Origin of the sequence: Dactylosporangium sp. NPDC051485 (genome assembly GCF_040682015.1) — a bacterium.
In the GTDB taxonomy this organism is placed as follows: Bacteria; Actinomycetota; Actinomycetes; order Mycobacteriales; family Micromonosporaceae; genus Dactylosporangium.
On the sequence record NZ_JBFAZW010000073.1, the window covers coordinates 1 to 55986 of the forward strand.

55 protein-coding genes and 1 tRNA gene (1 of these 56 only partly in view) are annotated in these 55986 nt (G+C 71.5%); 32 read left to right on the plus strand and 24 right to left on the minus strand.

Annotated features, from left to right (window positions below):
• Positions 1–320: 320 nt before the first annotated feature.
• Complete coding sequence (locus AB0M46_RS33660) at positions 321–1160, plus strand: hypothetical protein (RefSeq protein ID WP_363342736.1); 840 nt, start codon at positions 321–323, stop codon at positions 1158–1160.
• A 172-nt stretch (positions 1161–1332) separates the two neighbouring features.
• Here AB0M46_RS33660 and AB0M46_RS33665 read toward each other — a convergent pair whose 3' ends face one another.
• Positions 1333–2283, minus strand: coding sequence for a polysaccharide deacetylase family protein (locus AB0M46_RS33665; protein ID WP_363342738.1), 951 nt, complete (start codon positions 2281–2283; stop codon positions 1333–1335).
• Positions 2284–2373: 90 nt separating this feature from the next.
• Complete coding sequence (locus AB0M46_RS33670; RefSeq protein ID WP_363342840.1) at positions 2374–3261, minus strand: A/G-specific adenine glycosylase; 888 nt, start codon at positions 3259–3261, stop codon at positions 2374–2376.
• 16 nt (positions 3262–3277) lie between these two features.
• Between AB0M46_RS33670 and AB0M46_RS33675 the strand changes: the two genes are divergently transcribed.
• From AB0M46_RS33675 to AB0M46_RS33685, 3 genes are read left to right on the plus strand one after another with little or no spacing between them, the layout of a single operon-like run.
• On the plus strand, positions 3278–3787 hold the full coding sequence (locus AB0M46_RS33675) for an ACT domain-containing protein (protein WP_363342740.1): 510 nt from the start codon (positions 3278–3280) through the stop codon (positions 3785–3787).
• Positions 3784–4293 carry a peptide deformylase gene (locus AB0M46_RS33680; RefSeq protein ID WP_363342742.1) on the plus strand — a complete coding sequence of 170 codons (510 nt, stop codon included), beginning with the start codon at positions 3784–3786 and terminating at the stop codon, positions 4291–4293. Before AB0M46_RS33675 ends, AB0M46_RS33680 begins: the two co-directional genes overlap by 4 nt.
• Before the next feature lie 60 nt (positions 4294–4353).
• Positions 4354–5022 (plus strand): hypothetical protein, encoded by a 669-nt coding sequence (locus AB0M46_RS33685; protein WP_363342744.1) that lies wholly within the window; start codon positions 4354–4356, stop codon positions 5020–5022.
• Here the strand turns inward: AB0M46_RS33685 and AB0M46_RS33690 are convergent.
• Positions 5019–5147 (minus strand): hypothetical protein, encoded by a 129-nt coding sequence (locus AB0M46_RS33690; RefSeq protein WP_363342746.1) that lies wholly within the window; start codon positions 5145–5147, stop codon positions 5019–5021. The genes AB0M46_RS33685 and AB0M46_RS33690 overlap by 4 nt on opposite strands.
• 102 nt (positions 5148–5249) lie before the next feature.
• On the opposite strand from AB0M46_RS33690, the gene disA reads away from it, so the two are divergent.
• On the plus strand, positions 5250–6302 hold the full coding sequence (gene disA / locus AB0M46_RS33695; protein WP_363342842.1) for a DNA integrity scanning diadenylate cyclase DisA: 1053 nt from the start codon (positions 5250–5252) through the stop codon (positions 6300–6302).
• Between the two features lie 73 nt (positions 6303–6375).
• Here disA and radA read toward each other — a convergent pair whose 3' ends face one another.
• The 3 genes from radA to AB0M46_RS33710 all read right to left on the minus strand — a co-directional run bounded on the left by radA (position 6376) and on the right by AB0M46_RS33710 (position 9486).
• Complete coding sequence (gene radA, locus AB0M46_RS33700; protein ID WP_363342748.1) at positions 6376–7779, minus strand: DNA repair protein RadA; 1404 nt, start codon at positions 7777–7779, stop codon at positions 6376–6378.
• Between the two features lie 38 nt (positions 7780–7817).
• Positions 7818–8579 carry a hypothetical protein gene (locus AB0M46_RS33705; RefSeq protein ID WP_363342750.1) on the minus strand — a complete coding sequence of 254 codons (762 nt, stop codon included), beginning with the start codon at positions 8577–8579 and terminating at the stop codon, positions 7818–7820.
• Between the two features lie 85 nt (positions 8580–8664).
• Positions 8665–9486, minus strand: coding sequence for a UbiA family prenyltransferase (locus tag AB0M46_RS33710; RefSeq protein WP_363342752.1), 822 nt, complete (start codon positions 9484–9486; stop codon positions 8665–8667).
• Positions 9487–9531: 45 nt separating this feature from the next.
• On the opposite strand from AB0M46_RS33710, the gene AB0M46_RS33715 reads away from it, so the two are divergent.
• Entirely contained in the window at positions 9532–10239 is a 708-nt protein-coding gene (locus AB0M46_RS33715) for a methyltransferase domain-containing protein (protein ID WP_363342753.1), read from the plus strand.
• 23 nt (positions 10240–10262) lie between these two features.
• A complete protein-coding gene (locus AB0M46_RS33720; protein WP_363342843.1) occupies positions 10263–11279 on the plus strand; it encodes a type III polyketide synthase in 1017 nt (338 codons plus the stop codon).
• On the opposite strand, the gene AB0M46_RS33725 is transcribed toward AB0M46_RS33720, so the two are convergent.
• Positions 11265–12020 (minus strand): hypothetical protein, encoded by a 756-nt coding sequence (locus AB0M46_RS33725; protein WP_363342755.1) that lies wholly within the window; start codon positions 12018–12020, stop codon positions 11265–11267. The two genes, AB0M46_RS33720 and AB0M46_RS33725, sit on opposite strands and share 15 nt — an antisense overlap.
• Before the next feature lie 365 nt (positions 12021–12385).
• On the opposite strand from AB0M46_RS33725, the gene AB0M46_RS33730 reads away from it, so the two are divergent.
• Together AB0M46_RS33730 and ispD are read left to right on the plus strand one after the other, a co-directional pair.
• Positions 12386–12871 (plus strand): CarD family transcriptional regulator, encoded by a 486-nt coding sequence (locus AB0M46_RS33730; RefSeq protein WP_344617800.1) that lies wholly within the window; start codon positions 12386–12388, stop codon positions 12869–12871.
• 39 nt (positions 12872–12910) lie between these two features.
• Entirely contained in the window at positions 12911–13594 is a 684-nt protein-coding gene (ispD, locus tag AB0M46_RS33735) for a 2-C-methyl-D-erythritol 4-phosphate cytidylyltransferase (protein ID WP_363342757.1), read from the plus strand.
• Between the two features lie 287 nt (positions 13595–13881).
• On the opposite strand, the gene AB0M46_RS33740 is transcribed toward ispD, so the two are convergent.
• Positions 13882–14595 carry a VTT domain-containing protein gene (locus tag AB0M46_RS33740; RefSeq protein ID WP_363342759.1) on the minus strand — a complete coding sequence of 238 codons (714 nt, stop codon included), beginning with the start codon at positions 14593–14595 and terminating at the stop codon, positions 13882–13884.
• A gap of 102 nt (positions 14596–14697) precedes the next feature.
• Here AB0M46_RS33740 and ispF point away from each other — a divergent pair, with 102 nt between their 5' ends.
• Both ispF and AB0M46_RS33750 read left to right on the plus strand, forming a co-directional pair.
• Positions 14698–15174: a 2-C-methyl-D-erythritol 2,4-cyclodiphosphate synthase gene (ispF, locus tag AB0M46_RS33745; protein ID WP_363342844.1), complete on the plus strand. Its 477-nt coding sequence runs from the start codon at positions 14698–14700 to the stop codon at positions 15172–15174.
• Positions 15175–15552 carry a PPOX class F420-dependent oxidoreductase gene (locus tag AB0M46_RS33750; RefSeq protein ID WP_363342761.1) on the plus strand — a complete coding sequence of 126 codons (378 nt, stop codon included), beginning with the start codon at positions 15175–15177 and terminating at the stop codon, positions 15550–15552.
• Here the strand turns inward: AB0M46_RS33750 and AB0M46_RS33755 are convergent.
• Positions 15549–16712 carry a homogentisate 1,2-dioxygenase domain-containing protein gene (locus AB0M46_RS33755; protein ID WP_363342763.1) on the minus strand — a complete coding sequence of 388 codons (1164 nt, stop codon included), beginning with the start codon at positions 16710–16712 and terminating at the stop codon, positions 15549–15551. The two genes, AB0M46_RS33750 and AB0M46_RS33755, sit on opposite strands and share 4 nt — an antisense overlap.
• 78 nt (positions 16713–16790) lie before the next feature.
• Here AB0M46_RS33755 and AB0M46_RS33760 point away from each other — a divergent pair, with 78 nt between their 5' ends.
• From AB0M46_RS33760 to AB0M46_RS33770, 3 genes are all read left to right on the plus strand, one after another.
• Positions 16791–17678 (plus strand): hypothetical protein, encoded by an 888-nt coding sequence (locus AB0M46_RS33760; RefSeq protein WP_363342765.1) that lies wholly within the window; start codon positions 16791–16793, stop codon positions 17676–17678.
• Positions 17675–18883, plus strand: a complete 1209-nt coding sequence (gene fahA, locus AB0M46_RS33765; RefSeq protein WP_363342767.1) for a fumarylacetoacetase — start codon at positions 17675–17677, stop codon at positions 18881–18883. The genes AB0M46_RS33760 and fahA overlap by 4 nt, the downstream gene beginning before the upstream one ends.
• A gap of 687 nt (positions 18884–19570) precedes the next feature.
• Entirely contained in the window at positions 19571–20953 is a 1383-nt protein-coding gene (locus AB0M46_RS33770) for a PQQ-binding-like beta-propeller repeat protein (protein ID WP_363342769.1), read from the plus strand.
• Between the two features lie 16 nt (positions 20954–20969).
• Here the strand turns inward: AB0M46_RS33770 and hisC are convergent, their stop codons facing one another.
• The 4 genes from hisC to hppD all read right to left on the minus strand — a co-directional run bounded on the left by hisC (position 20970) and on the right by hppD (position 24834).
• Positions 20970–22007 carry a histidinol-phosphate transaminase gene (gene hisC, locus AB0M46_RS33775; RefSeq protein WP_363342770.1) on the minus strand — a complete coding sequence of 346 codons (1038 nt, stop codon included), beginning with the start codon at positions 22005–22007 and terminating at the stop codon, positions 20970–20972.
• Positions 22004–22981, minus strand: coding sequence for an RDD family protein (locus tag AB0M46_RS33780; RefSeq protein WP_363342772.1), 978 nt, complete (start codon positions 22979–22981; stop codon positions 22004–22006). The genes hisC and AB0M46_RS33780 overlap by 4 nt, the downstream gene beginning before the upstream one ends.
• Before the next feature lie 19 nt (positions 22982–23000).
• Positions 23001–23507, minus strand: coding sequence for an RDD family protein (locus AB0M46_RS33785; protein WP_363342774.1), 507 nt, complete (start codon positions 23505–23507; stop codon positions 23001–23003).
• Between the two features lie 169 nt (positions 23508–23676).
• Entirely contained in the window at positions 23677–24834 is a 1158-nt protein-coding gene (gene hppD / locus AB0M46_RS33790) for a 4-hydroxyphenylpyruvate dioxygenase (RefSeq protein WP_363342776.1), read from the minus strand.
• Positions 24835–24936: 102 nt separating this feature from the next.
• On the opposite strand from hppD, the gene AB0M46_RS33795 reads away from it, so the two are divergent.
• Positions 24937–25419, plus strand: coding sequence for an Lrp/AsnC family transcriptional regulator (locus AB0M46_RS33795; RefSeq protein ID WP_363342778.1), 483 nt, complete (start codon positions 24937–24939; stop codon positions 25417–25419).
• A gap of 92 nt (positions 25420–25511) precedes the next feature.
• Positions 25512–26831, plus strand: a complete 1320-nt coding sequence (locus AB0M46_RS33800; protein WP_363342780.1) for a PQQ-binding-like beta-propeller repeat protein — start codon at positions 25512–25514, stop codon at positions 26829–26831.
• Here the strand turns inward: AB0M46_RS33800 and AB0M46_RS33805 are convergent.
• Both AB0M46_RS33805 and AB0M46_RS33810 read right to left on the minus strand, forming a co-directional pair.
• Positions 26828–27538: a metallophosphoesterase gene (locus tag AB0M46_RS33805; protein ID WP_363342782.1), complete on the minus strand. Its 711-nt coding sequence runs from the start codon at positions 27536–27538 to the stop codon at positions 26828–26830. The genes AB0M46_RS33800 and AB0M46_RS33805 overlap by 4 nt on opposite strands.
• 50 nt (positions 27539–27588) lie before the next feature.
• On the minus strand, positions 27589–28146 hold the full coding sequence (locus tag AB0M46_RS33810; protein WP_363342784.1) for an XRE family transcriptional regulator: 558 nt from the start codon (positions 28144–28146) through the stop codon (positions 27589–27591).
• 74 nt (positions 28147–28220) lie between these two features.
• Between AB0M46_RS33810 and AB0M46_RS33815 the strand changes: the two genes are divergently transcribed.
• Genes AB0M46_RS33815 through AB0M46_RS33825 form a run of 3 tightly spaced genes read left to right on the plus strand, consistent with a single transcriptional unit; the run spans position 28221 to position 30838 of the window.
• Positions 28221–28886 (plus strand): AzlC family ABC transporter permease, encoded by a 666-nt coding sequence (locus AB0M46_RS33815; protein WP_363342786.1) that lies wholly within the window; start codon positions 28221–28223, stop codon positions 28884–28886.
• The gene (locus AB0M46_RS33820; RefSeq protein WP_363342788.1) at positions 28883–29191 is read left to right on the plus strand and encodes an AzlD domain-containing protein; all 309 of its coding nucleotides are present in this window, start codon (positions 28883–28885) and stop codon (positions 29189–29191) included. The genes AB0M46_RS33815 and AB0M46_RS33820 overlap by 4 nt, the downstream gene beginning before the upstream one ends.
• 12 nt (positions 29192–29203) lie before the next feature.
• Positions 29204–30838 (plus strand): fumarate hydratase, encoded by a 1635-nt coding sequence (locus tag AB0M46_RS33825; protein WP_363342790.1) that lies wholly within the window; start codon positions 29204–29206, stop codon positions 30836–30838.
• Positions 30839–31063: 225 nt separating this feature from the next.
• Here the strand turns inward: AB0M46_RS33825 and AB0M46_RS33830 are convergent, their stop codons facing one another.
• The 3 genes from AB0M46_RS33830 to AB0M46_RS33840 all read right to left on the minus strand — a co-directional run bounded on the left by AB0M46_RS33830 (position 31064) and on the right by AB0M46_RS33840 (position 32883).
• Entirely contained in the window at positions 31064–31702 is a 639-nt protein-coding gene (locus tag AB0M46_RS33830; RefSeq protein ID WP_363342792.1) for a DUF4352 domain-containing protein, read from the minus strand.
• Between the two features lie 138 nt (positions 31703–31840).
• Positions 31841–32521: a hypothetical protein gene (locus AB0M46_RS33835; protein ID WP_363342794.1), complete on the minus strand. Its 681-nt coding sequence runs from the start codon at positions 32519–32521 to the stop codon at positions 31841–31843.
• A gap of 182 nt (positions 32522–32703) precedes the next feature.
• Positions 32704–32883 (minus strand): hypothetical protein, encoded by a 180-nt coding sequence (locus AB0M46_RS33840; RefSeq protein ID WP_363342796.1) that lies wholly within the window; start codon positions 32881–32883, stop codon positions 32704–32706.
• A gap of 174 nt (positions 32884–33057) precedes the next feature.
• Here AB0M46_RS33840 and AB0M46_RS33845 point away from each other — a divergent pair, with 174 nt between their 5' ends.
• From AB0M46_RS33845 to AB0M46_RS33860, 4 genes are all read left to right on the plus strand, one after another.
• Entirely contained in the window at positions 33058–33267 is a 210-nt protein-coding gene (locus tag AB0M46_RS33845) for a hypothetical protein (RefSeq protein ID WP_363342798.1), read from the plus strand.
• Positions 33268–33707: 440 nt separating this feature from the next.
• Positions 33708–36602: a BTAD domain-containing putative transcriptional regulator gene (locus tag AB0M46_RS33850; protein ID WP_363342800.1), complete on the plus strand. Its 2895-nt coding sequence runs from the start codon at positions 33708–33710 to the stop codon at positions 36600–36602.
• Positions 36603–36623: 21 nt separating this feature from the next.
• Complete coding sequence (locus tag AB0M46_RS33855) at positions 36624–38024, plus strand: class II fumarate hydratase (protein WP_363342802.1); 1401 nt, start codon at positions 36624–36626, stop codon at positions 38022–38024.
• A gap of 80 nt (positions 38025–38104) precedes the next feature.
• A complete protein-coding gene (locus AB0M46_RS33860; protein WP_363342804.1) occupies positions 38105–38428 on the plus strand; it encodes a DUF3467 domain-containing protein in 324 nt (107 codons plus the stop codon).
• 33 nt (positions 38429–38461) lie between these two features.
• Here the strand turns inward: AB0M46_RS33860 and AB0M46_RS33865 are convergent.
• Positions 38462–38534, minus strand: a tRNA-Arg gene (locus AB0M46_RS33865).
• Positions 38535–38599: 65 nt separating this feature from the next.
• Between AB0M46_RS33865 and AB0M46_RS33870 the strand changes: the two genes are divergently transcribed.
• Positions 38600–39022: a GntR family transcriptional regulator gene (locus AB0M46_RS33870; RefSeq protein WP_363342806.1), complete on the plus strand. Its 423-nt coding sequence runs from the start codon at positions 38600–38602 to the stop codon at positions 39020–39022.
• Positions 39023–39106: 84 nt separating this feature from the next.
• Here the strand turns inward: AB0M46_RS33870 and AB0M46_RS33875 are convergent, their stop codons facing one another.
• The gene (locus AB0M46_RS33875; protein WP_363342808.1) at positions 39107–39493 is read right to left on the minus strand and encodes a VOC family protein; all 387 of its coding nucleotides are present in this window, start codon (positions 39491–39493) and stop codon (positions 39107–39109) included.
• Positions 39494–39601: 108 nt separating this feature from the next.
• On the opposite strand from AB0M46_RS33875, the gene AB0M46_RS33880 reads away from it, so the two are divergent.
• Positions 39602–41416 (plus strand): glycoside hydrolase family 15 protein, encoded by a 1815-nt coding sequence (locus tag AB0M46_RS33880; RefSeq protein WP_363342810.1) that lies wholly within the window; start codon positions 39602–39604, stop codon positions 41414–41416.
• Positions 41417–41471: 55 nt separating this feature from the next.
• Positions 41472–41882 (plus strand): VOC family protein, encoded by a 411-nt coding sequence (locus AB0M46_RS33885; protein WP_363342812.1) that lies wholly within the window; start codon positions 41472–41474, stop codon positions 41880–41882.
• Between the two features lie 25 nt (positions 41883–41907).
• Here the strand turns inward: AB0M46_RS33885 and AB0M46_RS33890 are convergent, their stop codons facing one another.
• Positions 41908–42162 carry a hypothetical protein gene (locus tag AB0M46_RS33890; protein ID WP_363342814.1) on the minus strand — a complete coding sequence of 85 codons (255 nt, stop codon included), beginning with the start codon at positions 42160–42162 and terminating at the stop codon, positions 41908–41910.
• A gap of 585 nt (positions 42163–42747) precedes the next feature.
• Between AB0M46_RS33890 and AB0M46_RS33895 the strand changes: the two genes are divergently transcribed.
• The 4 genes from AB0M46_RS33895 to AB0M46_RS33910 all read left to right on the plus strand — a co-directional run bounded on the left by AB0M46_RS33895 (position 42748) and on the right by AB0M46_RS33910 (position 50967).
• The gene (locus tag AB0M46_RS33895) at positions 42748–43233 is read left to right on the plus strand and encodes a hypothetical protein (protein ID WP_363342816.1); all 486 of its coding nucleotides are present in this window, start codon (positions 42748–42750) and stop codon (positions 43231–43233) included.
• Positions 43234–43394: 161 nt separating this feature from the next.
• A complete protein-coding gene (locus tag AB0M46_RS33900; protein WP_363342818.1) occupies positions 43395–44021 on the plus strand; it encodes a hypothetical protein in 627 nt (208 codons plus the stop codon).
• Entirely contained in the window at positions 44018–46093 is a 2076-nt protein-coding gene (locus AB0M46_RS33905; RefSeq protein WP_363342820.1) for a flotillin family protein, read from the plus strand. Before AB0M46_RS33900 ends, AB0M46_RS33905 begins: the two co-directional genes overlap by 4 nt.
• Positions 46090–50967: a DNA repair ATPase gene (locus AB0M46_RS33910; protein ID WP_363342822.1), complete on the plus strand. Its 4878-nt coding sequence runs from the start codon at positions 46090–46092 to the stop codon at positions 50965–50967. The genes AB0M46_RS33905 and AB0M46_RS33910 overlap by 4 nt, the downstream gene beginning before the upstream one ends.
• Position 50968: 1 nt before the next feature.
• Here the strand turns inward: AB0M46_RS33910 and AB0M46_RS33915 are convergent, their stop codons facing one another.
• The 3 genes from AB0M46_RS33915 to AB0M46_RS33925 are packed head-to-tail and all read right to left on the minus strand — an operon-like array spanning position 50969 to position 54613.
• Entirely contained in the window at positions 50969–51760 is a 792-nt protein-coding gene (locus AB0M46_RS33915; protein WP_363342824.1) for a hypothetical protein, read from the minus strand.
• The gene (locus AB0M46_RS33920) at positions 51750–53858 is read right to left on the minus strand and encodes a hypothetical protein (RefSeq protein WP_363342826.1); all 2109 of its coding nucleotides are present in this window, start codon (positions 53856–53858) and stop codon (positions 51750–51752) included. Before AB0M46_RS33920 ends, AB0M46_RS33915 begins: the two co-directional genes overlap by 11 nt.
• Positions 53855–54613, minus strand: a complete 759-nt coding sequence (locus AB0M46_RS33925; RefSeq protein WP_363342828.1) for a hypothetical protein — start codon at positions 54611–54613, stop codon at positions 53855–53857. Before AB0M46_RS33925 ends, AB0M46_RS33920 begins: the two co-directional genes overlap by 4 nt.
• Before the next feature lie 180 nt (positions 54614–54793).
• Between AB0M46_RS33925 and AB0M46_RS33930 the strand changes: the two genes are divergently transcribed.
• Both AB0M46_RS33930 and AB0M46_RS33935 read left to right on the plus strand, forming a co-directional pair.
• Positions 54794–55303, plus strand: coding sequence for a hypothetical protein (locus AB0M46_RS33930; protein WP_363342830.1), 510 nt, complete (start codon positions 54794–54796; stop codon positions 55301–55303).
• Between the two features lie 65 nt (positions 55304–55368).
• Positions 55369–55986, plus strand: partial view of a Crp/Fnr family transcriptional regulator gene (locus AB0M46_RS33935; RefSeq protein WP_363342832.1) — the 5' portion only. 93 nt of this gene lie beyond the right edge of the window; only the first 618 of its 711 coding nucleotides appear in the window; its start codon is at positions 55369–55371; its stop codon lies beyond the right edge, outside the window.

Sequence of the window (55986 nt, forward strand, 5' to 3'; positions counted from 1 at the left end):
AAACCCTCGGCTGGGACACCCCAGCCGAACGCCTCGCCCAGTTCCTCACCACCAACTGAAACGCCGTGTTGCAACGACCCCTGGAAACCACCGCCAGGAGAAATGTCCGGTATATCAGTAATCATGGCTTTCCTGACCCTAGCCTTGTAGCCCTGGCGTTGTGGCTAACTGCCATAGGGATTCGATGAGGGGGGTTGCAGGGTGCGTCTCTCCCAGGGGCGGCGGGTATGTTGCCGGTCGTGAGCAAGGGGCGGCAGTCGTTCGGGTCCGGACGATTTGGACGCCGGGGTGCGGTACGGCCAATTCCGCGGCCGGGCCTCATGCGCGTGCTCGATGGCGCGGGCCGGATGGTCGTGCTGTACGGAGGCGCCGGGGCGGGAAAGAGCACGCTGCTCGACGCCTGGGTGGCCGCCCGCAACGGGATCATGGTCGACGCATCCGGGCTCCGGGTTTCGGCCGACGGCGCGGTGGTCACGGCCGGCGGGGTGGCGGTCGGCGGGCCGTTGGCCGTCGACGGGGTCACCGCCGCCGATGGGGCGCTCCTTCGCCGATTGGCCCGGCGGGACTGCGTGGTGGTGGCCGCCGACGAGGACCCCGGGGTGGAAGAGGCCCTGCGGATCTCGGCGTGGGAGTTGGCGTTCGCGGAGGACGAGACGTACCAGGTGCTAGCGGGGGCGTTTGGCGACGCCGAGGCGGCCGACGAGCTGGCGCCCGACCTGCACCTGCTGCTGCACGGCTGGCCGGCGCTCGTGGCGCTGGCGGGAGTGTGGCTGGCGCAGCACCCGGCCGGTGAACGCCATCAGCGGTTGCGGAACTTGGCGCGCGTGGAGGAGCGGCTGGAGGAGTACCTCCTCGGCGCCGTGATCGACGGCCTCGACGACGGCGACCGGGAGGTGCTGCGCCGGCTGGCCCGGGTGCCCGCCGTCGACGCCCGGCTCGCCGATCGGCTCGACGTCACCGAGGATCTCGCCGCTGTGCCGCCCTTCATGCACGGGCTCTCCTGCCGACCCGGCTGGTTCGCCGTGGCCGACTCGTGGCGGGCCGCCGTCGTGCGCGCGCTGCCGATGCCGGAAGCCGAGGTGGCGGCGCTGCGCGCCACGTACGCGTCCGAGGCGCGGCGCCGCGCCGCCGGGTTCGTGCCCCGGGGTCCTGCCGAATAGCCGAGACGAATGCCGGGCCGGCGGCGCTGGGATCTGCTGACACAGTGGGGGATGGGTCAGGCGTGGCGACGCTGGGAGCCGTTGACGCGGTGGGGGATGAGTCACGGGCGGGCGGCGTGTAGACGAATGCCGGCCGGCGGCGCTGGGAGCCGCTGACGGGGTGGGGGATGGGTCAGGCGTGGGGCGGGGCCGGCATGTAGTCGGTCAGCAGGGCCGGGGTCAGGCCGGCGGCGGAGATGGCCTGCAGGGCCGCGATGAAGTCGTCGACGAAGCGGTCCCGGAAGTGCATCAGGATGATGTCGCCCTGCTTGACCGTGTTGCCCTCCTGGTAGCGCACGATGCCCTTGTCGACGGTCTCCTTCCAGAAGAAGCCGGCCTGCAGGCCGCAGTCGCGGGCGACCTTCAGCGTGGTGGCGTCCTTGTCGCCGAAGGGCGGGCGGAACAGGGTGGGGCGGCGGCCGTAGAGCTGGCCCAGCTGGTCGGCCGAGCCGCAGATCTCGCGGCGCTGGAAGTCGTAGGACTTGCCCTTGAGCTCCGGGTGGGTCAGGGTGTGCGCCTCGATGTCGGCGCCGGCGTCGCGCAGCTGCTTGAAGTACGCCGGATTGTCCTTGATTGCATTGATGGTCAGGAAGATCGTGACCTTCACGCCCGACTCGCGCAGCAGCTCGAGGGCCTCTGGGTGCTTCACCCAGCCGTCGTCGATGGTCAGGAAGGCCACCGGCTGGTCGGTCGGGATGCGCGCGTAGTAGGGGACGCCGGCGCCCTCCGGGAGGTTGATCCGGTGCGGGGGCGGGGGCGAGCCGAACTTCGGGAGGCGGTCGGCATAGGTGGTGCCCGGCGGCGCGGCGGCCGTGCTCTTCGACGCCGAGGGCTTCGGGGACGACTGGCCGCCGGTGGACCGCGGCGCGGTGGGGGAGTCGTCGGGGTCGTCGGTGTCGTCGTCGGACGGGCCGACGGAGGGACCGGTGGAGGGGCTGGCGGACGGGGCGGCGGTCGTGGTGCCGGCGCCATTCGCCTGGGAGTGGCCCGTGTTCTTGTCGCCGCAGGCGGTGAGCGCGACGGCCAGTGCGAGGCAGGCGCCGATGAGTGCGGCGACGCGGCGGGGCCGGGCGGTGGAGAGCACGGAACTGAGCCTATCGAGATGAAACGTGGTGCGGAGTACCCGTTTGGGGTATCCATGCCGGTGAACAAGCCCACCCCGGCGGCGCGCAACCTAGCCCGGCAGTGTGAACGTCTTGTCCCGCTGTCGCACGAGACCGTCCGTGAGCAGCCCGTCGAGGGCGCGGCGGCGTTGATCGGCGTCCGGCCAGACGGCGTCGAGGTGCTCCGCCGGGACCGGGTCGTCGCTGGCCCGCAGCACGGCCATGAGCAGCCCTCGCACGTATCGGTCTGTCCCGTGGTACCGCTGGGAACGTCTCGACGGCCCCTCCGACGGCGGCGATCCGGCCAGCCGCCACGCGCAGGCGCCGGTAAGCGGGCACTCCTCGCAGCGCGGGGCGCGGGCCGTGCAGACGATCGCGCCGAGCTCCATGAACGCGATCGAGGCGCGGGCCGCGGCCTCCTCGTCGCCGGGCAGCAGCGCCTCGACGGCCCGCAGGTCGGCCGGGGTGGTGTTGGCGCCGCCGTCGGCCTCGCCGGCCACCGCTCGGGCCACCACCCGGCGCACGTTGGTGTCGACCACCGGGTGGCGCTGGCGGAAGGCGAAGGCGGCCACCGCACGGGCCGTGTACGTGCCGATGCCGGGCAGCGCGAGCAGCGCCTCGACGTCGTCGGGGACCTCGCCGCCGTGCCGCTCCACGATCGCCGCGGCGCAGGCGTGCAGGCGCAGCGCGCGGCGCGGGTAGCCGAGCCGGTCCCAGGCCCGGATCGCCTCGCCGGGCGGGTCGGCGGCCAGGTGCGCGGGCGTCGGCCAGCGCTCCATCCACCGCTGCCACGCCGGCTCCACCCGGGACACCTGGGTCTGCTGCAGCATCACCTCGGATACCAGCACGCCCCAGGGCGAGGCGCCCGGCCGGCGCCAGGCGAGGTCGCGGGCGTTGGCCCCATACCATCGCGTGACGATCGACGCGACGGTGGTCTGTGTGTTCGATTCGATGGCGATACGCAAGGATAAGACGGTGAACGAGTTCGCCGTCACGGTCATCGGCCACGACCGGCCAGGCATCATCGCCGACGTCGCCGAGATCCTGGCCCGGCTGGGCCTCAACCTCACCGACTCGACGATGACCCGGCTGCGCGGGCACTTCGCGATGACGCTGGTCTGCGCGGGCCCGCCCACCGCCGAGGACGTCGAGGCGGCGCTCGAGCCGCTGACCACCGACCGGACGCTGCTGGTGAGCGTCCGCGGGGTCGTCGAGGAGCCGGCCCACGAGCCGGCCGGCAGCCACTACGTGCTCACCCTGCACGGCGCCGACCGCCTCGGCATCGTGGCGACGATCGCGCGGGCCGTGGCCGAGTCCGGCGGCAACATCACGGACCTCACGACCCGGCTGTCCGGGAGCCTGTACGTCGTGGTCGCCGAGCTCGACGTCGCTGACCCGGCGGTCCTCGACGTCGCCGTCCGCGCGGCCGCGCAGCGCCTCGGCGTCGACGTGACCCTGCGTCCGGCCGACGCGGACGTGCTGTGACCGGCGCCGTTCGTCCGGTCGTCCGCGCGCCCGACACGGTGCTGGGCACCCCCGGCGAGCCGGTCGACCCGACCGATCCGAAGATCCTGCAGCTCGCCGAGGACCTTGTGGCGACGATGCAGGTGTCGCCGGGCTGCGTCGGGCTGGCCGCGCCGCAGCTGGGGGTGAGCGCCCAGGTCTTCGCCGTGGACGTCACCGGCCACCCGAAGGCCCGCACGACGCACGGCGCGTTCGTGCTGTGCAATGCGCGGGTCGTCGAGGCGTCGCAGTGGCAGAAGGGGCGCGAGGGCTGCATGTCCGTGCCCGACCTCACCGGCGACGTCAAGCGGGCCAACCGACTGGTCGTGGCCGGCTTCGCTCCGGGCAGTACCGAAGAGATGGAGATCGTCACCGACGCCTTCGAGGCCCGTGCACTGCAGCACGAGATCGACCACTGCGCCGGGCTGATCTTCCTCGACCGGGTCGCGGGCGCGCACGCCGTGTATGCCCGCAAGGTCTATCTCTGAGCCGTCTACTCGGCGCGCCGCCCCGATCACTCGCCGTTCCCCCGATACGGTGAGTGCATCATGAAGCTGACGGTTGGCCGACACCCCGCCGGCGTCTACTGGCGGCGCCGAGCGATCGTCGGCGGGGTGATCCTGGTCGCTGCGGTGCTGCTGTGGACCTCGTGCGGCGGCAGCGACCCGAGTGACAGGAAGACCGCGTCGTCGGCGTCCGGCGGTGCTCCCACGTCCGCCCCGGCGGCACCGTCCGTGACGATCCAGGTCCCGACGACGGGCGACCCGGGCGCCACGACGACGTCCGGCCCGCCGGCCACGACGTCGCCCGCCGCGCCCGCCTTCGCGACCGTGCCGCCGTGCGCCGACGCCGACCTGTCGGTCGTGGCCACGCCGGACCAGGTGGTGCAGTTCCGCGGCGCTTACCTGAAGTTCATGCTGAAGATCAAGAACACCACGACCCACGACTGCGTGCGGGACATCGGCGCCGATGCCCAGGAGTTGTACCTCACCGTCGGCGCCGTCAAGATGTGGTCCTCGGACGACTGCGACGCGCCGAAGGGCACCCAGATGGCGGTGCTGAAGCCCTCGATCGAGGTGTCGTTCACCAACGTCTGGAACGGCAAGGCGACCAACGCCGGCTGCGCCAACAAGGCCACCCCACCGGCCGGCAAGTACGGCCTCGTCGGCCGCCTCGGCACCAAGATCAGCGAGCCGGTGCAGGTCCAGCTGACCTAACCCTTGTCGAGGTTGTTCGCGATCAGCACCTGGTCAGGGGCGAAGGCGGCGAGCTCGGCCAGCTGCCCCTCGGGGCTGCTCTGCGGGCCGGGTCGATACCGCACCAGCATCGGATGTCCGACCATCCGTAGACTGTGCAGGTGCCGATTGACCGCGAGCCCGGCAGGGGCGGCGCCAACACCGGCCTCATCGGGGGCTGGGCCGCCGCTCTGCCCGGCGCCGACCCAATGCGCGCCACGCTGGCCCTCATGGCCCCGGGCACCGCCCTGCGCGACGGCCTGGAGCGCATCCTGCGCGGCCGCACGGGCGCCCTCATCGTGCTCGGCCACGATCGCGTCGTCGAGCAGCTCTGCACCGGCGGCTTCCCCCTCGACGTGGAGTTCTCCGCCACCCGCCTCCGCGAGCTGTGCAAGATGGACGGCGCCGTAGTCCTGTCGAGTGACGGCACCAGAATCGTTCGCGCGGCCGTCCACCTCATGCCCGACCCGACGATCCCGTCCGAGGAGTCCGGCACCCGGCACCGCACCGCCGAGCGCGTGGCCAAGCAGACCGGGTATCCCGTCATCTCGGTGAGCCAGTCGATGCGCATCATCGGCCTGTACGTCAACGGCCAGCGCCACGTCCTCGACGACTCCGCCGCCATCCTTTCGAAGGCCAACCAGGCCCTGGCCACGCTGGAGCGGTACAAGCTCCGCCTGGACGAGGTGAGCGGCACCCTCTCCGCCCTGGAGATCGAGGACCTGGTGACGGTCCGCGACGCCGTGGCCGTCGTCCAGCGCCTGGAGATGGTGCGCCGCATCGCCGACGAGATCGCCGGCTACGTCGTCGAGCTGGGCACCGACGGCCGCCTCCTGGCCCTCCAGCTCGAGGAGCTGATGGCCGGGGTCGAGGCCGACCGCACCCTGGTCATCCGCGACTACGTCCCGACCGGCCGCCGCGCCCGCTCCTCGGACGACGCCACCGAGGAGCTCGACGCCCTCTCGGCCACGGAGCTCATCGACCTGGTGGCCGTGGCCAAGTCCCTGGGCTATCCGGGCGCCAGCGACGCGCTGGACGCCGCCGTCTCCCCGCGCGGCTTCCGCCTGCTGGCCAAGGTCCCGCGGCTGCCGTCCCTGGTGGTGGAACGCCTGGTGGAGCACTTCGGCAGCCTGCAGCGCCTGCTGGGCGCCACCGTGGAGGACCTTCAGGCCGTGGAGGGCGTGGGCGACGCGAGGGCGAGGGGCGTCCGCGAGGGCCTCTCCCGCCTGGCCGAGGCCTCGATCCTCGAACGCTACGTCTAGGGCCTCATCCTGCTGCGCACGTCCGTGTCTGGACTTCGCATTCCGCTCCTACCCCAGTGATGAAACAGGCCCCCTAGACGTCCTCGGCGGTTGCCTTCACCGCGTAGTGCAGTGCCGTCCGGACGTCGTTGACCTCCAGGACCCGCATTCCCGGCGGCGTGACCCCGGTCGCGGCCGGGCCGCAGCCGGGTGGCACCAGCGCGAAGCGGAAGCCCAGGCGCGCCGCCTCCGCCAGCCGCCGCGGAACCGCGCCCACCCGGCGCACCTCACCCGTGAGCCCGACCTCACCGATCGCTACGAGGTCGGGCGGCATGGGCAGCTCGTGGGCCGCGGACGCCGCCGCAAGGGCCAGGGCCATGTCCGCGGCGGGCTCGGTGACCCGCAGTCCGCCGACGGTCGCCGCATACACCTCCCGGTCGTGCAGCTGGATGCCCGCCCGCCGCTGCAGCACCGCCAGCACCATGGCCAGGCGGGCCGAGTCGAGGCCGCTCACCGTGCGCCGCGGCGACCCCGGCATCTGGGCCCCGATCAGGGTCTGCACCTCGGTGACGAGGGCCCGGCGGCCCTCCATGGCGACGCAGACGCAGGTGCCGGAGACGGCGTCGGCGTAGCGGGTCAGGAACAGGCCGCTCGGGTCGGGGAGGCTGGTGATCCCGCCCTCGTGCATCTCGAAGCAGCCGACCTCGTCGGCGGCGCCGAAGCGGTTCTTCAGGCCGCGGACCATCCGCAGCGAGGAGTGCTTGTCGCCCTCGAAGTTGAGGACCACGTCGACGAGGTGCTCCAGGACGCGGGGGCCGGCGACGTTGCCGTCCTTGGTGACGTGCCCCACGAGCACGGTCGCGAGGCCCCGCTCCTTGGCCACGGCGACCAGGGCCGCGGTGACCGCGCGGACCTGGGTGACGCCCCCGGCCACGCCGTCGACGCCGGGGGCCGAGACGGTCTGCACCGAGTCGAGGATGAGCAGGCCGGGCTTGACCGCGTCGAGGTGGCCCAGCACCGCGGACAGGTCGGTCTCGGAGGCCAGGTAGAGCCGCTCGTGGAGGGCGCCGATGCGCTCGGCCCGCAGCCGGACCTGACTGGTCGACTCCTCGCCGCTGACCACAAGCGAGGGGCTCTCGCCCTGCACGGCCCACTGCTGGGCCACGTCGAGCAGGAGCGTGGACTTGCCGACGCCGGGCTCGCCGGCCAGGAGGACCACGCCGCCGGGGACGATGCCGCCGCCGAGGACCCGGTCGAACTCGCCGACGCCGGTCGGGCGGGCCTTGGCCGGGGCGGCGCTGATCTCGGCGATCGGGCGGGCCGGCTCGAGCGGGGCCCGGGAGGGCACGGCCCGCAGGGCGACCGGGCCGGCCGCGGCGCCCCCGGCGAGCTCGAGGATGGCTCCCCACTCACCGCACTCCGGGCACCGGCCCATCCACTTGGGAGGCCGATGCCCGCAGACGTCGCATTCGAAGGTCGCGGACCTGGTCTTCGTCACACCCTGAAGCTAACGGAGGGGTATGACAAAAACGTGGGTCACTCGCCGCCGTTCTCGTGCTTCACGACCGGGCTGGGCTTCGGCAGCGGGGTGAGCGGCGTGGTCATCGGCAGGTTCTGCAGCTCGATGGTGGTGGTCTTGCCGTCGGCGTAGGTGAAGGTGAACTTCACGTTCTTCAGCGAGCCGCCGGACAGCAGCGGGGCGCCGGACAGCTTGTCCACGGCCAGGTAGGTGCCGCTGTTGTGGCTCAGCACGACGATGCCGGCCACCGGGATCGGCACGGAGATCTCCGAGGAGCCGGCCGAGGTCGGCGCCGGCGCCGCGCTCGGGGCCTCGGACTCGGCCACCGCCGACTCGGACGACGACGCGCCGGCGGAGGGCTTCTTCGTGCCGGACAGGGTCGGCGAGGCGCCGGCGTGCGTTGAGGACGGGCTCGGCGACGCGGCGGCGGCCGCGGCCTTCGTGCCGCCGACCAGCACGAACGTGCCGTTGTCGCTGGTCACGCCGGTGAGCTTGACGGCCTGGGTGCTGTTGTTGAACAGCCGCACGTTGATCGGGACGGTCGAGCCCGGCTTGTACTGGTCGGCGTAGACCACGACCCCGTCGCGGAGCGCGATCAGGCCGTCCTTGCTGTTCGCGTTGATCCCGGGGACGGCGGGGACCTGGGCGTCGGTCTGGGTGATCTGCCCGGACCCGCAGGCGGAGAGCAGGCCGACGCCGAGTGCGGCCGATGCCAGGAGCGCGGCGCGCAGCACCGTGCGGCGGCCAGTCAACGGCGTGGCCGGAATCGAACGCGTCACCTTGGGTCCTCCAAATCAAGGGGTGGCCGCACTACAGCCTAGATGCCGTTGATCGGCCGATTACGCCCACCCTGGCAATGGTGACTCAATCCAGATTCAGGCCGCTGATCAGGAGAAATACCACATCGATCAACGCCACCGCGATGACGGACAGGAAGGGGGCCCGCGACGCGGGGTCGCGGCTCATGCGGTACCAGCCCCAGGAAAGGGCGATGAGCGCGGCCGCGAGGGCCGGCCAGAACAGCACCGGCGGCGGCCCCGGCGGCCCGAACGCGAGCGCCGCGGTCGCCGCGAGCAGCAGCCCGGCGGCGGCCGCCAGCGACCCGCGCCGCCCGAGCAGGTGCGGCAGGCCGCGCACCCCCGTCCGCGCGTCGTCGTCGAGGTCGGGCAGCGTGTTGACGAAGTGGGCGCCCGCGCCGAGCAGGCCGCCGGCGGCCAGCAGCCACAGCGGTGGCGTCTTGCCCGCACCGAGCACCACGAACGCCGGCAGGCAGGTGAACGACACCGCGTACGGCAGCACCGACACCGGCGTCGACTTCAGCGGCCAGTCGTAGAGCAGCGCCGAGGCCAGCGCCAGCGCGCCGACGAGCCCCGCCCGGGGGCCCGAGAGGAAGCCCAGCGGCACGCACGCGACCGCGGCCAGCGCGCCGAGGGCGAACACCAGGCGGCGGGAGACCTTCCCGGCCGCGACCGGCTTGTCCGTGCGCCCGGCGGCGGCGTCGCGGGGCGCGTCGAGGGCGTCGTTGACCCACCCGATGCAGAGCTGGCTCGCCAGTACCGCCGCGGCCGCCGCGACGACGCCGGACGCCGATCGGTCGAGGCCGATGGACAGCAGGGCGGCCACCGCGGTGACGCCGGCCGCGGGCTCCGGATGGCTCGCCCGTAGTAGCGAGATCGCAACCGACATTCGGCAAGTGTGGCCGTCAAAGGGGTTCCATGTCAGGCTCATCTCATGCGCTCGGCGCGGCGGGCTCGCAATGACCCCGGTCAGTACGACGAGCTGGCCGGCGAGTGGTGGCGCCCGGGCAGCCCGCTGTCGATGCTGTACTGGCTGGCCCGGGCCCGTGCGCGGCTGATACCGCCCGCGCAGCGCCCCGGCGCCGTGCTGGTCGACCTGGGCTGCGGCGGCGGGCTGCTCGCCCCGCACATCGCCGGCAAGGGGTACGTCCACGTCGGCGTCGACCTGATCGCCTCCGGCCTCGAGCAGGCCGCCGCGCACGGCGTCGTGCCGGTGCGCGCCGACGTGCGGCGCCTGCCCCTGGCCGACGGCTGCGCCGACGTGGTGAGCGCCGGCGAACTGCTGGAGCACGTCCCCGACCTGCCGGCCGTGGTCGCCGAGGCCTGCCGGATCCTGCGCCCGGGCGGCTGGCTGGTGCTCGACACCCTGGCCGACACGGCGCTGTCCCGCCTGGTCGCGGTGCGGCTGGCCGAGGCGCTGCTGCCCGCCGTGCGCGGCATCCACGACCCGGCCCTGTTCGTCGACCCGCGGCGGCTGCGCCGCGAGTGCGCCCGCCACGGCGTGGCGCTCGACGTGCGGGGCGTCCGCCCGACCCTGCCCTCGCTCGCCCGCTGGCTGGTGACCCGCCGCAACCCCGTGCCGATCGTGCCGACGTTCTCGACCGCGATTCTCTACCAGGGTCGCGGCAGGAAGGGGACCTAGTGACGGGTGCCGCCATCGCGGGCATGCACGTGACCTATCCCGGAACGATGCGCCAGGACGAGGCGTGGGACGGGTACTTCCAGCGGCACTACGACGGGCCCCGGCGCGGGCTGGCCAAGCGGATCTTCGCCAACTCCGGCGTCGTCACCCGGCACGCCGCGGTGAACCCGCTGGTCGAGGACGCGTCGTCGTGGTCGACGGCGAGGCGCATGGGGCGGTACCTCACCGAGGCCCTCCCGCTGGGCAAGGACGCCGTCGCCGGCGCGCTGGACGCCGCCGGCCTGCGCCCGGACGAGATCGGGCTGTTCGTCGTGTGCTCCTGCACCGGCTACGCCACGCCCGGCCTCGACATCCTGCTGGCCCGCGACCTGGGCATGGCGGCCGACACGCAGCGGCTGTTCATCGGGCACATGGGCTGCTACGCCGCGCTGCCCGGGCTCGGCGCCGCATCGGACTACGTCGTGTCGCGGGGCCGGCCCGCCGTGCTGCTCTGCCTGGAGCTCACCAGCCTGCATGTGCAGCCGCCGAGCGACGACCCGCAGCAGATCGTGGCCCACGCCCTGTTCTCCGACGCCGCGGCGGCCGTCGTCCTGGTACCGGGCCCGGCCGGCGCCGGCGTCACCGACATCGCCGCCGTCACCGACACCGCGACCGCCGACCACATGACCTGGGACGTCACCGATCTCGGGTTCCGCATGGGCCTGTCGCCGAAGGTCCCCGACGTGCTGTCGATCTACGTGGCCGACCTGGTCGGGCGGCTGCTCGGGCCGGTGGGGCTGAGCCCGGCGGACGTCGACGGCTGGGCCGTGCACCCCGGCGGCCCCCGCATTCTCGACGTCGCGCGGGACCGGCTCGCCCTGCCGGAGTCGGCGCTGGCCGAGTCCCGCGACACGCTGGCCGCGCACGGTAACTGCTCCTCGCCGACGGTACTGCTGATCCTCGACGCCCTGCGCCGCCGCGCGGCCGGCCCGCCGCGCACGACGGTGGCCCTGGCCTTCGGCCCCGGCCTCACCCTCTACGGCGTGCTACTTCAGCTGTGACAGCTCGGCGCTGAAGTCGTCCGGCGTCGTCACGGCCTTGATCACCTTGACGGTGTGGCCGTCGCCGTTGACCAGCACCGCGGCGCTGGTGCGGTCGTTGGTCAGGGCCGGCACCGTGGCCCGCACCGAGTTGTTGGGGTCGGCCAGGGCGCGGACGGTCGCCTTCGAGCCGAGACCCTCCGGCAGGGTGGGCGCCCGGGTGGCCACCACGAGCACGTTGACCGTCCCCGCCGCCGCGGCCGCCTCGGCGGTACTGCGGATCAGCTTCTCGCAGCTGCAGCCCTCGACGAGCAGGATGACCGCCGGGGTGAGCCCCTTGAGCGACACCGGCGCGCCGTCCGGTGCCTCCAGGCTGACCTCGGCCAGCGAGACGCTGACCGGCGCCGTCGTCGGCGGCCCGACGTGCGGGGCGGTCTTCGCTGCCCGCCCGGGCCACGCCACCGCGAACAGGCTCACCAGCGTCGCGATGACGGCGATCGACATGATCAGCAGGGGTACGGCGAGACCCGGCGAATCGTCCGTGGTCCGGCGGGTGGGCTCGGGCCTCAGGTGCAGCCGGCGGCGCCAGCGGCGGCGGATTGCCGTCCTGCGGAATTGCCGGCGGATGGGAGCGCCTTCGCGATCGAGTGCGCCGGCATCGTCGGGAATGATGATCGTTCCCCACTCAGGCGGCAGGTCGGGCAGGCCACCGCCCTCTTGTGGCCGCTCACCACCGCCGTTGTCATCGCGCAGCGTGCCCATCGCTGTTCTCCTCGCACCTGCCTCAACTTTCCCTCACGCGACGGTTCCGCGCCAGAGGGTGACTCCATCGAGCTCTATGCGTACCATCTACGCTCCGCTGCTGGTCAAGTCACGCAGAGTGTTCGTACTGGACGCCCCGCGCACCCGGCGGGACACTTGCCGTAATCAATCGGATATGTCCGACTGCCAGGTCATTTGTGCGTGCGGTGGGTTGTTGATCCGCTACCGAGCAGGTTCCACGATTCCTGTCAAGCGGGAGAAAGGGGACTCACATGTGTTCTGACCTGCGCGAATGCTGCTCTCCGAGGTGGGACGACAGCGCGTGACCGTGTTACCCTAGACACAGCGAAAGGGGTTTCGAACCTATGGTTTTCAGTGTCGGCGAGACCGTTGTCTACCCCCACCACGGGGCCGCACTCATCGAGGCAATCGAGACTCGCGTCATCAGGGGCGAGGAGAAGCAGTATCTCGTCCTCAGGGTCGCTCAGGGTGACCTGACGGTGCGGGTGCCCGCCGAAAACGCCGAAATCGTCGGCGTGCGCGAGGTGGTTGGCGAGGAAGGCCTGACCAAGGTCTTCGACGTCCTCCGCGCTCCGCACACCGAGGAGCCGACCAACTGGTCGCGGCGGTACAAGGCGAATCTGGAGAAGCTGGCCTCCGGCAATCCGCTCAAGGTCGCTGAGGTCGTGCGTGACCTGTGGCGTCGCGATCGTGAGCGCGGTCTGTCGGCCGGCGAGAAGCGCATGCTTGCCAAGGCTCGGGACATCCTTGTCGGCGAGGTGGCGCTCGCCGAGAAGAGCACCAAGGACGAGGCGGAGACGCTGCTCGACAAGGTGCTGACCGAGGCCTGACATTCCAGCCCGGCTATCCCTTCGATCGAGGACCGCGACGTGACGGCGCACGCGACTGTGCGTGGTGACGTCGCGGTCCTCGTGCCTGCGGCCGGCATGGGGATCCGACTCGGACCCGGCGGCCCCAAGGCACTTCGCCTCTTGGGCGGCGAGCCACTGCTCGTGCACGCCGTGCGCCGCCTGGCGCTCGCGCCGAGCGTCGGCTGCATCGTGGTCGCCGCGCCGGCCGACGCGGTCGCCGACGTGGTCGCGCTCCTGGCGCCCGTCGCGCCGGTGACGGTCGTCGCCGGCGGGGCCACCCGGCAGGCCTCCGTGGCCGCGGCGCTGGCCGCCGTGCCGGAAGATTTCGAGATCGTGCTGGTCCATGACGCCGCGCGGGCGCTGACTCCACCGGAGCTGGTGGAGTCGGTTGCGGCGGCGGTACGTGGGGGGCACGGCGCGGTCATACCCGTTCTACCGGTGGTCGACACCATCAAGCGGGTCTCCGATTCGGGTTCCGTGGTGGAGACCGTGGATCGCTCCGTGCTGCGGGCCGTGCAGACGCCCCAGGGCTTCCGGCGCGACGCGCTGGTCAAGGCGCACGAGGCGGCCGTGGACGAGCACACGGACGACGCGGGGATGGCGGAGCGGATCGGCATCCCGGTGCACACGGTCCCGGGCGCCGAGGAGGCCCTGAAGATCACCCGGCCCTTCGACCTGGCCGTGGCGGAGCTGCTGCTCTGATTCGCCGGACTCCCGGTGTTTTGCACGAAATGTCGGGCGCGCCGCGCCACGACATTTCGGACTTATACCCTGTCAGGTTATAAATACGATAAGTCGCGGCGCGGAGCGCCCGACTTATCGATATGCGGCTTTTGCCGGGTTCTCCGCCGAGTTCTCGATGACCGTCCGGATCTTCGGCGCTCACCTGCCGCTCGGCCGGCCCGCGCCCCTCCCGCCTCGTCGTCGGTGGGGGCGCTGTTGGCTGGGCTGGTCGCCGTACACGTGCGGCAGTAAAAAGCGCCGGGAAACTAGGCGGCGGCGGGGGCGCCGGCGCAGGACTTGCGCGGGCGGCGGCGCCACAGCAGGAAGCTGCCGATCGAGCCGCCGATGCCCAGGGTGGCGATCATCACGCCGGCGATGGACATGCCCATCGCGTCGCCGCGGGCCGTCGCGGCGCCCAGGGCGGAGTAGGCCAGGGTGGCGGGCAGGGCGCCGAGGACGGTGCCGGCGAGGAACGGGCGCGTGCGCACGCTCGTCGTGCCGAAGACGTAGTTCGCGATGCCGAAGGGCACCACCGGGATCATCCGCGAGATCACGATCGCCAGCATGCCGCGCTTGGCGACGGCCTGCTCCATGGCCAGGAAGCGGCCGCTGAGGTGGCGGGCCATGAAGTCGCGGCCCAGCAGGCGGCCGATCGAGTGCGCGATCAGCGCGCCCAGCGTCACGCCCACCATGATGTAGACGGCGCCGCCCACGAAGCCGAAGAGGACGCCGCCCACGCCGGCCAGCAGCGTCCGGGGGGCCAGCGCCGTGGTCAACACGGCCGAGCCCGCGACCGCGATGAACGGGGCCATCGGGTGGTTCGGGCCGATCGCGTGGATGAGGGACGCCTTGTTGGGGTGAACGATGATGATCACCGCGGACAGGGTCGCCACGAGGAGAGCCAGCAGACCGAAGCGAAGTGCGGCTCCGGTGCGCCACCACGGCTTGTGGCTCGTCGGGGTCGTCAGGTCGCTGCGCACCCGTCCCAGCCTAGGCCGGATGTGCCACCGTGCCGACCCCTGCGACGCGTCGGCAACCGGAAGTTCACGGCCGCGAACCGAACGTCGTACCCTGCCGACGTGATGTTGATCGGCAACGGCACCGATGTGCATGCCTTCGAATCCGGCCGCGAGTGCTGGGTCGCCGGCCTCAGGTGGGACGGCGTCGACGGGCTCGCCGGGCACTCCGACGGCGATGTCGCCGCCCACGCGATCTGCGACGCGCTGCTGTCCGCGGCCGGGTTGGGGGATCTGGGGGCGAACTTCGGCACCGGGCGGCCGGAGTGGGCCGGCGCCTCCGGCGTCACCCTGCTGCGCGAGACGGCCCGCAGGGTGCGCGCCGCCGGCTACGAGATCGGCAACGCCTCCGTGCAGGTCATCGGGGTGAAGCCGAAGGTCGGCACCCGGCGCGCCGAGGCCGAGAAGACCCTCCACGACGCGATCGGCGCCACCGTACGGCTGTCCGGCACCACCACCGACGGCCTCGGATTCACCGGCCGGGGTGAGGGGCTGGCCGCCTCCGCCGTAGCGTTGATCTACCCGATCGAGAAGGAGGAGTAGATGAACGACACCCTGCAAGAGCTGCTCGACCGCCGGGCGTTCCTGGTGCTGAGCACGCTCAACCCGGACGGCGCCCCGCAGAGCAGCGTGATCTGGGGCAAGCACGACGACGGCGACGTCGTCTTCTCGACGATCCGCGGGCGGCGCAAGACCCTGAACATGGAGCGCGACCCGCGGGTGTCGATCTGCGTGTACGACCCGGCGAACCCGTACCGCTACGTCGAGGTCCGCGGCACGGTCACCCTCACCGAGGAGGACGGGCCGGCGTTGATCGACGACCTCAGCCGGGCGTACGTCGGCCAGCCCTGGGCCGAGCCCGACCCCGACAGCGTGCGGGTGGTGTGCCGGGTGAGCGCCACGAAGTACACCGAACACTAACCGTTGCGCGACCAGGTCCATGCGTAGCCGGTGTCCTCGATGGTGAGCGCCGGCTCGCACAGGTCGAGCGGCCGGAAGGTGTCGACCATGACCGCCAGCTCGTCGAACGCCTCGGCGCCGATCGCACGTTCGACCGCGCCCGGCTGCGGTCCGTGCGTGAAGCCGCTCGGGTGCAGCGAGATGGAGCCCTGCTCGATGCCCGATCCGCGCCGGGCCTCGTAGTTGCCGCCCGTGTAGAACAGCACCTCGTCCGAGTCGACGTTGTGGTGGTTGTACGGCACCGGGATGGCCAGCGGGTGGTAGTCCACCTTGCGCGGCACGAACGAGCAGATCACGAAGTTCGGGCCCTCGAAGGTCTGGTGCACCGGCGGCGGCTGGTGCACGCGCCCGGTGATCGGCTCGAAGTCGTGGATCGAGAACGCCCACGGGTACACGCACCCGTCCCACCCGACGACGTCGAACGGGTGATTTGCGTAAATGTGCTCGGTCCAGCCCCGCCGGTGCTGCACCAGCACGGAAATGTCGTACCCCTCCACGAGGATGGGCGCCGAGGGGCCACGCAGATCCCGTTCGCAGTAGGGGGCGTGCTCCAGGAACTGTCCACGCACGGAGAGATAGCGCCGCGGGGGTCCGATGTGTCCAGTCGCCTCGATCGCCAGCAACTTCACCGGCCCGTCCTTGGGCACCAGCCGATGGATGACCGACGTCGGGATGATCGCGTAGTCGCCCTCGGTCAGTTCGAGCACGCCGAAGGTGGTCTCCAGGGTGAGCGCCCCGGCCGAGACGTAGAGGCACTCGTCGCCGACCGCGTTGCGGTAGAGCGGCGACGGCTCCGTGGCCTGCACATAGGAGATCCGCACGTCGTCGTTGGCCAGCAGGTGCTGGCGCCCGAGCACCGCGTCGACCTTGTCGCCGGCGAGCTTGCCGGTCTGCAGGTGGCGCGGCTTGAGCGGCCGGTTCGGCACCCGCGACCAGGCCGGCGGGTCGAAAGGGACCGCCGAGATGATCGCCGTCGGTCGATGGCGGTGGTAGAGCAGCGAGGAGTCGCTCGAAAAACCCTCCTGCCCCATCAGCTCTTCGGCGAACAACGAGCCGTCCGGCTGGCGAAACTGGGTGTGGCGCTTCGGCGGCACCTCGCCGACGCGGCGGTAGTACGGCATCACGGTCCTCCCAAGCGGAGTGTCCGGATAACGGACGAAGTTGTCCGCCCTGTAAAGCGTCCACTAGATTCGGAAGCCGTGTCAAACGCAGTGCCACCCCTGCTGACCGCCCTGGTCGACGATGCCGCCGTGTTCCCGCCCGGGAGCGCGGCCCTCACCGACGCCTTGCCCGCGCACGCGAACCACCGCGCGGCCTGGTATGCGCCGCTCGTCGGCCCGCTGCTGATCCCCGTGGCCGAGCGCGACGCCTTCCGCGCCGTCGCCCCGCCGGGGACCGCCGTCGGGCTGGTCGGGGAGCCCGGCTCGGTCGAGGCCGCCCTGGGGGACCTCCCCGCCGGCACCTGCCAGATCGAGAGCCCGGTGGCCAAGCGGGGCGAGGACCCGCGCCCCGGCATCGAGCGGCTCGCCGCGCTCATGAGGAAGCGCGAGGAGCCTTGGCAGTGGTACCTCGAGGTGCCGCTCGCCTGGGGCCTGATGTCCGCGCTCGACCTCATCGCGGCGCTGCGCGCCGAGGGCCTGCCCATCGCCGCCAAGCTGCGCACCGGCGGCCTCGCCGCGGAGCTCTTCCCGACGCCGGTGGAGCTCGCCGCCGTCATCTGCGCCTGCCGCGACCGCGGCCTGCCGTTCAAGCTCACCGCCGGCCTGCACCACGCGGTCCGGCGCACCGACGCCGAGACCGGCCTGGTCCACCACGGCTTCCTCAACATCCTGGCCGCGGTGCTGGCCGCCGCCGACGGCGCCGAGCCCGCCGAACTGGCCGGCGTGCTGTCCGTCACCGAGCCGTATCCGCTGGCCGAGCGGGTCCGCCCGGCCCTGGGTCGCGAGCGGCCGCTCTGGGTGGCGTTCGGCAGCTGCAGCGTCCAGGACCCGGTGGCCGACCTCGTCGCCCTCGGCCTGCTGGAGCGTCCGCGCCCCACCCCCGACCCTCCGACCGTGCCGGGTTCTGCACCGGGCGGTGCGGGGTGAGCGCGGCGGGCTGGCTGGAGCTGGCGGACGACGACCCGTTCGGGGTGCACAACCTGCCGTACTGCGCGTTCGGGCAGGACCGGTTCCGGGGGACCGGGGTGCGGATCGGCGACCGGATCCTCAACCTGGCCGCGGCCGAGGAGCGGGGGCTGGTCGACGCGGGCGGCGCGTTGCTCGGGCAGGGCACCCTCAACCGGTTCATGAGCGCCGGCCGGCCGGCCTGGGCCCGGGTCCGGGAGCGGCTGACCGAGCTGCTGAGCGCGGGGCGGCACCGGGATGTGGTCGAGCCGCTGCTGCTGCCGATCGCGCGGGTGCGGCTGGGGCTGCCGTTCGAGGTGGCCGACTACGTCGACTTCTACTCCTCGCAGGAGCACGCGACCAACCTCGGGCGCCTGTTCCGGCCCGGCGGCGAGCCGCTGCTGCCCAACTGGAAGCACCTGCCCGTCGGCTACCACGGGCGGGCCGGCACGGTGGTCGTCTCCGGCACCGACATCCCCCGCCCGCACGGCCAGCGCAAGGCGCCCGACGAGGCCGGGCCGGCGTTCGGGCCCTCGCAGCGGCTGGACGTCGAGGCGGAGGTCGGGTTCGTGGTCGGGGTGCCGTCCGAGGGGCCGGTCGCCGTCGATGACTTCCGGGCCCACGTGTTCGGCGCGGTGCTCGTCAACGACTGGTCGGCGCGGGACCTGCAGGCGTGGGAGTACCAGCCGCTGGGGCCGTTCCTGGGCAAGTCCTTCCGCACGTCGATCTCGCCCTGGGTGGTGCCGCTCGACGCGCTCGACGCGGCCCGGGTGGCGGGGCCGGCGCAGGAGCCGGAGGTGTTGCCCTACCTGCGGGCGGCGGAGCACCACGGGTACGACATCGACCTCGAGGTCCGGTGGAACGGCACCCCGGTGTCGCGGCCGCCGTTCGCCGGCCTGTACTGGACCCCCGCCCAGCAGCTGGCCCACATGACGGTCAACGGCGCCTGGGTGCGCACCGGCGACCTGTATGCCTCGGGCACCGTCTCCGGCCCGGCCCCCGACCAGACCGGCTCCTTCATCGAGCGCACCTGGAACGGCGCCCGGCCGGTCCGGCTCGACGACGGCACGACCCGCACGTTCCTGCTCGACGGGGACACCGTGACCATCACCGGCACCGCCCCGGGCCCGGGCGGCGCGCGCATCGGCTTCGGGGAGGTGACCGGCACGATCACCAAGCCCGAGTGACCGGGCCCGCGTCGCACGAAAACTGAGCCACGGGGGATCGCGCCGCGGGGTAGCCCGGCCGCCTCGAGCAGCTGCGCGGGGCCGGCAAGACCATCGCCCTGGCCACGCTGCTCTCTGAGCGCCCGGGGTCCGGGGAGTAGCCCCCTGGCCGCCGGGCGAGCACCCGCGTGACGGGCAGCATCGGCCTCGCAAGCGCCCCGTCCCGGGAGCGCCGGCCTCGCGGGAGTGCCGGCGTCGCGGGTGGGTCCGCGGCCCGCGACCGCCAGTCCCGCGAGCGATCGTCTCGCAGGGAATGCCGGCCTTGCGGGAGGGTCCGCCTCGCGGGTGAGCGTCCGTGTCCCCGGGGGAGGTCCCCCGCTCATGGACCCCGACTTCCTGTACGAGAACCTGGCTACTGGTCCGCCGGCGCACAGGCGGTTCTGGCCGCCTACTTCTCCTCCGAGCACGGATTCGACAACCCGCGCTGATGGGTGCACGCGCGGAGCGTGGCGTTGGCCACGCTGGGGCGCAGGCCGTTGCGGGTGCGGCGGGCGGCGGGGCCGGCAGTCCGGCGGGTGGCGCGGAGCGGGACGTGCGGGCGGGATTGGTCACGGTGCGGTGGGAGGCGGGTGTGAGTCTTCTGCGGACCGGCGGTCGCCGTGAGGGAATCGCGACATACGCCGGGTATGGTGCCCCGCGGAGGTGGTTATGGGGACGGCTCGGGCGGGGCTGCGCCGGCTGGTGTCGCCGCGCAGCTGGTCGCGGCCGGTGCGCTTCGTGTGCACGGGGCTGCTCGTCCTCGTGGTGGCGGCGGCGATGGGGATCACGGCGTACCGGACGTTGAAGCCGGCCGAGACGGTGAGCCGGGCCGACAAGCCGGTGCCGTCGCCGGAGCCGATCAAGGCCATCCAGTACTCGGAGCTGGCGTCGGCGCCGCTGATCGTCGAGGGGCGGCTGCGGGTCTACGCCGAGCAGTGGCGGGTGTTCGCGGACACGCCGGTGACGGCGCAGCGGATCAACACGCCGCACTGGTCGTACCGGCGGTGGCCGGCCGAGGTCGTGTCGATGGTCGAGGTGGAGAAGCCGGCCAGCGGGGTCGGGATGTCGGTCGTGGTGACCAAGTGGTCGGACGGGGAGATCGTCGCGCTGGACGCCGAGAAGGGCGACATCGTCTGGCAGGCGAAGATCGAGCCGGCCGACGGGGAGTCGTTCAAGGGGCGGCGGACCGGGGCGAAGGCCGTGTGGGCGCCCGAGGACCTGTTCGTGTCGGCGTCGGCGGTGGACAAGCAGCCGGTCGTGATCGCGACCGGCAAGGACGTGGTCCAGGGGATCGACCCGGTCAACGGGGACATCCGGTGGTCGCGGTCGTTCGCGGCCGAGCCCGGGTGCCGGACCAACGACTGGACGAGCGCGGAGCTGTACTTCGCCAAGAACACCTGCGCGAAGCCGGCCACGCTGGAGATCTACGACGCGGCCAGCGGGGTCCCGCTCAGCACCTGGCGGCCGCCCGGCGCCTCGCTCGGCAGCGACAGCGTCAGCAACTGGTTCGTCGAGCCCACGTCCTGCCAGCTCGGGCGGTCCGGCTGCGCGCTGTTCAAGGCCGCGCCGACCGGGGACGTCGTGACGTACACCGACGCGGCCTCCGGGGTGGGGACCGGCACGGCGGCGTACTGGTCGGTCGGGGCCGACCATGTGGTCAAGCCGGAGCCTGTCGCGGACAAGGACACCGTGGTGGTGGTCGGGGACGTGATCGCGCAGGAGATGACCGGGGGGTACATCTGGGCCTTCTCCCGCGCGACCGGCAAGCGGCTGTGGATGTCGGAGGTCGCCGGGAAGCTCATCGGCGCCGACCAGCGCAACGTCTACGTGATCAACAGGGAGTACCAGCTGCTGGTGCTCAACCTGGAGACCGGGGCGGTCACGTCGAGCACCGAGCTGCGCATCCGGCCCGCGGACCGGTTCGTCTTCAGCCTGTACTACCTGCACGCGGGGTACCTGGTGATCGAGCGGCTGCAGAACACCAAGGAGTCGGAGATCGACGACCGGTACTACTTCAGCCAGGACACCGTCGTGCTGGTGGGGATCGGGTAGAGCACCACGCTGAGGGTTAGAGCACCACGCTGAGGAAGGCGTCGTTCTCCGAAGGGGTGCCGATCGTCACGCGCACGCCGTCGCCCTGGAAGGCGCGCACGATCACGCCCGCCTGCTCGCAGGCGGCGGCGAACTCGGCGGAGCGGTCGCCCAGCGGCAGCCAGAAGAAGTTCGCCTGGGTCTCCGGCACATCGGGGTACACCTTCCGGACCGCCTCGACCACCCGGGACCGCTCGGTGACGACCAGGTCGACCCGCCGGAGCATCTCGGGCTCCGCGGCGAGCGCGGCGAGCGCGGCGGCCTGGGCGGGCAGCGAGGTGGAGAACGGCGTGATGACCTTGCGCACGGCCGCGGCCACCGCGGGCGCGCCGATCAGGTACCCGATGCGCAGGCCGGCCAGGCCCCATGCCTTCGACATGGTGCGCAGGACGACGACGTTGGGGCGGTCGCCGTACTCCACCAGCCCGTCGGGCACCGCGGGGTCGGTGACGAACTCGCGGTACGCCTCGTCCAGCGCCACCAGCACGTTGTCCGGCACCTTGTCGAGGAACGCGTCGAGCTCGGCCTTGCGCACCGCCGTGCCGGTCGGGTTGTTCGGGTTGCACACGATGACCAGCCGGGTGCGCTCCGTGATCGCGGCCGCCATCGCGTCCAGGTCGTGGCCGTGCGTCACGGTGTTCGGCACCCGGACGCTGGTCGCCGCGGTGGTGGCGCCGATGATGGGGTACGCCTCGAAGGAACGCCACGCGTAGACCGCCTCGTCGCCGGGCAGGCAGGTCACGCGGAACAGGTGCTCGAAGAGCGCGACCGAGCCGCAGCCGGTGGCGATCCGCTCCGGGTCGACGCCGAGGCGCTCGGCCAGCCGCCCGCGCAGTTCGGTGACGCCCATGTCGGGGTACCGGTGCACGCCCGCGACGGCCGCGGTCACCGCCTCCACGACGCCGGGCAGCGGACCGTAGGGCACCTCGTTGCTGGCCAGCTTGATCGCGCCCGGCACCGAGCGGCCGGGGACGTAGGCGGGGAGGGCGTCGAGGTCGGGGCGGGTGAGGCTCATGGCTGTTCTCCGGCGTTGGTGGGCTCTGCGGTGGAAGGCGCGGTGCTGTCGGTGGCGACCACGACGGTGCCGGCCGAGCGATCGTGGAAGGCGCGGCGCAGCGGCCAGTCGATCACGGGCGAGAGGCTGTCGACGAACTGCAGCAGGAAGCCGACGCCGCAGGTCCACAGCAGCACGGACAGGCCCAGCGGGTTCCAGCGCCGGATCGCCCGGCCGAAGCCGATCGGCTGCTCGCTGTCCAGGCCGACGACCTTGATCTTGAGCAGCCACTTGCCGAGCGTCTGGCCGCTGTTGGCGGTGGCCGGCACCTCGTAGGCGAACCACACCGCGGCGATGAGGACCAGGATCACCACCAGCAGGGAGCTGCCCCGCTCGGAGGTGGCCAGGTCGCCCATCGGCTCGTTGGCCATTGCCCGGCGCCAGATCTCGGCCATGACCGGGCCGACGTCCCTGATGTACTGATAGATGAACCAGCCGGTGATCACCGCGTTGAGCAACGCGACCGCGACGATGTCGATGAGCCGGGCGAGCAGCCGGGCGCCCAGCGACGCGACGGCGTGCCCGTGCGGGCGGGCCGCCAGCGGCGCGGCCTGCGGCGGCAGGAGCACCTGCACCGCGCCGGCCGGCAGGTTGCCCTGGTGGCGCAGTCCGGGCGGCAGCGGCGTGCCCGGCGGCAGGACGATCGCGCCCGGCGGCAGCTGCCCGGGCGGGAAGCCACCCGGCGGGATCGGCGTGCCCGGCGGCAGCACCACCGCGCCCTGTGGCAGCGCGGCGCCGGGCGTGGTGACGACCGGGCCCGGTCCGGCGGGCGCCGGCGCCGGCGGCGCGACGGGCGGCTCCGGCGGTGTCACCACCGGTGGCTCCGCCGGGGCCGGCTCGGACGCCGGGACCGGCTCGCCGATCCAGCCCTCGCCGTCCCAATACCGCTGGACGTCGGTATCCGCAGGGTCCTTGTACCACCCGGGCGCTGTCACGCCTCCGCCTCCGTCGTGCTCATCCGGCCTTCACCACAATGGTGCCCGCCGCCTTGTCGTGCAGGCACTGCTGGTAGGGCTTATCCCACAGTTGCCACAGGTTGTCGACCCAGGAGAAGAACGGCACGACGACGCCGACCAGGAACTGCACCGCCCAGCGCTTGACCAGCAACCCGCGGTCGGGGGGCAGGGCCGGGTTGTCGGTGCGGATGATCTGCAGCTTCATCGCCCGCTTGCCCCACGTGATGCCGGTCCGGCCGAACATCTCCACGTGGTACACGTACATCACGCCGAGGGAGACCACGACGTAGCCCAGCTCGATCAGCAGCGGCACGCCGATGAAGAGGCCCGCGTTGGTGGAGTTGCTGGAGGCCGCGCTGGCGATCACCGCGAAGATGGCGATGAACACCGGGATGGCCAGCACGAGGTTGACGGCGACGAGCACCGCCGCGTCGATCAGGTATGCCACGAGCCGGTCGCCGAAGTTCGCCAGCGGCATGCCGTTGGGCGCCCGCGGGACGTACATCCCGGGCGGGGGGACGGCGTACTGGCCCTGTGGATAACCCGGTGGATAACCGGCGGCGAGCTGTGGATTCTGTGGATAACCCTGTTGATAACCCTGTGGGCCGGGTGGTGGTCCGTAATTCGGGACACCACCCGGCTGCGGCTGACCCGGATACGTCACCCGAACAGTGTTACAGGTTCCCGCGAAGTTCCTGCTCGCGCTCGATCGCCTCGAAGAGCGCCTTGAAGTTGCCCTTGCCGAAGCCGAGCGAGCCGTGCCGCTCGATCACCTCGAAGAACACCGTCGGGCGGTCCTGGACCGGCTTGGTGAAGATCTGCAGCAGGTAGCCGTCCTCGTCCCGGTCGACCAGGATGCCGCGGGACTTGAGCTCCTCGATCGGCGCGCGCACCTGCCCGATGCGCGCGCGCAGTTCGGGGTCGTCGTAGTAGGAGTCCGGCGTGACCAGGAACTCGACGCCGGCCGCGGTCATCTCGTCGACCGTGCGCAGGATGTCGTTGGTGGCCAGCGCGATGTGCTGGGCGCCCGGGCCGCCGTAGAACTCGAGGTACTCGTCGATCTGCGACTTCTTGCGCGAGACGGCCGGCTCGTTGAGCGGGAACTTGACCTTGCGGGTGCCGCTGGCCACGACCTTGCTCATGAGGGCCGAGTACTCCGTGGCGATGTCGTCGCCGACGAACTCGGCCATGTTGCTGAAGCCCATGACCCGGCGGTAGAACTCGACCCACTCGTCCATGTAACCCAGTTCGACGTTGCCCACGACGTGGTCGACGGCCTGGAAGAAGCGGCGGGCCGGCGGGGCCACGATCGGGCCGCGGGCGACGAAGCCGGGCAGGAACGGCCCTGTGTACCGGGACCGGTCCACGAGGGTGTGGCGGGTCTCGCCGTAGGTCGCCACCGCGGCCCGGCGCACGACGCCGTGCTCGTCCTCGACGTCGTGGGGCTCCGCCAGGCCGGTGGCACCCTGGCGGATCGCGTAGGCGTAGGCGGTGTCGACATCGGGGCACTCGAGCGCGATGTCGGCGATGCCGTCGCCGTGCCGCTCGTAGTGCTGGGTGGCCGCGGCCCGCCGGTGCACGCCGCCGGTCAGCACGAAGACCGCCGAGCCGGCCCTGAGGACGTACTCGGCGTGGTCACGGTGGCCCTGCTCCGGCCCGCGATAGGCGATCAGCGACATGCCGAAGGCGGTCGAGTAGTAGTGCGCCGCCTGCTTGGCGTTGCCGACGTAGAACCGGACGTGATCGAGGCCGGTGAGCGGGAACGGGTCATGGGAGACGTCGTGCTCGACGGCCCCGATGAGTTCGCTGAGGTCTTCGATGGCGCGGGTCATACGACCAGCCTGGGCGCCGATTGCGAGGTTGGGCAAGGAAGGCTGTTTCGCATGGTCAAGTTGCACATTCCGGGCCGCGATTAGGGTGTACTGGTGGACAAGATGACCAGTGCAATCGACGCTCTCGATGCACGGCTGATCGCGTTGCTGGCGGCCGAGCCGCGCATTGGCGTGCTGGAGTGCTCCCGGCGGCTGCGGGTGGCCCGGGGCACCGTGCAGGCCCGGCTCGACCGGCTCGCGGACCGGGGGGTGATCCGCGGGAGCGGGCCGGACATCGACCCGGCGGCGCTGGGCTACGGGGTGACCGCGTTCGTGACCCTCGAGATCCGGCAGCGGTTCGGCCACGACCCGGCGTCGGCGCACCTCGCGGAGATCCCGGAGGTGCTGGAGGTGCACACGATCACCGGCTCCGGCGACCTGCTCTGCCGGATCGTGGCGCGCTCCAACGCCGACCTGCAGCGGGTCATCGACCGGGTGATGAGCCACGAGGGCGTCGTGCGCTCCTCGACGATCATCGCCCTGGCCGAGCAGATCCGGTATCGCGTCCTGCCGCTGGTCGAAGCGGCGGCGGTCACCGCGAGATAAGCGCGGCTGTCCACCCGGTGGGTGAATCCGGTCGACACGGGCAAAAGCGGCCATCCGCCGACGTATCATGCCGCGGCGTTACGCTGCCGGTCGTGGCTAGGGGAGCGGTCCGCAAGTTCGAGACGGCGCTCGGCGCGATCGGCGTGCTGGCGCTGATCGTCACGGGCATCCTGGTCACCGGGTGGAACCCGATTCCCAAGGTCAGCGACTGGTGGGAGAAGGTCGCCTCCAGCGCGAGCCAGCTCTCCACCCCCGAGACCGACTGGATCGAGCGGGTCGGCGGCCAGCCCCTCTCGGCCGTCATCACCGGCGACACCGTCCTGGTCAACATGCGCGGCACGGTCGAGGCCCGGTCGCTCAGCGCCGGGACCATGCTCTGGCAGCGCGAGGCCGACTGGGCCGGGGTGGCCGGCGACGGGGGCGCGGCGGTGGCGATCGTCGGGCGGCGCGGCGCCGGGCTCGTCGCGCTCGACCCCGGCAGCGGCACCGAGCGCTGGAAGGACAAGGACGCCGTCGGGGCGTGGACCTTCCGCGACAACGTCCTCACCCTGGCCTGCGGCGGCCTGTCGGACTGCACCCTGAGCGCCCGGGCGCCGCGCGACGGCGCGCAGGCCTGGAAGCTCACGCTGCCGGGCATCGGGCGGGTGCTCAACGGCATCAACACCGACCTGCTCGGCACCGACGTGAAGGCCGAGGCCTACCGGGACGCGATCGGCGCCATGCCCCGGGCCATCCCGGCGATGCTGGGCTTCCCGATCGAGCAGAAGGTCAAGGTCGTCGACGCCCTGCACGGCAAGCTGCTGCGCGAGGAGGAGCCGACGAACATCAGCCGCGTGGTGGTGGTCGGCGGGCGGGTGCTGGTCTCCAGCGCCGTGCCGAAGGACGGCAACTGCCGGTACAGCCTCGAGGCCCGCGACCCGGGCACCGGCAAGACGGTGTGGAAGAAGGACGGCTACGACCTGCACACCGCGTCCGGGGCGGGCTGCGAGCAGCGCCGCGACCCGGCCGGCGCCGAGACCGTGCTGGTGGCGACCCGCGGCGACAACCGCGAGGTGTTCCTCTCCCCGCGCGACGGGCGCGAGATGTGGGCCGGCGCCGAGGGCGACGAGATCGTGGCGGCCGACAGCCAGTACGGCCTCGTGCGCACCGACGGCGGCAAGACCCTGGCGGTCGTCGACTTCGACAAGGGCGGGCGCCTGTGGCAGCAGACGATCCCCGGCAAGGCGGACGTGGCCCTCTCCCGGTACGCGGTGCTGGTGCGCGACGCCCGCGAGGGCCGGCTGATCGCCTACGCCCCCGGCGGTGGCACCAAGCTGCTGGACGCGAAGACCACCGCCGACGTCATCGGGGTCGGCGAGCACGGGCTGATGATCGGCCGGGGCCGGACGATCGGCTACCTGCGGTACACCTAGATGAACCGGAACGTGGTGGTGAGCCGGCCCTCGTGGAAGAGGTGGTAGGCGATCGCCAGCGGTCCGCCGCGGTCCAGGTCGCCGCCCTCGACCTCCCACGGCATGATCAGCGTCGAGGCCACGGCCGGGGCGATGAGCACCGGCACGCCCGCGAACGTGGTGACCGTGGCCGTGTGGAAATGGCCGCACAGGATGGCCAGGACGTTCGGGTGCCGGGCGATGACCTCGGCGAGGCGCTCCTCGCCGAACTGTCGGGCCTTGTCAGCGTACGGGTGGCCGACCCCGACCGGCGGATGGTGGAAGCACACGAGCGCCGGGTCGGTGCCGCCCAGCGCGCGGTCGAGCCACTCCAGCGTCGCGTCCGGCACGAGCCCGTCGCCCCGGCCCGGGATGGTCGAGTCGACGAGCGCCAGCAGCAGGTCCCCGACCCGCTCGGTGCGGTTCAGCGGCCCCAGGCCGGCCGCCACGAAGGGCTCCCGCTTGTCGTGATTTCCCGGGAGGTGCAGCAGCGGTACGCCGATCCGCTCGAAGACCTTCAGGCCGGCGTACTCGTCGGGCTCGCCGTGGTCGGCCAGGTCCCCGGTGAGCAGCACGGCGTCCACCGGACGGGGTAATCCGGCGAGGTGCTCGACGACCCGGTCGACCCGCTCGGCGCTGCGGGGCGTGCCGTCGAGATGGGTGTCGCTGACGTGCGCGATGAGCGTCATGGGGCCGACGCTATTGGGGGGCGTCAAGCGGTACAACGGCGAATCGGATATCAGCGGTGTTCCATGATCAGCGCGAAGGAGGTGTGGGGCGCGAGGGCCTCGTAGCCGTGCGCGACGTCGCCGGCGAAGGACGCGTAGTCGTGCACGTCGAGGTCGACCGGGGAGTCCTCGGGGCCGACCCGCAGCCGGCCGCTGACCATGACCACGTGCTCGATCGTGCCCGGCAGGTGGGCGTCGGCCTTGCGGGCGCCGACCGGCTCCACGCGCATGAGGTAGATGTCGCGGCGCACCCCCGGCGGGCAGGTGGCCAGCAGCGTGCCCACGAAGTCGGCCTGCTCGGACCTGATCGTCGGCCCGTCGCCGGCCCGGATCACCCGCGGCGCGGTCGGCGGCGGCTCGACCAGCCGGCTGAACGGCACGTTGAGCGCGACGGCGAGGGCCCACAGCGTCTCGATGTTCGGGTTGCCGGCCCCCGACTCGAGCTGGCTGAGCGTGGACTTCGCGATCCCGGCGCGTTTGGCGACCTCGCTCAGCGACAGCTTCTCGCGCTCCCGCTCCCGGCGCAGGGCGGCGGCGATGAGGTCGATCGGGGGCTTGTTGGGATCCATCCTCGTCCTGTTCGGTACGTCGAACGATTCATTCGGCTTGACGAACGCTCGGCCTCGGTCCAGCATACCGAACTATGCGTTCGATTCTCCGAACAGATCCGATCGCCCGCGACGTGACGGCGCTGTGCGCGGCCGCCGCGGTCGTCGGGCTGTCGTTCGGCGCGATCGCCTCCGCAGGGGGCGTGCCGCTGGCCCAGATCATGGTCATGAACGCGTTCGTCTACGCCGGGGGCGCCCAGTTCCTCGCGGTCGGCCTGGCCGGCGCCGGGGCCACCGCCGTCGCGATCATCGCGGCCGGCCTGCTGCTCAACGCGCGGCACCTGCCGTTCGGCCTGGCGATCGGCAACGAGGTGCTCGGCGCCTCCCGCTGGGGCCGGCTGCTGGGCAGCCACCTGATGACCGACGAGTCGGTCGCCTTCGCCCTGGCCCAGGAGGATCCGGGGCGCCGGCGCCGGGCGTACTGGATGACCGGCATCGCGCTGTTCCTGACCTGGAACGTCTCGGCCGCCGCCGGCGCGGTCGTCGGCTCGGCGCTGGGCGACCCGGACACGCTCGGCATCGACGCCGCCTTCCCGGCCGCGCTGCTGGCCCTGACCCTGCCCTCGCTCAAGGACCGCCCGTCGACCCTGGTCGCCCTCGGCGGCGCGGCGCTCGCGCTGGTCAGCACCCCGTGGCTGCCCGCGGGCCTGCCCGTGCTCGTGGCCCTGCTCGCACTCGTCCTCGGGAGGCGCTCCTCATGAGCTGGATCGCGATCATCGCGCTGGCCCTCGGCACCTACGCCTTCCGGTTCGCGGGGCCCGTCCTGCGCGACCGGATCTCGGTGTCGGAGGGGATCCGGCGGTACCTCACACTGTCCGCCGTCGCGCTGCTGGCCGCCCTGATCGCGACCGCGGCGCTGCTGGACGGCACGCACTTCGTGGGCGTCGCGCGGCCCGCGGGAGTGCTGGTCGGCGCCGTGCTGGCCTGGCGCAAGGCCCCGTTCGTCGTCGTTGTGGTGGCCGCGGCACTGACGGCGGCCCTGCTCAGGGTGGCAGGAGTCGAGTAATACAGTCGGGTCATGCCCGATTTCGCGTTCTCGCCGCTGCTGCCACTCGGACCCGACGACACCGAATACCGCTTGGTCACCAGCGACGGGGTCGGCCGCGACGGGCGATTTCTGACGGTCGAGCCGGAGGCGCTCACCCGCCTGACCGACGAGGCCATGCACGACATCGCGCACTTCCTGCGCCCCGCCCACCTGACCCAGCTGCGCTCGATCATCGACGACCCGCAGGCCTCGTCGAACGACCGCTTCGTCGCCCTCGACCTGCTGCGCAACGCCAACATCGCCGCGGGCGGCGTGCTGCCGATGTGCCAGGACACCGGCACCGCCATCGTCATGGGCAAGCGCGGCCGCTTCGTGCTCACCGACGGCCGCGACGAGGAGGCCATCGCGCGGGGCGTGTTCGACGCCTACACGCGGCTGAACCTGCGGTACTCGCAGCTGGCCCCGCTGACCATGTGGGACGAGAAGAACACGGGCTCCAACCTGCCGGCGCAGGTCGAGCTGTACGCCGAGGGGGACGACGCCTACAAGTTCCTCTTCATGGCCAAGGGTGGCGGTTCGGCCAACAAGAGCTACCTGTACCAGGAGACGAAGGCCCTGCTCAACCCGACGAGGATGATGCAGTTCCTGGAGGAGAAGCTGCGCCTCATCGGTACCGCGGCCTGCCCGCCGTACCACCTGGCCATCGTCATCGGCGGCACCTCGGCCGAGCACGCGCTGAAGACGGCCAAGCTGGCCTCGGCCAAGTACCTGGACACCCTCCCCACCGAGGGCTCCCCGGTCGGCCACGGCTTCCGCGACCTCGAGCTGGAGGCCCAGGTGCTCCAGCTGACCCGCGAGTTCGGCATCGGTGCCCAGTTCGGCGGCCGCTACTTCTGCCACGACGTGCGCGTCGTGCGCCTCCCGCGCCACGGCGCCTCCTGCCCCGTCGCCATCGCCGTGTCCTGCTCCGCCGACCGCCAGGCCGTCGGCAAGATCAACGAGAGCGGCATCTGGCTGGAGCAGCTGGAGCGCGACCCGGCCCGCTTCCTGCCCGACGTCACCGACGAGCACCTCGACGACGACGTGGTCACCGTCGACCTGAACCGCCCGATGTCCGAGATCCGCGCCCAGCTCTCCGCCCTGCCGGTCAAGACCCGCCTGTCCCTGACCGGCCCCCTGGTCGTCGCCCGCGACATCGCCCACGCCAAGATCGCCGAGCGCCTGGACGCCGGCGAGCCAATGCCCGCCTACCTGCGCGACCACGCCGTCTACTACGCCGGCCCGGCCAAGACCCCGGAGGGCTACGCGTCGGGCTCCTTCGGCCCGACCACGGCCGGCCGCATGGACGCCTACGTCGAGAAGTTCCAGGCCGCCGGCGGCTCCTTGGTCATGCTGGCCAAGGGCAACCGCTCCAAGCAGGTGACCGACGCCTGCCGCAGCCACGGCGGCTTCTACCTCGGCTCGATCGGCGGCCCGGCGGCCCGCCTGGCCCAGGACTGCATCAAGCACGTCGAGGTCCTCGAGTACCCGGAGCTGGGCATGGAGGCCGTCTGGAAGATCGACGTGGTCGACTTCCCGGCCTTCATCGTCGTAGACGACAAGGGCAACGACTTCTTCGCCGAGGTCACCAAGCCGAAGCTGACCCTTCAGATCGGCCAGCGGTAATCAGACTTATCGACCCTGGTGGGGGCAGCTCTCCCGCCAGGGCTGTCACCGCTCGACCGGTGGCTTCTGCCGCATCGCCGGCTCCCGCCGTGGTGACGTCGGCAGCTGTAGGTGGCACCCGGCGGCTTCTAGCAGCAAGCAACGGGCCGGCACCAAAAGGCGCCGGCCCGCGCTTCGCGGCCCTGCCAGCCGCCACCCGTCAGCAAACGGCCAGCGGCCCATGCATCACAGAGTCCAGTACCCCGCATCGCCGTCCGCCAGGTAGCTCTTCAACGCCACCTTCGCACCCTTCTCGGCACCGGCCGCGGCGTCGAACACGATCGACCCCGACGTCTTCTGACCGGCCGTCATGTCACTCGCGGACAGATCCTTGCCGTTCAAGGCGATCGTCGAGTCGAACGCCGTCCCGTCGGCGGCGACAAGCTTGAACATGGACCCGTTGACGGAGTACTTGCCCTCCTTCACCACCGCGGTCACATCGGCGGTGATGAACTGGCCCTTCTGCGGCTTGCTGAACTGGTCCTTGGCCTTCACGTTGGCCTTGATGTTCGTGAGGGTGATCTCCACGACGGTCTTGGACCCGAAGACGCTTTCGGTGAGCGTCATCGTCTCGCCGGCCTTCACGGTGACAGGAGCGCTCTTGGCGTCCTGCTTGGCCGTACCGCCGTCACCTGCACTGCCGGCGTTGGTGGAGCTGCCCGTCGCGCCGCAGGCGATGACGAACGCGGCAAGGGGCGCGGCAAGGAGGGCAAGGTAGGTGTTGCGACGCATGTTTGGTTGCTCCTGACGGGTGAGCGTTACGAGGTGCCCGGACGGGTCCGGTAGCTCCGGTTCATTTGCGGCAACGCAAACCCGGAATGCCATCCACCCTTCAGGGATTCGTGGCAATTCGTCGCAAATGCTGCCTGAACGTACCGCTCTCGGCTGACCGCAAAGGGCACCCAGAGACGACAAAAGGGCCCGGCATCGCCTTCAGCCGGCACGGCAGCCGCCGCGCACCGGCTATGCCTTCACCCAGTCGCCGCAACCCCTCGAGACGAACGTGTCGTCGCTCGAACGGATCGTCACCGTCACCCGGACCGACCCAGTCACAAAATTGTTGTCGACGATGCGGCCATTCTTGCTCCGCTCCCAGTAGCAGTCGATCACCTTCCCACCCGTCAGGTGCGCCGTCGTCTGGTAGCTGCCGGGCTTGACCTCGGACGGCACCGCATACGTTCCGTCAGTGAATCCCGTCTGGGCCTGCTGCCACACCGGCAGATATTTGGGGCACGCGGAAAGCCGGGCCCCGTCGATCGACTCCTTGTTCTCGATGTACGCATCGAGTAGGTCGCCGCTGGCGTCCGAATACCGCGACGCCTGGCACGGGTCGGAGTAGAAGCTCCGGTCGCACCCCGTCACGTCGAAAACTGGGTCCTTGTTCGGGTCGCAGGTTTCCCACACTGCGCCGGCCGGAGCGGCGCTGGTGGATGCCGCGACCGTGCCACCCGCGCAGTTGCCGTTGGGGAGCCGCCCGTTAGGGCAGAACGTCGGCGTCGGCGAAGGCGGCGCGGGGGTTGGGCTGGCGGCTGCGGTGGTCGGCGGGGCGCTGACGGCGGGCGCCGCAGTCTTGGCGGCGTTCCCGCCGCACGCAGCTAAGAGCAGCAGGGTGCAGGTGGCTACAGCGAAGCTCCGGATCTTCACGATCGACATCGTGCCCGCAGTTCAGCCGGAACCGGTCAGCCGCGCGTGCGGTCCATCCGGACTGGGGCGGCGAACATGCAACTCGGCAACGCGGTGGTGACTGCCTCAATCCGGGCCAGCTGGGTCTCGAGGTTCCGGTCTACGACATGTCGCGTTTTGCAGTTCAGCCTGACTGGGGCAAGTCAGGCAGCGTGCCGGCTGCGGCCGTCGCGTCGGTTTGCGGCGGCGTGGATTTCGGCGGCGCGGCGCATGTCCTCGTCGGTGAGTTCGGGTACGTACTGCGGGATCTCACGCTTGGCGCGCTCCCAGCCAGCGCCGGGCTTCCACTCGCGCGGGCCCGCCGGTTCGGGAGTTTTGGTCATGCTTGCCACGGTAGCGAGACGCCAGCCAACTTGTTATGACCTACTGAAAAGCACACTGCGGGTGAACCCGGGAGGCGCTGAGGTCCGGGTCGACGAAGGTGCTGCCGCTCGACTGGCCGGCGAGTCGCTCTCGTTACGCAGCGATGTAACTCGATCACCGGTAGCATTCGTCGGGTGGGCGGGCGTGGGCCGTGGGCGTGGCTGGAGCGCTATGCCGCGCGGCGCGACGGGGTGGGCGGCGTGCTCGTCTCGTGGATGTTCATGGTCGCGGCAGTGTTTGCCGCTGTGCTTGCCGTCGCGCTCCGCTCGCCGGTGCTGGGCTACGTCGCCGCGGTGCTCGTCATCGCGTTGTGCTGGCGGCGGTACTTCCGCGGGCACTGGTAGCGACCGTCAGCGGTCCGGGACAACTCGCGGAAACCGATGATATCGGAATAATGGCGACAAATGTTCACAGCAGGCGAAGGTCGTGACGTTGCGTGCGTCCAATATCAACGGAGCGAAATGTTTCGGGGGCCGCACACGTCATTGGGTGCAGCCCCGCACTCGGTGATTCGCCTGTACGACCGAAATATCCCCGTTCGTCCAGAGCAAGCGGGACCTTCGATTGAGTAGAACCAGTCGCAGGACTTGAGCAAAAGCTCGGCAAACTCTGGACGCATTCCGGCACGCGCATGCGCTCCGCTGAAAAAGGGTCGCCGCCCCTGCTCTTTCGACGCTCTCATCTGACTACCATCGGATATTCGAGCGTGCAGCTTCGAGGGGAGGCGGCGGCCGCACAGAGGGTGAGTATGCGCGATTCGACCCGATTTTCGATCCTGGGACCGGTGCAGATTCGCACGCCGGTCACCGAGATCACGGTCGCGGCTCCGCGCGAGCGGGTTCTGCTCGCGCTGCTGTTGCTGCGCGAGGGTCAGCTGGTGCCCGTGCAGCAGGTCATCGCTGCCCTGTGGGACACCAGCCCGCCGCCGACCGCGCGGGCCCAGGTGCACAGCTGCGTGTCGCGGCTGCGCCAGCTGCTGCGCAAGGCCGGGCTGCCGGAGGACCTGGTGGTCACCGAGCCGGCCGGGTACCGCATCAAGGTCGGCCCCGACGATCTCGACGCCGCCCTGTTCGCGGCCCGGGTCGAGCGCGGGCGGGCCGCGGCGGCCGACGGTGACCTGCCCCGCGGCCGCGACGAGCTGCGGGCCGCGCTGGCGCTGTGGCGGGGGCGGCCGCTGACCGACGTCGACTCCGACGTGGTCCGGGCCGCGGCCGCGCACCTCGAGGAGCAGTGGACCGCCGCCATGGCCTTCTGCCTCGACGTGGAGCTGCGGCTCGACCTGGCCGAGGAGATCCTGGCCGAGGTGGCCGACCTGGTCGAGCGCTACCCGCACCACGAGCAGTTCCGCGGCCACCTGATGACCGCGCTGGCCCGCACCGGCCGGCGGGCCGACGCGCTGGCCGTGTTCCGCCGCGGCCGGGCGCTGCTGGCCGAGGAGCTCGGCATCGAGCCCGGGACCGAGCTGGTCGAGCTGCACCGGCGCATCCTCAACGGCGACGCCGAGCTGCTGCTGCCGCAGCCGCCGCGGGCGCTGGGCCGGCGGGCCGCCCGTTGCCTGCCCCGCGACGTGGCCGACTTCGCCGGCCGGGCCGAGCTGGTCAAGCGGCTGGTCGGGCAGCTGCGCGACGAGCGGCCCGAGGTCATCGCGATCGACGGCATGGCCGGCACCGGCAAGACCACGCTCGCCGTGCGGGTCGCGCACGCCGCCGCCGATCGTTACCCCGACGGCCAGCTGTACCTCGACCTGCGCGGCCACAGCGAACGCGCCCCGCTCGACCCGGGTGAGGCCCTCGGCGCCCTGCTGCGCCAGCTCGGGGTGTCGGCCGAGCAGGTGCCGCTCGGCCTCGACGACCGCGCCGTGCTCTGGCGCACCGAGCTCGCCGACCGGCAGGTGCTGGTACTGCTGGACAACGCCCTCGACACCGCCCAGGTGCTGCCGATGCTGCCCGGCACCGCGCACACCGGCGTGGTCATCACCAGCCGCCGGCGCCTCGGCGGCCTCGACGGGGCGCAGACGGTCTCCCTCGACGTGCTGCCGCTGGACGACGCCGTCGAGCTGCTGCGCCGGACCGTGGGCGAGCGCGCGTACACCGACCCGGCCCGCACGATCGAGGTGGCCGAGCTGTGCGGGCGCCTCCCGCTGGCCGTCCGGCTGGCCGGCGCCCGCCTGCAGCACCGGCCGACCTGGACGGTCGCCGACCTGGCCGCGCGGCTGCGCATCGCCGAGCGGCGCCTGGGCGAGCTCGCCGTCGACGGGCGCACGGTGGCGGCCGCGTTCACGCTGTCGTTCCAGCATTTGGCCGTACCGCTGCAGAAGCTTTTCGCGCTCCTGGGTCTTCACCCCCCGGGCGACTTTGAGTCGGCGGCGGCCGCGGCGCTGGCCGGGATGGCCGTCGACGAGGCCGAGGAGCTGCTGGAGGAGCTCGTCGACGTGCACCTGGTCGAGGCGCCGGCGGCCGGGCGGTACCGGCTGCACGACCTCCTGCGAGACTTCGCGGCCCGGCTGGCCCCGCCCGACGCCGACGCCGTCGAGCGACTACTCGACCACTATCTGTACTCGGTGCTCTCCGCCACCCAGTACATGGAGCTCGGCGACACCCGCTCGGTGCTGCGCCTGGAGACCCCGCCGCCGACCGCGCCGGCCTTCGACAGCCCCGCCGAGTCCCGCCGCTGGCTGGAGCGGGAGCTGCCCAACGTGCTCGGCGTGACCCGCCTGGCCGCCGACGCCAGCCGCCACCGGCACACCTGCCTGCTGACCCGCGCCGTGTCGCCGTTCCTGTTCGGCTTCGGCTTCGGCGAGCACCAGCTCGACCTGTACGAGCGTGCGATCGCGGCGGCCGCGGCCCTGGCCGACCCCGAGCTGGAGGCGGAGTCGCGCAACTACCTGGCCGCCGTGTACTTCCGGATGGGCCGCCTCCCCGACGCCCTCACCACGCTGCACGCGGTCATCCGCATCGCCGAGCGGGGGAACATACCGCGGCTGGTCGGCACCGCGCTGACCAACCTGGCCATGCTGCACGTCCGGCTGGGCCAGTACCCGGAGGGCCTCGCCTCGGCCGAGGCGGCCGCCGCGGTGCGCATGGACGAAGTGCCGCCGATCCTGCAGTTCAAGCTGCACAGCACCCTGGCCATCGGGTACACCCAGGCCGGCGACTACCAGCAGGCGCTGGCCGCCAACCGGCTGGGCCTGGCCGTGGCCCGGCGCATCGACAACCTCCGGGCCACGGCCATCATGATCGGCGAGCTCGGCCTGGTGCACCTGCACCTGGGTCACCTCACCACGGCGACCGCCCTGCTGCGCCGCGCGCTCGCGCTCAAGCGGGACACGGTCAACCAGTACGGCAGCGCCGAGACGCTGAGCAAGCTCGGCACCGCCTACCGCCTCAGCGGCCGCCTGTCCGACGCGATCGCCTGTCAGCGCGCGGCCCGCGAGCAGATGGAGCACGTGGCCGACGTCTCCGGCCAGTGCCTGGTCGCCAACGACCTGGCCCTCACGCTGCGCGCGGCCGGCCGCCACGACGAGGCCCTGCGGCTCAACCGCGAGGCCTACGCCAAGGCCTCCCGCACCGGAGACCTCTACGAGAAGGCCCGCGCCCTGGCCGGCCTGGGCCGCACGGACGAGGCCGTGGCGCTGTTCACGTCGATGGGAGCGACGGATCTCACCGCCCTTACGCGGTGACATTCGGGGCATATTTGCTTCATGGAGTACCGCGTGGAGCACGACACGATGGGCGAGGTGCGCGTCCCCGCCGAGGCCTTGTGGCGGGCGCAGACCCAACGGGCGGTGGAGAACTTCCCGATCTCGGGCCGGCGACTGCCCCCGGCGCTGATCCGCGCCCTGGCCCGGATCAAGGCGGCCGCCGCCGCGGTCAACGGCGAGCTGGGCGTCGTGGAGCCCGGCGTCGCGGCCGCGATCGGCGCCGCCGCCGACCGGGTGGCCGCGGGTGAGGCCGACGACCAGTTCCCGATCGACGTCTTCCAGACCGGCTCGGGCACCTCGACCAACATGAACGTCAACGAGGTCGTCGCCACCCTGGCCAGCCGCGCGCTGGACCGCCCGGTGCACCCGAACGACCACGTGAACGCCTCGCAGTCGTCCAACGACGTCTTCCCGACGGCCATCCACGTCGCCGCCGCCGCGGAGCTTTCGACCTCGCTCAGCCCGGCGCTGCTGTTGCTGTCGGAGGCGCTGCAACGCAAGGCCGAGGAGTTCGCCGGCGTGGTCAAGGCGGGCCGCACCCACCTCATGGACGCCACCCCGGTCACCCTCGGCCAGGAGTTCTCCGGCTACGCGGCCCAGGTGCGCTACGGCGCCGACCGCATCGCCGCCGTCCTGCCCCGGGTGGCCGAGCTGCCCCTGGGCGGCACCGCCGTGGGCACCGGCCTGAACACCCCGCCCGGCTTCGCGCCCCGGGTCGTGGCCCGCCTCGCCGAGGCGACCGGCCTGCCGCTCACCGAGGCCCGCAACCACTTCGAGGCGCAGGGCGCCCGCGACGCACTGGTCGAGGCCTCGGGTGTACTGCGAACCATCGCCGCCGGCCTGTACAAGATCGCCAACGACATCCGCTGGATGGGCTCGGGCCCGCGCGCCGGCCTTCGCGAGCTGGCCATCCCCGACCTCCAGCCCGGCTCCTCGATCATGCCCGGCAAGGTCAACCCGGTCATCCCCGAGGCCGTGCGCCAGGTCGTCGCCCAGGTCATCGGCAACGACGCCGCGGTCGCCTTCGCCGGCACCCAGGGCGACTTCGAGCTCAACGTGATGCTCCCGGTGATCGCCGACAACCTGCTGGAGTCCATCGCCCTGCTGTCGAACGTGGCCCGCCTGTTCGCCCGGCGCTGCATCGACGGCCTGGCCGCCAACGAGGAGGTCCTGGCGGCGTACGCGGCCGGCTCCCCCTCGATCGTCACCCCCCTGAACCGCCACCTGGGCTACGAGGAGGCCGCCGCCGTCGCCAAGCAGGCCCTGCACGAGAACAAGACGATCCGCGAGGTCGTCGTCGAGCGTGGCCACGTCGAGCGCGGCAGGCTGAGCGAGCAGGAGCTGGACGAGGCCCTCGATCTGCTGCGCATGGCGGGTGGCACGTCTGCGGGAGCGCAGTAGATCCCGACCCCTCCAGCGGCCGGCCGTCCCGTTTCGGGGCGGCCGGTTTTTCGTGCCGTACCGGGCTACTGTGCGTTCACATGACGCAACCGCTGCCCGAAGGAACGCCACCGCGCATCTTGTTCAACATCCCGCCCGAGATCGAGGCCGGGGTGTACGCGAACTTCGTCAACCTCTGGCACCAGCCGGACGGTTTCATCCTGGACTTCTCGGTGTTCACCGCACCTCCGGGCCTGGGCGAGGACGAGGCGGGAAACCAGTTCGTGCATCTTCCGGCGCGGGTCGTGTCGAGGGTGCGCATCCCTCCGCAGCAGGTTTTCGAGCTGATGAAGGCGCTGAGCGAGCAGCTGTCGGCCTGGGAGCTCGAGACGGGCCGGCAACGCGCCGACCCCGATACCCACTGACACGGCGCTGCTGCAGGGCGGTGGTTGCGGGGGCAGCGCCGGCCGGATTCGAACCGGCGTCCTTCCGATCCGGAGTCGGATGCGACGACCTCTGCGCTACGGCCCTGCCGACGAGGAGCCGACCTTCCCTGTACTTCACACCACAGGGCCACAAGGCTATACTCTCCTGCCATGGGCGAACTGGTTCCACGTCAGGTCGGGTTTCGCGACGTTGCCGATGCGCTACGCGAGCAGCTCGCCATGGAGCGCTATCCGCCCGGGGCCCGGCTGCCGAGCGAGGCGAGCATCGCCAGATCGTTCGGGTGCAGCCGCGACACGGTCCGGGACGCGATGGACGTGCTGGCGATGGAGGGCTGGGTGGTACGGCGGCGCGGGCGCCTGGCGATCGTGCGGCCGTACCAGGAGCGGGTCCTGATCGAGCTGCCTCCGGACGCCACCGTGACGGTGCGCCCCATGACCCTGCCGGAGGCCGAGTCGTACCAATGCGGTCAAGGCGTCGCGATGTTCGAGGTCCGCGTCGGGACGCAGTGCCAGCTCTACCGCGGCGACCTGTTCGCGCTCACCACCCGGCAGGCCAAGAGCCTGTCGCCTTGACGGCTGCGACCCCTTCCCCGGTGCCGCTCCTCCGCCCGCCAACGGCGAGCCGGGGGAGCCGCACCGCCGTGGTTCCGCCCGGGATCAGGGGCCGCTGCCGTACGGACGCGTGAGGATCTCCAGGTTGTGCCCGTTCGGATCGTCGAAGTACACGCCGCGGCCGCCGTCGCGATGGTTGATCTTCAGCGGCTGATCGTGGTGCGGATCGGCGAAGTAGGCCACCCCGGCCTCCTTGATCCGACCGAAAATGGCGTCGAACTCGTTCTCCGAGACCAGAAACGCATAGTGCTGAGCGGTGATGGGCCGGTCGCCGATATCGGCGAAGTCCAGGGTGACGCCATTGCTCACCTCGACCGGGACGAACGGGCCGAAGCGAGGACCCACCGGCACGTCCAACATCGCTGCCAGGAACTTGGCCGACGTCTCCTTGTCACGGGCCGCGACAATCGTGTGATTGAGCTGTACGGACATCGCAGTGCCTCCCGAATCGCACGCTGTTTGTCTACCCTGTTACCCCCGTACACCCGGGCCCCACAAAAGCCGAGTTAGGCGGGGTCGCAACGGGGAAGCGGACATGTCATGAGCGGCAGGCAAGAGCCGGACTACCTGCCGATCGCCGAGCACGGCCTGATCGGCGACCTGCGCACGGTGGCCCTGGTGGGCACCAACGGCACCATCGACTGGTACTGCTGTCCCCGCTTCGACGCCCCGAGCGTGTTCGCCTCGATCCTCGACGCCGACCGGGGCGGGTTCTTCGAGCTCGCCGCCGACGCACCGGCGACGACCAAGCAGTTCTACTTCCCCGACACCAACGTGCTGATCACCCGCTTCTTCACCGAGGAGGGGGTGGGCGAGGTGCAGGACTTCATGCCGATCACCGGCGACTCGGCCGACTCCGGCCGCCACCGGCTGATCCGGCGCGTCCTGTGCGTGCGCGGCACGATGCCGTTCCGGGCGCGGGTGGCCCCCCGGTTCGACTACGCGCGGCAGCCGCACACCGTGGGGTGGCACGCCGGCCAGACCCGCTTCGAGTCCGCCGGCCTCGCGCTGGCGCTGACCGCCACGGTGCCGGTGGAGCACGAGGCCTTGGACGCGACGGCGACGTTCAAGCTCCTGGAAGGCGAGTCCGCGGTCTTCGCCCTCGACCGGGTCGGCGACGACGTCATGCCGCGCGGGTGCCCGCACGCCGAGGCCGAGGCCGAGTTCAACGCCACGGTCGCGTTCTGGCGGCGGTGGCTGTCCGCCTCGCGGTACCGCGGCCGCTGGCGCGAGACCGTCCATCGCTCCGCGCTGACCCTCAAGCTGCTCACCTACGCCCCGACCGGCGCGATCGTGGCCGCGCCGACGACCAGCCTGCCCGAGCGGATCGGCGGCGAGCGCAACTGGGACTACCGGTACGTGTGGATCCGCGACGCCGCCTTCTGCGCCTACGCGCTGCTGCGACTGGGTTTCACCGGCGAGGCCGAGGCCTTCATGACGTTCCTGGCCGATCGCATCGCCCGGCGCGGCGACAGTGCATCCGGGCCGCTGCAGATCATGTACGGCATCGACGGACGCACCGACCTGCCCGAGTTCGAGCTGGAGCACCTGGACGGCTACCGGGGCTCCGCGCCAGTGCGCATCGGCAACGCCGCCGCCGACCAGCTCCAGCTCGACATCTACGGGGCGCTCATCGACTCGGTGTACCTCTACGACAAGTGGGGACGCCCGATCTCCAGCGACCAGTGGGACGCGGTCTGCGCCATCGTGGACTGGGTCTGCGACCACTGGAACCAGCCGGACGAGGGAATCTGGGAGACCCGCGGCGGGCGGCGGAACTTCCTGTACTCGAGGCTGATGTGCTGGGTGGCGATCGAGCGCGCCATGCGGATGGCCAGCCGCCGGGGCCTGCCGGCGAACCTCCTGCACTGGGGGCGGGCCCGCGACGAGATCTACCGGCACATCATGCGCCGCGGCTGGTCCCCGGCGCGGCGGGCCTTCGTCCAGCAGGAGGACAACGACGTCCTCGACGCCGCGCTTTTGATGATGCCCCTGACCAAGTTCATCGCCCCCACCGACCCGAAGTGGCTCGCCACCCTGGACGCACTCGGCGCTGAGCTGGTTTCCGATTCCCTGGTGTACCGCTACGACCCCACGAGCGGCCAGGACGGCCTGCACGGGGAGGAGGGCACCTTCTCCATCTGCTCGTTCTGGTACGTCGAGGCGCTCACCCGCGCGGGCCGGCTCGACGAGGCGCGGCTGGCCTTCGAGAAGATGCTCACCTACGCCAACCATCTCGGCCTGTACGCCGAACAGATCGCCCGCACCGGCGAGCAGCAGGGCAACTTCCCGCAGGCGTTCACGCACTTCGCGCTGATCAGCGCCGCGTTCAACCTCGACCGCGCCCTCGGCTGACGCCCCTTGTGTCGTTGCCTCGGGTTGGGCCGGTGTGTTGGGGGCAGAATGGACCGTGAAGCGCGGCCACCCGGCCGTGCGGGGGGAGGCACAGATGTTCGCCAAGACCAAGGCGTTCAGCGGCTTCGCGGTGCCGGACGTCGCCGCCGCCAAGACCTTCTACGGCGACACGCTCGGCCTCGACGTGACCGAGCAGAACGGCATCCTCACGTTGCACCTGGCCACGGGCGGCACCGTGATCGTCTACCCGAAACCGGACCACACCCCGGCGACGTACACCATCCTGAACTTCCCGGTCGACGACATCGACGCGACGGTCGACGAGCTGGCCGCGAAGGGCGTCGCGATGACCCGCTACGAGGGCTTCGAACAGGACGACCGCGGCGTGTTCCGCGGCGGCGGCCCGTTCATCGCCTGGTTCGCCGACCCGGCCGGCAACGTCCTCTCGGTACTCCAAGAGCGCTGAGCGCCACCGGGCCGCACCGGGATCATCAACCGGCCAGCGCGGGCGCCATCGCGCGGTTGCACAGCTCACGCGCCCACTGCATGCGGTCGGCGGCGATCTCGGGCCGATCCCCGAACACCTCGGCGGCGCGGGCGTAGCACTCGTCCGGCCCGAGCCGCTCGAGCGTGCGGTCAACCGTCTCACGAACGGTGGCGTTGTCCAGGTCGCTGTACTTGGACGTGTCGGAGACGAACAGCGCCATGCACAGGACCGGATCAACCTGGAACGTCGTGGTCGTCATCGTGATCACCTGTTCAACGGGGTGTGTGGGCGACTGCATCCACCGTCCCTCGTACCGATGGGCGACGACCTTGCGGCCCGCAGCACTCTGCGTGTGCGGGTTTGAGCACCACCGGATACCTGCTGCCCGCCATGGCACCCTCAACTCGCCTCACCCTTTTCGCGCCGCCCACCCGATCGCGCACGATCACCCCCCGGCTCACCCCCGCTCCCCTTCCCGGGGGAGTAATTTCGGATGTGGACCTACGAGACGAGCGGGAAAGTCCAAGGCCGAGAGGTTGGAAGACGATTCCGCTACCTGACCCAGGTAACACTGGTGAAGCGAAAATCGCCTCGTAGGTCTTTTATTGTGCCCTTTTTGCCGATGGCCGTCGCCCCCGCGTCGAGTTCCACCACAACGCTGCGGCCTAGAGGTCTTCGGGGCTGCCATTCCGGCGCGTTGCGGCGCGATCTGCGGTTGGCTCGCGCAGGCGACACCAGGCTGAAAGCCATATGGCGTTTCACCTCATGCGGATACGCGGATTGTCCATTGCGATCCGACCGGAGGATGTCGTCCGGCCGAGTGGCGATGCCATAGTTGTCGTCCGTGCCGAACCTCGGTTGCGGAAAGCCACTTATCTGGTCCGTCCTGGAGCGCACGAACTTGATAGACAACGGCACATCGGTACCGCAGAACCCCCAACCCGATCCTTCTTCGCCGCCCTTCGCGCCGCCGGCGACCCCATACCAGAATCAGTACGCGAATACATATCCGGCTCCTCCGGCGCCGCCCTACGCGGCTCAGCAGCCGCCAGGCGCGCCCGTCCAGGGTTACCCGCCGCCGCCCGGGTACCCGCCGCAGGCCTACGCCCCCCAGCCGCACCCGCAGGCAGGCTGGTACGGCGCCGCGCCGCAACAGCTCCCGCCCCAGATCATCGTGAACAACACCGCCACGGCGGTCGTCGCGGGGCTGGGCCGGCGCCGGCGTCAATCGGCAGCCATGCACGTGGTGCTGTTCCTGTGCACCGCCGGTCTGGGCAACATTGCCTACGCGATGTACATCTCGAGATGGAATCGGCGGCACGGTTACTGAGGGCCGGCAGCGCGTTGTGACGACAAGAGTCCGGGTTGCGTCCGCAGACGCGACCCGGACTCTTCGTAACCCCGGAAAAGGCCCCGCGTCGCGCGGACAAGTGGGTCTTGACGACACCTGTCAAGATCTTAGCTAGCGAGGGAGGGGGACGAAGCAGCGCGATGGGTGAATTTCTCAATGCGGTTCTCGAGTTCCCTACGGTCCTGTTCACCTCCCTGCTCGTCGTCGTCATCGCGTACTGGCTGATCGTCCTCTTCGGCGGTGCCGATGCCGACTCGCTCGACGCCGACGTCGTCGACGGCGGCGCGGCCGGCGGCTTCGGTGGCTTCCTGGGCAGCGTCGGCCTGGGCGGAGTGCCGGCCACGGTAGGGCTGTCGGTGCTCGTGCTGGTCGCCTGGTTCGTCAGCCTGGCCGGCTCGACCGTCGCCGACGGCGCGCTGCTGGGCGTGGTCGTGCTGGTGGTCGCCCTCGTCGTCGCGTGGCTGGTGGCCCGGGTGCTCGTGGTACCCCTGCGGCGGCTCTTCCCGGCGACGAGCGGCGACTCCCGCACCGCGTTCGTGGGGCGCACGTGCGTCATCCGCACCGGCTCCGTCACCGAGACGTTCGGCCAGGCCGAGGTCACCGCCGCCGACGGCTCCAGCGCGATCGTGCAGGTCCGCCAGACCGGCACCGATACTTTCACCGCGGGCAGCCCGGCGGTGATCTACGAATACGACCCGGACGGCGAGTTCTTCTGGGTCGTTCCCGCACCTACTGGTCCCACCCCCGGACAGAGGGAGCTCTCATGACCGTCATCACCACCGGCTTCCTCGTCGTGCTCGGCGTGGCCGTGCTCATCGCGGTCGGTGTGCTGTTCGCCGTCACCCGGCTGTTTCGCAAGATCGAGCAGGGCAAGGCGCTGATCATCTCCAAGGTCCGCACGGTCGACGTCACGTTCACCGGCGCCGTCGTCCTGCCCGTCCTGCACAAGGCCGAGGTCATGGACATCTCGGTGAAGACGATCGAGATCGAACGGACCGGCCGGGAAGGGCTGATCTGCCGCGACAACATTCGCGCCGACATCCGGATCACGTTCTTCGTGCGGGTCAACAAGACCGCCGAGGACGTCATCAAGGTCGCCCAGGCGATCGGCACGGCCCGGGCCAGCGACCAGGAGACGCTGCAGGAGCTGTTCAACGCGAAGTTCTCCGAGGCGCTCAAGACCGTCGGCAAGCAGCTGGACTTCGTCGACCTGTACACCAAGCGCGACGAGTTCCGCGACCAGATCATCCGGGTGATCGGCACCGACCTCAACGGTTACAGCCTCGAGGACGCCGCGATCGACTTCCTCGAGCAGACGCCGCTGAGCCACCTCGACAATGCCAACATCCTCGACGCGCAGGGCATCCGGAAGATCACCGAGCTGACCGCGATCGAGCATGTGCGGACCAACGAGTTCCGGCGCAACGAGGAGAAGGAGATCAAGCGCCAGGACGTCGACGCCCGCGAGGCGGTCCTCGAACTGGAGCGCCGCCAGGCCGAGGCGGAGATCAAGCAGGAGCGGGAGGTCGCCACCATGCGGGCGCGCGAGGAGGCGGAGACCGCCCGGGTCCGCGCCGAGGAGCGGCTCAAGTCGTCGACCGCCGAGATCCGCACCGACGAGCAGGTCGGCGTCCAGCACGAGAACAAGCGGCGGGAGATCGCCGTCGCCGAGAAGAACCGCGAGCGGGTCATCGCGATCGAGTCGGAGCGCATCGAGAAGGACCGCATGCTCGAGGTCATCGCCCGCCAGCGGGAGACCGAGCTGAGCACGATCTCCAAGGACAAGGAGGTCGAGGGGGAGAAGCGGGCCATCGCGGAGGTGATCCGGGAGCGGATCGCGGTCGAGCGCACCGTCGCCGAGCAGGAGGAGCAGATCAAGCGGCTCCGCGTCGTCGAGGAGGCCGAGCGCACCCGCGAGGCCGTCGTCATCCAGGCCGAGGCGGAGGCGCAGGAGAACCTGGTCAAGGGCATCAAGGCGGCCGAGGCGGCCGAGCAGGCCGCCAAGTTCAAGGCCCGCGAGGAGCTGGTGCTCGCCGAGGCCCGGCAGCAGGCCGCCGAGCTGGAGGCCCGCGCCAAGATCCGCCTGGCCGAGGGCGTGCAGGCCGAGGCGGCCGCGGCCGGCCTCGCCGACGTGCAGGTCCGCGAGCGCAACGCCGAGGCGATCGAGAAGATCGGCCGGGCCGAGGCGGTGGTCGAGCGCGAGAAGGCGGTCGCGAACGCGGAGACGATCGAGAAGGCGGGCCTCGCCGAGGCCGCCGTCGAGCGGGAGAAGGGCGCCGCCCACGCCGACGCGCTGCGCGACAAGCTCAAGGGCGAGGCCGACGGCCTCACGGAGAAGGCCGCCGCGCTCGCCGCGATGGACGATGCGACCCGCGGGCACGAGGAGTACCGCCTGCGCCTGGAGATGGAGAAGGAGATCCGTCTCGCCGGCATCGACGTGCACCGGCAGGTCGCCGAGCAGCAGGCGATCGTCCTGGCCGCCGGCCTGGAGAAGGCGAACATCGACATCGTCGGCGGCGACACCGTCTTCTTCGACAAGCTGCTCGGCTCGATCAGCCTGGGCAAGAGCGTCGACGGTTTCGTCCAGCACTCCGACGTCGTGCAGGCCGTCGGCGCCTCCTACCTCAACGGCGACGGCGACCTGGCCGGCGACCTCGGGCGGCTGATCGGCTCGTTCAGCACCGCCGACGTCTCCAACCTGACGCTGTCCGCCTTCCTGGTCCAGCAGATCCAGCGTGGCGGCCCCGACCGGGACAAGCTGCGTGAGCTGCTCGACGCGGCCCGCGAGCTCGGCATCGCCGAGAAGCCGGTCGCGGCGCTGGCGGCGGCCACGCGGTGACCGTCGAGACGGCGGCACCCGCCGCGGCGAGCCTGGACGCCGGCACCTACGAGGTGCTGCGCGACCGGCTCGCCGCACAGGCGGCCGAGCTGACCCGCCGGGCCGAGGCCCTCAACGCGCGGCGGACCGAGGTGTTCGGCGGCACCGAGCTGCGCCTGCTCGGCACCGAGCGCATCCGCACCGAGCACAACTGCGTCCCGCGCGACATCGTGTCCGTCGGCGGGCTGATGCTGTTCGGGTACAACGTGTTCATCGGCCTCAAGCCGGAGACGACCGTCGACGACGTGTTCTCGCTGCACCGGTTCAGCCGCGACGGCGACGCGTTCCGGTTCGACAAGCCGTCCCCGGACGACCTGTCCGGCCTGCTGCACGACCCGCGGCTGCTGCGCGAGTTCGGCGAGGTGTACAAGTACTACCGCGACACCCGGCTGCTGCAGCTGCGCCGGCTCGACGGGAAGCTCCTCGCCGTCTTCCAGACCGGCCCGCGCACCGACGACATCAAGGTGCTGCGCTGGGCCGTGGCCCCCGGCAGGCCCAATGAGACCGGCAATGTGTCCTATGTGGACAACCGCGGCGAACGCGACCACGTGTTCCCGCCGTCGCACGACTTCGAGTGGATTCCGGTCGGCCGGGAGCACCACGTCCTCGGCCGGCACCCGCACATCTCCATCGAGGACGTGGTGTTCGTCGAGACCGTCGGCGGTGACCTCACCGTCAAGGTCGAGAACAACACCGAGACGGGCGAGGGCATCTACCGCGAGCCGGTCGACGAGCCGCTGCAGAGCCTCGCCGACGCCGATGTCAGCTACGCCCGCGTCGGTCCGCTCGTGCTGTTGCGCATCCGGCCGTACAAGGAAACGGTCTTCAGGTTTCTGGTCTTCAACACCCGAACCCGGGGGGTCGTCCGGCTCGATGGGATCGGCCAGGGCTGCCAGCGGCTGCCGGAGGACCAGGGCCTGATCTTCCCGGGCGGCTACTACCTGGCCACCGGCGTCGCGCGGACGTTCGACACCGACGTGGCCGACCTCGAGTTCGAGCGCGTCATCCGGTCGACCAACGGCGAGGACGTGCTCTACGTCTTCCACGCCCGCGCCGAGGGGCGATCGCTGCTGCTGCCCTACAACGTCATCCGCAAGGCGGTCGAGAACCCGCTCGTCTGCCACGGCTACTCCCTGTTCGACGACGGGACCCTGGTGGTCTTCCGGGCCATGTCCGAGGAGCCGACCCGGGTCCACACCATGCAGGTGTGGCAGACGCCGTACCTGTCGGACACCTACGCCGCGGCACAGCCCGTCGGGACCGGGCCGCTGGACCGGGTGGGCAACGCCGATCTGGTCCGCGGCATCTCCGACTGCCTGTCGGTGGCCCGCATGGTCGCCGAGATGGGCCCGTCGGCGCCGGTCTTCGAGGCGATCATCGCCGCGTGCGTCCGCACGTTCGACCACTACCACTGGCTCGGCGAACCGGAGCTCGGCGACCTGCGCGGCCCCCTCGCCGAGCTGCGCAACACCGCCGAGCAGGTCCTGGCCGAGTTCGAGCGGGTGCAGGCGCTCATCGAGCAGGCGGCCACCGCCCTCGGCGAGGCGGCCGGGCGGATCGAGTCGCTCATCCGCCGCTCCCAGGGCGAGGCGCCGGTGGACACCGACGCCTGGGTGCGCCGCCTCGCCGGCCTCCGCCACGCGCAGGGCTCCCTGGCCCCGCTGCGCGAGCTGCGCTACGTCGACATCGACCGGATCGTTGTGCTCGAGACGCGCCTCGGCGAGGAGATCGTCTCGGCCGCCAAGCGGGCGGTGACGTTCCTGCAACGCGACGACGCCTTCGCCGGCTACCACGCCGGCGTGGAGCGCCTGGTCGCCGACGCCGGGGCGGTCCGTACCGTGGCCGAGGCCGCTCCGGTCGGCGAGCGGCTGGCCGCGCAGGCCGAGGAGCTGCAGCTCGTCACCGAGGTGGTCGGCTCGCTGGAGATCGCCGACGCCACCGTCCGCATCGGCATCCTGGACCGGATCAGCGAGGTCCTCGGCGGCGTCAACCGCGCCCGGGCCGTCCTCGACGCCCGCCGCCGCGAACTGCTCGCCGTCGAGGGCCGGGCCGAGTTCGCCGCCGAGTTCGCCCTGCTGGGCCAGGCGGTCGTCGGCGCGCTCGCGGTCGCCGACACACCCGAGCGATGTGACGAGCAGCTGGGGCGACTGATGCTCCAGCTGGAGAACCTCGAGTCCCGGTTCGGCGAGTTCGACGACTTCCTCGCCCAGCTCGGCGACAAGCGCACCGACGTCTACGAGGCGTTCTCCTCCCGCAAGCAGGCGCTGCTCGACGAGCGCTCCCGCCGCGCCGACCGCCTGGCCGAGTCCGCGGCGCGGATCCTCGGCAGCATCGAGCGCCGGGTCGCCGCGATGACCTCACCCGACGACGTCAACACGTACTTCGCGGCCGACCCGATGGTCGCGAAACTGCGCGGCGTCGCCGGCGAGCTGCGCGGGCTGGGCGACCAGGTCCGCGCCGAGGAGCTGGAGGGCCGGGTCAAGGCGGCGCGGCTCGAGGCCGGCCGGATGCTGCGGGACCGGCTCGACCTGTTCGGCGGCTCCGCCGACGTGATCCGCCTCGGCCGGCACCAGTTCGCCGTCAACACCCAGGCGATCGACCTCACGCTCGTCCCGCACGGCGATGAGCTGGCGTTCACCGTGACGGCGACCGACTATCGCGCGCCGGTCGACGACCCGGTGATCAACGCCGCCCGTCCCTTCTGGGGACAGCTGCTCGTGTCCGAGGCGCCTGACGTGTACCGCGCGGAGCACCTGGCCTGCGCGGTGCTCGACGCCGCGTCGGCCGATGTGGATGCCCTCCACCAGGCCGCCGCCACCGGCGATGGCCTCCGCGACCTCGTACGCCGCGCCGCCGAGAGCCGTTACGCAGAGGGGTACGAGCGCGGCGTTCACGACCACGACGCGACCCTGATCCTCGACGCGCTGCTGCGCCTGCACGCCGGCGCCGGCCTCCTGCGCTACCCGGCGGCCGACCGGGCGGCGGCGCAACTGTTCTGGACGTTCGGCGCCGACGACGAGGCCAAGGCGGCCTGGACCCGGCGGGCGCGCTCGCTCGCCCGGGCCCGGGCCGCGTTCGGCCGCTCGGACGCGGTGGGGGAGCTGTGCGCCGAACTGCAGGCGGCGGTGGGTTCATCCGGTCTCGCCGGTGAGTACCTGTTCGAGGAGCTGAGCGGCGCGCCGTTCGGGTTCGTCACCAGCGCAGCCGCGCGGACGTTCCTCGACCGGTTCTGGCGGGTGAGTTCCACCCACGAGCTCAACGAGGACCTGCGCGCCCTCGACGGTGATCTCGCCGCGCGCCGCCAGCTCGTCCACGCGTGGCTCGCCGCCTTCGCGGGCACCGTCGACGGTCCCGGTGACGGATTCGATGCCGGCGACCTGGACGAGGCGGTCGCGATCGTGCTCTGCGGCGCCGGCCTGCCGCGCCACGAGTCCTCCGCCGTGCGCACCGCGACCGTCGAGGGCCTGCTCGGCACCCATCCGCGCATCGCCGGGCGCCGGATGGAAGTGCGCCTCGACGAGGTGCTCGCCCGCACCCGCCGGTTCCGCCTCGAGCGGATTCCGGCCTTCCGCGAGTACCAGCGGCACCGCAACGAGCTGGCCACCCGCGAGCGGGAGCGGCTGCGACTCGACGAGTACAAGCCGAAGGTGATGAGCGCGTTCGTGCGCAACCGGCTGCTCGACGAGGTGTACCTGCCCCTCATCGGCGACAACCTGGCCCGGCAGCTGGAGGGCGCGGGTCTGCTCCTGCTCATCTCGCCGCCCGGCTACGGCAAGACGACGCTCATGGAGTACGTCGCCAACCGCCTGGGGCTGGTGTTCGTCAAGGTGAACGGCCCGTCGCTCGGACACCTGGTCACCTCGGTCGACCCGGCCCAGGCGCCGAACGCGACCGCCCGCCAGGAGGTCGAGAAGATCAACTTTGCGCTCGAGATGGGCAACAACGTCCTGCTGTACCTCGACGACATCCAGCACACCTCGCCGGAGCTGCTGCAGAAGTTCATCTCCCTGTGCGACGCCCAGCGCCGGATGGAGGGCGTCTGGAACGGCCGGACCCGCACGTACGACCTGCGCGGCAAGCGGTTCGCCGTGTGTATGGCCGGCAACCCGTACACCGAGTCGGGTCAGCGCTTCCGGATCCCGGACATGCTGGCGAACCGTGCCGACGTGTGGAACCTCGGCGACGTCCTGACCGGCAAGGAGGAGCTGTTCGCGCTCAGCTACATCGAGAACGCGCTGACCTCCAACCCCGTCCTCGCCCCGCTGTCCACCCGCGACCGCGGCGACGTCGAGCTGCTGGTCCGGCTGGCCCGCGGCGACGACACGGTGCGCCCGGACCAGCTCGCCCACCCGTACTCGCCGGTCGAGGTGGACCAGATGCTGTCCGTGCTCCGCAAGCTCCTGCGGGTGCAGGAGGTGGTGCTGGCGAACAACCGCGCGTACATCGCCTCCGCGGCACAGGCCGACGCGTCGCGCACCGAGCCGCCGTTCCTGCTGCAGGGCTCGTACCGCAACATGAACAAGCTCGCCGGGCGGGTCGTGCCGGTCATGAACGACGCCGAACTGGAGGCCGCCATCGACGACCACTACGTCGGCGAGGCGCAGACCCTCACCACGGGCGCCGAGGCGAACCTGCTCAAGCTGGCCGAGCTCCGCGGCCGGATGACGCCCTCGCAGGCCGCGCGGTGGACCGAGGTCAAGGCCGCGTACCTGCGCGCGCGGGCGCTCGGCGGCGCCGAGGACGACCCGATGACCCGGGCGGTCGGCGCGGTCGGACTGCTCGCGGACCGGGTCGGCGCGGTAGAAGCGGCGATCAACCGCGCCGCAAGTACGTGATTCAGGTGGTGTCATCGACGCCGGCGCGCTTGCGGTACTCCGCGAGCGCGGCGTCGAGCCCTTCGGCGTACTCGTACAGGCCGATCCCGTTGTAGCCGCGGCCGGCCTTCTCCAGCAGGTCGATGAGCCGAAGCAGCTCGTCCTTGCGCCCCTGCGTCATGTCCGCGAACACATGCGCGAAGGCCTCGTGCTCGGCGAGCGATGCCGCGTGCCGGCTGCGCGGGTCGCCCTCCAGGTCGGCCATGACCCTCGACCACGCCTGCGTGCGCTCGCGGGTCAGCTCCGCCCGGCGCATCGCCAGCTCGTGTTCGGTGTGCATCTCGATGCGGCGCTGCCAGTAGGGCTGCAGGCTCTCCCGGACCCGCGGGTCCGGCAGCACGAGCACCTCGGGCCGGCAGGTGAGCTGCTCGCCGACCGGGCCGAGCACCCAGTCCTTCGCGCGGATCCGGGTGTTGAGCTCCTGCTCCAGCTCGCGCGAGCGGTGCGGCTCGAAGGCGCGGGCGATCCGCTCGGCGCGGGCCCGCAGTGCGTGCAGCGCGTCGGTGGTGTACAGCTCGATGCGGTCTTCGAACTCGGCCTGGGTCAGGCTTCGGCCGTACCACGTGAACGTCGGCCGCGCCGAGAAGTCGAAGGCGTCACCCATCGCCGCCAGGCTGATCGGCGCGCACGGCCGGCACTCGCTCAGCTCCGCCGCGACGCCGGCCCGCTCGGCGACGGGCGGCCGCCACACCTGCGCGAGAAACCCGCGAAAGCGTTGCCAGCCGGTTTGGTCGACGGAGATCTCAGCGGGCATATCGTGCCTCCAGCAGGTCGGCGACGGTGACGAGAAACGGGTTGTCCGGCATGGCGCGCTTCCAGAAGGAGCGCAGATAGAAGGCGGCTCGGCGGTTGATCGGACCATCGCGGAAGACGTGCCTGAGGACCGTGCGAAGCACCTCGGCAAGGGCCGGATCGTCGGCGGCAAGAGCGATCCAGCCCTCCAGCGCCGACCACGCCTGCCGCGCGGTGGCCGGCTGCAGGAGCGCGCCCGGCCAGAGGCGAGCATGATCGGCCGGCGCGACCTCGCCCGTGGTCGTCTGCCGCAGGAGCGCCGGCCAGGCGCTGTTCGCCGCCCCGCCGCTGGAGTCACTCCTCACGTCCGCGAGCCTCACCAGGCAACGGCTGGCCATGGTGCGAAGGTTCGCGATCGGGGAGTCGGCCCAGTCGACGAGTTTGCGCACCACCGCCGCGCCGTGCGTGTCGTAGATGCCCAGCACGCCGGCGGGGATCGCGTTGCTCGTGCGCTGCAGGTCGTCGCGCGCCGCGCGCTCCAGCACCGTCAACCCGTCCAATGGGTACACGCGCAGGAAGGTGTTGGAGGCATAGGCACGAACCGCGGTGTCGCGCCGGTATCCCGAGAGCTCGACCCAGCCGGACAGGGTCGCCAGGACCCGCGGTGTGAGGTCGGGGTGGTGGACGGCGAGCTCGCAGGCGATGGCGGCGGCCTGCCGCCGGGCGCGGTGCTTGCTCGCCGCCCAGCCTTCGAGCAGACCGTCGCGGACTTGTTCGAAGTCGTACTCGCACAGCAGCCCGGCGGCCACCGCGACGGGCAGCACGTCGCCGATCTCGGTCAAGTCGTCGAGCCACCGCAGCAGCGGCTCGCGCGCGGTGTCGTACTCATGCCAGGCGACATCGAGCAGGCCGCGGATCAGTCCGGGCTCGCGCAGCTGGGCGATCCGGGCCGCACCGGCGGTTCCCACGTGCCCGGCGGGCAGGTCGAGTCGTATGTCGTCGAGCAGATCCTTGAGGCTGTGCTCCAGCACGGTGTGTCCGGTCCGGGTCCGTCCCGCGGCCTCGTCGAGTCGATCGATGAGGGCGGTGGTCGCCCGGAACACCATGGTCAACGGATAGTCGTGAAACACGGCGAAGGCGAGCCGGGCGGCGCGGCGACGCTGCGCCAGGCGGCGGCGGGCGCGGTAGTCCTCCCGGCCGGAACCCTCCATGACCGCAGCGGCCTCGAGCAGCTTCGCCGCCCGGGTGCGCAGCGTGGCGCGATCGGCGAGGACGTCGCGCGCCACCGCACCGACCGGCATGTGCTCGGCGAAGTCGCCCGCGAACCGCACCGCATCGGTCATGGTGCTCACCGACAGGTACTGGACGCACTCCGCCCGGCAGCGCTCGACGTACAGCCGGACGCAGTCGCCCTCGCACGCCTGGCATGCGCCGACACAGCCGCCCCGGTCGCGCAGCCGCCGTTCCAGCCATACGAGGAAGACCTCGGGTGACTCGGGACGCACGTGCTCGACGTGGTAGTCGCCCAGCTGACGATTGTTGGCGCCGGCGGTACCGATGAACACGACGGATGCCCGCGCCCGTCGGGCGAGCATGGACAGCTGCGTCAGCTCCGACGATGCTGGCTCGCCCCGATGTGGCACTTCGACGATGTGCCCGTAGCCGGGCCGGAGCAGGTCCGATTCGGAGAAGTACGCGTGAATCGGCTCCTGCCCGAACAGGTGCAACTGCGTAATCCGATCCGGAGAGTGGGCCCGGGCCAGCCCGACGAGCGCGGCGGTGGTGCGCCCGCTGCCCGCCGGGCCGCTGAGGTACGCAACCGGCCGCTGGCTGAGCCGCTCGACCAGACGCCCCGGGGTGTCGATCGGAGCGTAGGTGTGGACCAGCTTCAGCACTTCGGCGCCGTCGAGCGGTTGGTTGACGAAGCGCGGGGCCCGGGAGCCGGCCGCAAGGTTCAGGAGCGTGCCGATGGATGTGGAGCCGGTTCCGATCGCCGCAGGCCCGACGAACTGGCTGTCGGAAATGCCGTACGCCTTGAACATGTTGGCCGGTAGCGACCGCACGACATCGTCCGGCTCGGGGACGTCCTCCCGTGGCTCGGGCTCCTCGATGGCGTTCATCGCTCGGCCTCCGGGCGCCACGAACCGTACACGGTGCCGATGGCTGTGGCGCCCGAGCCGATCGCCGTCGGGCCGTGGTTGGTGTTGTTGCTGGTGTGGTACGTCGTGGAGCCCGTTTCGGTGCGGGCCGGCCGATCCTGCGCGGCTGCCGGCGTCGGCGGGTCGGGCGCGACCGGCCGCTCCCAGGCGATGGTGCTCGCGTCCTCGTCGGGCACGTAGATCCAGGCGTCCGTCACCAGCTGCTTCACCGCGACCGGCACCTGGGCGAAGCGATCGGGGCGCAGACCGTGGTACCCGTGCCGGACGACGTCCTGGAAGATGCTGCGCGACACGATGAGCGCGACCGAGGAGCGCGGGAACTCCGTCAGCGCCCGCCGCAGGGGCTGGGCGTCCAGCAGCCGGCACACCTCGACGACGGCCTCGCCCGGATAGCCGTTGGCGCCGGTCAGGTGGACCAGGCCCTGGTGGATCGCGACGCGCACGCGGACCTTCGCCTCGGGCAGCAGGCTGCGGTTGTGCTCGCGCAGGATCCGGTCCAGCGCCGGCACGAGGCCGGCCACCACGCTGACCTCCGACGTCTCGGCCGGCAGAATCGCCAGCTCGCCGTCGCCGCTCTGCTGCGTCGTCCAGCTCGCGCGGTCGAGCCCGATGCTCGCGACGGCCTCGGTCATGACCTCTTGAAACAGCTGCTGGGCGCGGTACTGCCGCAGGTTGTCCCGGGGGCTGTACTGCTCGATGTCAACCGCGACGATCACGCAACGTCTGGGATGGGGCGGCTCGGGCACTGTCGTCACCTCTCTGCTCGGCTCTCTCTGTATATCGATGAAAGCCGCTGGAGAAGCCGTCGAAATACGGCATGGCCGCAACCTGTCACGCCGGTGATGAAGCCGCATTTCGAGGCAATCGGCCGGCCCGGGCCGGGCTGCAATACAGCTATGAGACCGCTGGAAGATCTCCGGACCGCGAACGCGGCTCGTGCTGCCGCGCAGGCCTCGATCGAGCATGCCGACACAAAGGCCTCCCTGTTGCTGGCTGGCCTTGGCGGACCCGCCGCGCTGGTGGCCGACCGGCCCGGGCTGCTGGCCACCGCCGAGCGGGCCGGCGCCCTGGCCACCGCCGGGGCGATCGTCCTCGCGTTGGTGATCGCCGTCGGCGCCTTGGTCGCGGGCTGGCATCTCGGCCGGTGCCTGGCACCCCGGCTGGCCGTGCCCGGGGACCAGTCCGGCAACCGCTTCGCCCTGCCGGTCCTCGCCGCGCGGCGGGGCCTGCCCGGCTCGATCCCGATCGAGGAGCTGCGAGATCAGGCCTGGTCGGCGGCCGGGCTACTCGCCGGCATCGCCATGCGGAAGTACCGCAACATTCAGGCGAGCCTGCCGTGGGTCGCCGCGTCGACCGCAGGCTCGCTCGCCTGGCTGTGTGCCGACCTCATCCTGCAGGCGCATTAGGGACAGCGCGGCGCGGCAGGAATATGGCAGAGTGTCTATGCCCAATGCACGAAGGGTGACTTCCGGTGGACGTGGCGGACGCGACAACGGTCGGGTGGGCGGCGCCCGGCACCTATCTGCACCGGCTGACCGAGGCGGCGCGTGACGAACTGCGAGCCATGGCCCCACGTCGGCGGGCCGAGCCCGGCGATGTGCTGATCCACCAAGGCGCCTTGGAGCACCACGTCATCCTGCTGCACGGCGGCATCTCGAAGGTCACCGCCCTGACCAGCGACGGCGCCGAAGCGCTCCTGGCGATCCGCGTCGGCGGCGACCTCGTCGGCGAGATGTCCGCCCTCAACGACCGCCCCCGCTCGGCCACGGTGACCGCGTGCACGCCGCTGGCGTACAGCGTCATACGCCGCCCGCACCTGCAGACGTTTCTGGCGCGCCACCCGGCCGCGGCGCTCGCGCTGGCCGGCATGGTCGCCGACCGTCTGCGCTGGGCCAACCAGTTCCGGGTGGAGTTCACCGCGTACCCGGCCAAGGTGCGGGTCGCCCGGGTCCTGGTGAAGATGGCCCTGGCCTACGGCCGCCGCACGCCAGCAGGGCTGGAGATCGGCTTCGAGCTGACCCAGTCGGAGCTGGCGAGCCTGTGCGGCGCCGCGGAAGTAACCGTCCAGAAGGCGCTACGCGACTTCCGC

Bases quoted from the DNA above. Each gene is read 5' to 3' on its own strand.
- AB0M46_RS33820 (WP_363342788.1), top strand. From the start codon at position 28,883: ATGAGCTGGATCGCGATCATCGCGCTGGCCCTCGGCACCTACGCCTTC.
- AB0M46_RS33660 (WP_363342736.1), top strand. From the start codon at position 321: ATGCGCGTGCTCGATGGCGCGGGCCGGATGGTCGTGCTGTACGGAGGC.
- disA (WP_363342842.1), top strand. From the start codon at position 5,250: ATGCGCGCCACGCTGGCCCTCATGGCCCCGGGCACCGCCCTGCGCGAC.
- AB0M46_RS33880 (WP_363342810.1), top strand. From the start codon at position 39,602: ATGAGCGGCAGGCAAGAGCCGGACTACCTGCCGATCGCCGAGCACGGC.
- AB0M46_RS33805 (WP_363342782.1), bottom strand. From the start codon at position 27,538: ATGACGCTCATCGCGCACGTCAGCGACACCCATCTCGACGGCACGCCC.
- AB0M46_RS33785 (WP_363342774.1), bottom strand. From the start codon at position 23,507: ATGTACGTCCCGCGGGCGCCCAACGGCATGCCGCTGGCGAACTTCGGC.
- AB0M46_RS33750 (WP_363342761.1), top strand. From the start codon at position 15,175: ATGAACGACACCCTGCAAGAGCTGCTCGACCGCCGGGCGTTCCTGGTG.
- AB0M46_RS33875 (WP_363342808.1), bottom strand. From the start codon at position 39,493: ATGTCCGTACAGCTCAATCACACGATTGTCGCGGCCCGTGACAAGGAG.
- AB0M46_RS33825 (WP_363342790.1), top strand. From the start codon at position 29,204: ATGCCCGATTTCGCGTTCTCGCCGCTGCTGCCACTCGGACCCGACGAC.
- AB0M46_RS33900 (WP_363342818.1), top strand. From the start codon at position 43,395: ATGGGTGAATTTCTCAATGCGGTTCTCGAGTTCCCTACGGTCCTGTTC.
- AB0M46_RS33930 (WP_363342830.1), top strand. From the start codon at position 54,794: ATGAGACCGCTGGAAGATCTCCGGACCGCGAACGCGGCTCGTGCTGCC.
- AB0M46_RS33815 (WP_363342786.1), top strand. From the start codon at position 28,221: ATGCGTTCGATTCTCCGAACAGATCCGATCGCCCGCGACGTGACGGCG.
- AB0M46_RS33710 (WP_363342752.1), bottom strand. From the start codon at position 9,486: ATGTCGGTTGCGATCTCGCTACTACGGGCGAGCCATCCGGAGCCCGCG.
- ispF (WP_363342844.1), top strand. From the start codon at position 14,698: ATGTTGATCGGCAACGGCACCGATGTGCATGCCTTCGAATCCGGCCGC.
- AB0M46_RS33715 (WP_363342753.1), top strand. From the start codon at position 9,532: ATGCGCTCGGCGCGGCGGGCTCGCAATGACCCCGGTCAGTACGACGAG.
- AB0M46_RS33810 (WP_363342784.1), bottom strand. From the start codon at position 28,146: ATGGATCCCAACAAGCCCCCGATCGACCTCATCGCCGCCGCCCTGCGC.
- AB0M46_RS33905 (WP_363342820.1), top strand. From the start codon at position 44,018: ATGACCGTCATCACCACCGGCTTCCTCGTCGTGCTCGGCGTGGCCGTG.
- AB0M46_RS33725 (WP_363342755.1), bottom strand. From the start codon at position 12,020: ATGGGCACGCTGCGCGATGACAACGGCGGTGGTGAGCGGCCACAAGAG.
- AB0M46_RS33720 (WP_363342843.1), top strand. From the start codon at position 10,263: ATGCACGTGACCTATCCCGGAACGATGCGCCAGGACGAGGCGTGGGAC.
- AB0M46_RS33840 (WP_363342796.1), bottom strand. From the start codon at position 32,883: ATGACCAAAACTCCCGAACCGGCGGGCCCGCGCGAGTGGAAGCCCGGC.
- AB0M46_RS33795 (WP_363342778.1), top strand. From the start codon at position 24,937: ATGACCAGTGCAATCGACGCTCTCGATGCACGGCTGATCGCGTTGCTG.
- hppD (WP_363342776.1), bottom strand. From the start codon at position 24,834: ATGACCCGCGCCATCGAAGACCTCAGCGAACTCATCGGGGCCGTCGAG.
- AB0M46_RS33730 (WP_344617800.1), top strand. From the start codon at position 12,386: ATGGTTTTCAGTGTCGGCGAGACCGTTGTCTACCCCCACCACGGGGCC.
- AB0M46_RS33690 (WP_363342746.1), bottom strand. From the start codon at position 5,147: ATGGTCGGACATCCGATGCTGGTGCGGTATCGACCCGGCCCGCAGAGC.
- AB0M46_RS33830 (WP_363342792.1), bottom strand. From the start codon at position 31,702: ATGGCATTCCGGGTTTGCGTTGCCGCAAATGAACCGGAGCTACCGGAC.
- AB0M46_RS33915 (WP_363342824.1), bottom strand. From the start codon at position 51,760: ATGCCCGCTGAGATCTCCGTCGACCAAACCGGCTGGCAACGCTTTCGC.
- AB0M46_RS33920 (WP_363342826.1), bottom strand. From the start codon at position 53,858: ATGAACGCCATCGAGGAGCCCGAGCCACGGGAGGACGTCCCCGAGCCG.
- AB0M46_RS33870 (WP_363342806.1), top strand. From the start codon at position 38,600: ATGGGCGAACTGGTTCCACGTCAGGTCGGGTTTCGCGACGTTGCCGAT.
- AB0M46_RS33685 (WP_363342744.1), top strand. From the start codon at position 4,354: ATGAAGCTGACGGTTGGCCGACACCCCGCCGGCGTCTACTGGCGGCGC.
- AB0M46_RS33855 (WP_363342802.1), top strand. From the start codon at position 36,624: ATGGAGTACCGCGTGGAGCACGACACGATGGGCGAGGTGCGCGTCCCC.
- AB0M46_RS33890 (WP_363342814.1), bottom strand. From the start codon at position 42,162: ATGACGACCACGACGTTCCAGGTTGATCCGGTCCTGTGCATGGCGCTG.
- AB0M46_RS33860 (WP_363342804.1), top strand. From the start codon at position 38,105: ATGACGCAACCGCTGCCCGAAGGAACGCCACCGCGCATCTTGTTCAAC.
- AB0M46_RS33770 (WP_363342769.1), top strand. From the start codon at position 19,571: ATGGGGACGGCTCGGGCGGGGCTGCGCCGGCTGGTGTCGCCGCGCAGC.
- AB0M46_RS33755 (WP_363342763.1), bottom strand. From the start codon at position 16,712: ATGCCGTACTACCGCCGCGTCGGCGAGGTGCCGCCGAAGCGCCACACC.
- hisC (WP_363342770.1), bottom strand. From the start codon at position 22,007: ATGAGCCTCACCCGCCCCGACCTCGACGCCCTCCCCGCCTACGTCCCC.